Raw genomic sequence first — 57,671 nt, 5'->3', positions numbered from 1 at the left:
GGAAGCCTATCCTGTTCGCGCTGTCGGTCGGACTCTGCATTACCTGCTATACGCTGATCGACAAGCAAAATTTGCAGTATTTGTCGCCGCTGTCGCTGCTCGCCGTCTCCAATATCGGATTCGTGCTCGGTCTGACCCCGGCCGTCCTGTCCTCCGGAAGATTGAAGCGGGCGGTTCGCGGGCAGGGGAAGATCGTGCTGCTCGGATCGCTTTTGTCTCCCGGCTCGTATTTGCTTTTTTTACTCGCGATGAGGCACGCTCAAGTGTCCTATATCGCGCCGCTGCGGGAAATCGGCATCGTCTTCGGCACGCTGCTGGGCCTGATCGTGCTCAAAGAACGGCAGGGGGCAAGAAGGCTCGCCGCATCGCTCATCGTCGTCGCAGGGATCGTCATGATCGCGGGTTCCGGGTAACGGATAACCTCATTTCGCTTTGAAGGGAAGCGCTGGATATGAAAACGAAAACCGTCTATGAAACGAAGGCCGAGCCGCAGCTGCCCGACTATATGAACGCCGAAATGGAACGTGTCATTAAGCGATGGGACGAGCTGCCGCAGGAAGAAGCGCTCCGGCTGCTCTTCGTCACCGACCTTCATCATTGGAAGGGCGGGAACCAGCTTCGCACGGCCCGGGCCATTCAGGAGCTGACGCGCCGGCTGCCGCTTAAGGGCAATCACGTCGACAATTCGATTCACGACATTTTGAATGCGTATACGAAACAAGATATCGAAGAGGCTCCGGCGCGGGCGAGGATCGGGTGACGGATTATCGGCTGCACGGGCGGTAAAATGAATAAGCCATTCGGATTAGCTTTCTGCGTCTGACCGGGGATGGACTCCCGGGGGTTGTCCATATTCCATTCGGAAGACCTACAGTTTTCGACAAAAGAACCTATTTTATCCTCCTTCCAAATTTAGTATTGTTTTAGCTGAGTTACGAAACTGGAAGGAGGAACGGTCGTGCAGGAACGCAGAAAATGGATTGACGTAGCCAGGGGGTTAAGCATCATCCTGGTCGTATTGGGGCATTCGGGGAATGAAGTGATCGACGATTATCTCGGTTGGTTCCGTATGCCGTTGTTTTTTCTGGTCAGCGGGCTTTTGTTCAAAAGCGTGATGCCGGACAAGTACATATCGTGGGCACTGAAACGTATTCGAGCGTTCATGATTCCTTATTTTGCTTACGGGATTTGCATTGCCGTGCTGGTCGCAGCCAAGCTGAGAGATCCGTTATCCGTTCCCCGCGATATTTGGAATCTCATTTACGGGGGAACGGTGTTAGGCGGGTGGTACGGCGTCTTCTGGTTTATCACCTGTTTGCTGCTTGTGCATCTTTTGATGGGTTTTCTTTCCCGATATCCGGTTAAAGTACAAGCGGCAGCGGTGCTTGCGTCCTATATCGCCGCTCATTTCGTCAGCATGACGCCTTTGGCCGAAGTGGACATCCCTTGGAACGCGGATGTGGCGCTTATGGCGATAGCGTTCTTTTTTCTGGGCTATACCTTTAAAGCCCGGTTGGCTGCCGGATTGGAGCGGGGGATCTGGTTTATTCCGGCGTTGTTGATTGCGGCAGCTACCATTGTTCTCAATAAAGAACAAATCTTGATTTTCCGAATGGATATGAAGATGAAGGTTTATACCCAGCCGGTGCTGGATCTTATTATTCCGCTGTCGTGCGTCCTCGTCGTGCTTCAATTGTGCTACTGGATTTCACGCTGGCCGGTGTCTTCCGTTCTGGCATTTTTGGGAACCGTGACCATCACGATCATGTACCTGCACATTCCGGTCAATATCGTGCTACAGTACGGCCTAGGCTTGGAGTACGGCTCGTTTGTCTTTACGCTGGCCGGCGTGCTGCTTCCGTTAGGAGCGGCTTGGATCATGTCCAAATCATCCTTGCTGACCATGCTTTTCCTGGGCCAGCAGGGCTTCGGGAGGAAGGAGAAGACTCAAGGCAAGCTGAAGGCGGCAGGTTGAACGAGCAAGGCCAGCCTCTAGGCTGGCCTTTAATCGTTCAACTTACTGGTACGTGTCGCCGCCCTCGCCGTTCCAGGTCATCTCGGTGAAGGCGGACGGCGAAACCGTGGTGATCGTGGCGGAGCCCGACGTTTTAAGCCCACCCGCAACGCCGGTCATTGTATAATCTGAATACAGCTTCGTCGAGCCGAAGTTCGTATGAATCATCGCGCCGCCGAGATTCGAAGCGGTCACGGCTTTGAGCTCAAGATTGCTGCCGTACGATGCGCCGTCGGAGGCGGTTATTTTATTGGCGCGGAAAGCTTGGCCGGTCCCGGCGTTGTTTTTCACCGTCGTGCCGATCACCTGCACGTTGTTCGCGCGGATGAACAAGCCGTTGTTTCCTACGGTGGACTCCGGCACGGTGTTCTTGAAATCGACCGTGCTTCCGATCACCTTGATGTGGTGCGTGCCTTCCTTGAAGTCGAATCCGTCGTTCTTGGTCAGAATGGCCTTGCAGTTCAGGAACGTAATGTACCCGCTCCGGTCCGCATCCGGCTTCGTCTGCCAGTTCTGATCGGCATCCCCAACGTAATACCCTTCCCCAAATTTCCCGCTTTGCCCGGTTGACTCTGCCGTGCAGTCTTCGAGCAGCCAGTACTGGCTGTTTTTGCGGATTTTGAACGCTTCGCCCAGCGTATGCTTCACCGTCACTTTCGTCAGATAGCCGTGAGAGGCTTCGATTAGGATGCCTTTGTTCGATTTGGCATTCGAGTTAATCGTGACGTTTTCCAGTTTGTAATAATTGTTTTTGATATGAAAAGCCGCATTGCCCGCAGTTTCGGTAAAATTGAAGACGGCGCCGCTGCCCGTTCCCCGGATCGTAATATATTTGCCCGCGCTCCCGTTGACCGACGTCGCAATCGTGCCGTCCGATACGGCATACGTGCCAGAGACTTCAAGGATATCTCCGGGCTGGGCGCCGGCCAAGTAGCTGCGCAGAGCGGCTACGTCGCCGGGAGGCACGGTTTTGGTCGCAGCCCATGCGGTGTGCGCGGGCGCTCCGAAAGCGAGAATGGCAAAGCATACGAAAAATGCTAATGCGAGTGCTGCGTAGGTTTTGGCGAACATCAGAACACGTCCTTTCGAATGAATAGCTTACAGGCTGTGAAGCTTTGTCAAAGTTCCGCACCGATCGGCCGGTTATACTGCGGACTTTCTCACTGTCACCCCTTTCCCGAATCGAGCTGCCAAAGACGACATCTCGGAAGCGTTTTCGCTAAACGCCGCCGATTTTCGGGTCGAATCCGCCGTTCGGACCGCTTGGAAAAAACAGGTCGTCTTTCCTATAGCTTAACGGATTTGCGCGCCTGCCGAAATGGCGGAAACTCAACTACAATTGACGGATATTGCTTTGTTCATCATTTTCGTTCGAACATAAAATACACTATTCCTAATGGAATACTTGTGATATATTGATTTTTAACCAAGTTCGCCAAGAGCTGGAAGGAGGAGGGAGCGCTCGTGAATATTGAGAATCTTGAGGCGTTCGTCTATGTCATTCATTTCAACAGCTTTAACAAAGCGGCCGACGCGTTATTCTTATCCCAACCGTCCATTACCGCCAGAATCCAGTCGTTGGAGCGCGAATTGGACGTCAAGCTTTTTGATCGGGAGGGCAGACATTTCTCGCTGACGGACAAGGGCAAGCAGTTTTTGCCCTACGCCCAGCAAGTGCTGCAGACCTACAAGAAAGGCAAGCAGCAGCTGCAGCAAATGAACGCCGCGCCTCACGAGCTTCGGATCGGCTGCACCGTGTCCGTAGCCAATTATATGATCCCGGAGCTGGTGCCCCTCTTTAAGCAAAAATACCCCGATCTCCAGCTAAAAGTAGTGACGGCTTCGAGCGAGTCGATCCTGGAGAAGCTGCTGAACAAGGAAGTGGACGTCGGGCTTGTGCGCAACATTACGCATCCGCATGTGGACTCCGTCCGGTTCTACGAGGACCCGATCCGTCTCTTCGTCTACCAGGGGCATCCGTTTGTGAGCCAAGACCGTATTGCGCTGGAGGATATCGGAAGCGAGCCGATCGTGTTTTTCGAATGCGGAGCCCTCGATTGGATGAAAATTCACCGGCTATTCGACACGCTTGACCACCCTCCGAATATCGAACTACAGCTCGACAACCTGGAGACAGCCAAGAAGCTGGTGCTGAAAGAAATGGGAATCAGCTTTCTGCCGGAGCTGTGCGTGCGCAAGGAAGTGAAGGAAGGGCTGCTGTGGCCGGTCGACATTCCATCGCTCGCGGGTATCACCCTGCGCACCAATCTCGTTTCGCTCAAAGGGGAAGGCTCGGTTCTCGGCAAAATGGTGCTGGAGCTCAGCCGGGAGATCGATTGGAAACGAAAGGCTTAAATCGAATTGTTCGATTTAAGAATAGAAATCCTCTATTACGTACCCCGTTGACGGACTACAGGGGCGGTGATAGACTTTTTTTAATCAAATAAAACCGACAAAACCTATTGGATTATATTTAATTCAATAGCCGGATTATAGGAGGGATGGACGATGGGGCTGAAGCTTAGCATCTTGGATCAAAGTCCGTTTGACGAGGGGAAAACGGCAGTCGACGCGTTCCGGCATACGGTGGCATTGGCGCGCAAAGCGGAGGAGCTCGGCTACCACCGGTTCTGGGTGTCCGAGCATCACGATTCGGCGGCCGTCGCCGGCTCTTCCCCGGAGGTGCTGATCGCGTATTTGCTGGCGCAGACGGAGCGGATTCGCATCGGCTCCGGCGGGGTCATGCTGCAGCACTACAGTCCGTACAAGGTGGCGGAAAATTTCAACGTGCTCGCCTCGCTGGCCCCGGGACGGGTGGACCTCGGCATCGGTCGGGCGCCGGGAGGACTTCCCCGCTCGACGAAGGCGCTCCAGCAGGAGACAGCCGGGCAAAGCAGACCGCTGGCGGATAAGCTGATCGAGCTGGAGCAGTTTTTGACCGATACGGTTCCCGGCGACCATCCGCTGCAGGGGCTTAAAGCGATACCGATTCCGGCCGAACCTGCGGATTTGTATCTGCTCGGAACGTCGCCGGCCAGTGCGGAGCTTGCGGCAAGCCGGGGCATTCCCTACGTCTTCGCGCAGTTTATTAACGGGGACGAGGCGGTTGTCCGGCAGTCGCTGGACACGTACCGGAACCGGTTTGCTCCCCGGAGATCCCTCCAGCCGGAGGTCATTCTCGCACTGTCGGTCATTGTCGCGGATACGGACGAGGAAGCGAAACGGCTTGCCGCCGACGCCAAGCTCGTGAAAATTCACCTGGAAAGCGGAAGGACGATCACCGTCAAAACCGTAGAGCATGCGGAAGAATTCGGACGGCAAAGCGAGGAAAAATACACGATTGAAGTTAAGGAGGCCGACGTTGTACACGGCTCCAAGGAAACCGTACACGCGAAGCTGCTGGACATTCAGCGGAAGTACGGCGTGGACGAACTCATTTTGATTCTCGCCCTGAAGGAATTCGAACAGCGGCTTCAGGCGCTGTCGGAGCTCCAGGAAGCATTCGCCGAAACGGTCGTATAAACGTGGAAAACGAGGGAGGAATCGCTATGGCAAACGGAAGAAAGCTGAAATTGGGCGCAATCATCCACGGCGTCGGAGGGAATATGGCGGCCTGGAGACACCCGGATATTCAGGCGGACGCCAGCGTCAGCTTCGAGTTCTATACGAAGCAAGTCCGCAAAGCCGAGGAAGGCAAGTTCGATCTGGTGTTTATCGCCGACGGCTTGTTCATTAACGAAAAGTCGATCCCGCACTTTCTGAACCGGTTCGAACCGATCACGATCTTATCCGCGCTCGGCGCGGTCACTTCGAGGATCGGGCTTGTCGGCACCTTGTCGACCTCCTACAGCGAACCGTTCACGGTTGCCAGACAGTTCGCTTCCCTCGATCATATCAGCGGGGGCCGGGCCGGATGGAATGTGGTCACCTCTCCGCTGGAAGGCTCCGCCCTCAATTACGGCAAAAAAGAGCATCCGTCGCACGATTTGCGCTACAAGATCGCCGAGGAATTTTTGGAGGTGACCCGCGGGCTGTGGGACTCCTGGGAGGACGACGCGTTCGTGCGGGATAAAGCTTCGGGCGTGTTCTTCGATCCGGACAAAATGCACCGGCTCGATCACAAGGGACAATTTTTCTCCGTACAGGGCCCGTTGAACATTGCCCGCTCCAGGCAAGGGCACCCGATCGTGTTCCAGGCCGGATCGTCGGACAGCGGCCGCACCTTGGCGGCCAAGACGGCTGACGCGGTATTCACCGGGCACGAGTCGATCGAGGACGCCAAGCGCTTTTACCAGGATGTGAAGACGCGGGCCGCCGCATACGGCCGCAGCGCCGACGATATCCTCATCTTCCCGGGCATCGGGCCGATCGTCGGGCGGACACAGGAGGAGGCCGAGCGCAAATACGAGGAGGTCGCGAACCTCATGACGATCGAGAACGCTCTGAACTATTTGGGCCGTTTCTTCGACCATTTCGACTTCTCACCGTTCCCGCTCGATGAACCTTTCCCCGATTTGGGCGATATCGGCAGCAACAGCTTCCGCAGCACGACGGACAAAATCAAGCAGACGGCCAAGGAGCAGCGATTGACGCTGCGGCAGGTGGCGCTCCAGACGGCGACGCCGAAAGGCCAGTTTATCGGGACGCCGGAGAAGGTGGCCGACCTCGTTCAGCAGTGGTTCGAGGAGAAGGCGGCCGACGGATTTATTATTCACTCGAGCGTGCCGGGAGGACTTGACGATTTCGTCGAGCTGGTCGTACCGATCCTGCAGGAGCGGGGAATATACCGCGAGGAGTACGAGTCCGACACGCTGCGCGGGAATTTGGGCCTCTCGAAACCGGAAAACCGATATGCGCTTGCCAGACGAACGCCGCAGGATTTTGTGAAAAGCTGCTGATCGGACTAAAGATCATGGCTTGCGATTTTACGCTCACGGATTGGAGGGGGTCCCAGTGAAACGGTCACGGTTATTACGGCCATGGATGCTTGCCGCAGCTTTGCTTCTGCTTACGGCAGGCTGCGGAGGCGAAACGGGCGTCAAGCCTTCGTCAGGAGGGCAGGCGGGGGAGACGCAGTCAGGCTCGTCAGGAGGCGAGCTGACCTACGGCCTCGCCACGTCGCCGTCGGGGCTGGACCCGAACGTCGTGCCGGGGGCCGTCGATTACCGGGTGATGCGGGCGTTGTACGACAGCTTGGTCGTGCAAATGCCCGATCAAACGATCAAGCCGTGGCTGGCGACGGAATGGACGGTCTCCCCGGACGGCAAAAGCTACACCTTCAAGCTGCGCAAGGACGTGAAGTTCCACGACGGCACGCCGTTCAATGCTGCGGCCGTCAAGTACAATTTGGACCGCATCGTCAATCCGGCGACCAAATCGCGGTTTGCGGTGACGCTGATCGGACCTTACGAATCGTCGGAAGTGATCGACGACTTTACGGTCAAAGTCAACTTAAAATCGCCGTACAGCGCCTTTCTGAGCAGCTTGAGCCAAGCGTTTCTCGGCATCGTGTCGCCGGCGGCAGCGGAGAAGCACAAGGACCAGCTGGGCAAGCATCCGGTCGGCACCGGCCCGTTTACCTTTGCCGGCTGGACGGAGAATGCCGCGATTCGGCTGGAGAAAAACCCCGACTACAAGTGGGGGCCGCCGATTGCCGAAAATGCCGGTCCGGCGCGCATCGACAAGCTGACCTTCAAAATCATTCCGGAGGAAGCGACCCGCATCGGCAGCGTGCAGAGCGGGCAGGTATCGGCCGTCGAGACGGTCCCGCCGCAAAACCTCGTGTCGCTCAAGGGCGATCCGAACGTCAATCTGCTGCAGGCCGAATCGACGGGCATTCCGTATACGCTCATGCTGAACCAGCAGCATCCCCCGTGGAACGAGCTGAAGGCGCGCAAGGCCGTGCAGCTCGCCATCGACTTCGAGGCGATTGTCAAGACGCTGTATCTGGGCGCATATCCGAGGGCATGGTCCCCCTTGTCGCCGTCCATGCTGGGCTATAACGCTTCGCTCGAACAGACCGTGAAGCCGGACATCGCCAAAGCGAACGCGCTGCTCGACGAACTGGGATGGGTGCGCGGAGCGGATGGCATCCGGGCCAAGGACGGCAAGCCGCTCACGCTTCATTACATCGACGGCTCGCCCAACCGGGAGAAGCGCAACGATATCGCCGCCATGATCCAGCAGCAGCTGAAGCAGATCGGCATTGCCGTCAACATCGAGCTGCTTCCGGACACGACCCATGCGGTCATGATCAAGGGCACGAACGACCTGGTCGGCGTCAGCAACGTGTCGGGGGACCCGGACATTTTGCGCAGCTTCTTCCATACGAACGCCATTCCGACGCCGGAAAAATGGGGCCACAACCATACCCGGCATTCCGATCCGCAGCTGGATCAATGGTTGGAGGAAGGGCTGAGGGAGCAGGACCCGGCGAAGCGCGCGGAAATTTATAAAAAGGTGCAGAGCTATGTCGTGGACAACGCCTACGGATTCCCGGTTTACGTATTCCCGTACACGGTGGCTGCGGCCAAATCGGTTCGCGGACTGAAATTCGATTCCCTCGGCTATCCGCTGTTCTATGACGTAACGGTGAAAAAATAAGACAGAAGGAGCCGTTGCTATGGCTGGAGTAATCGTTCAGCGTCTCTTAACGTCCGTTTCGGTCATCATCGGAGCTTTGGTCCTCGTCTTTTTCATCCTGTACCTGCTGCCGGGCGATCCGGTCTTGATCATGCTGGCCGGAGCGCCGGCCAGTCCGGAAACGGTGCAGAACCTGCGGCACCAGCTCGGGCTCGACCAGCCGGTATGGGTTCAACTGGGAACGTACCTGTGGGATATGCTTCGCGGAGATTTCGGCCGTTCGCTGGTCAGCGACGATCCGGTGCTGCCGAAAATTTGGGAGCAGTTCCCCGCTACCGCTCTCTTAACCCTGGTTAGCTCGTGTGTCGCCGTTGGGCTTGGCGTCGTGCTCGGCGTGCTCTCGGCGATCCATAAGGGCCGTGCGGTCGATCTGCTCGCCCGAATCGTCAGTCTGTTCGGCATCTCGATGCCGACGTTCTGGTCGGGTATTCTGCTTATTCTGATCTTTTCGGTGCAGCTTCAGTGGCTGCCCGCTATGGGCTCGGAAGGCGTCCGAACGCTGATTCTTCCCGCTCTGACGCTTGGGCTTGTCGGTGCCGGGTTTATCGTACGGATGGTGCGCAACAGCATGCTGGAGGTGCTGGGCGAGCCGTTTATCGTCACGCTGCGTTCCAAGGGACTGCCGGAAAAAGTCGTCATGTACCGGCACGCGCTGCGCAACGCGCTCATTCCGGCCATTACGATGGTCGGGATTCAGATCGGCGAATTGATGGCGGGGGCCGTTGTGATCGAAACCGTTTTTTCCCGGCAGGGCATCGGGCGTTTGCTGGCGGATGCCATCACGGCCAAAGATTTGCCCGTCGTTCAGGGCGTTGTCTTTTTTACCGCGATTGCGTATGTCGTCGTGAACCTGCTCGTGGATATTTCGTACTCGATTGTTGATCCGAGAGTAAGACGTTCGTCTTAAACCAAGTAATCCGGAAGGAAAAGAGGGTTAATCATGAAAAGCTTCGTTTCGGCCGCCAGCCCGGTTTTGTCCCGCAGGAGACCGCTCGTGTCCGCTCCGAGCCGTCCGAAGCTGTCATCGTCGCTATCCGGACCGTTCTTCTACGGGGCGATATTGGTGGTGCTCTTCATGGTGGCGTGCGCCGTCTCCCCGCAGTGGATCGCTTCTTATTCCCCGACGGACATGCGGGCGGACCGGATTTTGCAGCCGCCGGGAACGGCCCATCCGTTCGGCACCGATTATTTCGGGCGGGACGTTTTCAGCGTCGTCGTTTACGGGGCCCGAAGCTCGCTGCTGATCGGCGTCGCTTCCGTTCTGCTCGGCGGCTTGGCCGGCAGTCTGATCGGCGCGCTGTCGGGCTATATCGGCGGTGCGGTCGATACCGTGCTCATGCGGTTGATCGATATTTTGATGGCGATCCCGAGCCTGCTGCTTGCGCTTGCCATTGCCGCCGCCCTCGGCCCGAGTCTGTTCAACGTGGTGCTGGCCGTGAGCGTATCGGCCATTCCGAGATATGCACGCGTGCTGCGGGGCCAGGTGCTCAGCATCAAGGCGCGCCCTTATGTGGCGGCTTCCCGCTCGGTCGGCGCATCCCACGCGCATATCCTTTTGCGGCATGTGCTGCCGGGCTCGTGGTCTCCGATGCTTGTGATGGCGACGATTGGCGTCGGCTCTTCGATCTTGATCGGCGCCTCGCTCAGCTTTTTGGGGCTGGGCGTGCTGCGGGAAATTCCGGACTGGGGTACCTTGCTGTCGCAGGGGCGCGGTTACCTGACCGTCGCTTGGTGGATGGCGACGTTCCCCGGGCTGGCGATTACGTTGTTCGTGCTGGCTGTCAATCTGATCGGCGATCAGCTCCGCGATCGGCTGGACCCGAAGCGGAGCCTGTGAATAATAAGCGGAATCCGTACACCAATTTCCCACTACGTCAGGAGGAGGTGCCCGAGTGAAGGCATTGCTTGAGATCGAGCAGCTCACGGTCGATTTCGTCACCCCGGCCGGTTATCTTCCGGCGATCCGGGACGTGTCGCTCCGCATCGGAGCCGGCGAAACCGTATGCCTGGTCGGCGAATCCGGCAGCGGCAAAACCGTGACGGCCAAAGCCTTGATGCGCTTGATCGACTTCGAGAACGGCGTCATTACGGGCGGCCATGTGCGGATGGACGGCGTGGACTTGACGGCGCTGCCGCAGGAGGAAATCCGGCACTGGCGCGGCAAACGCATCGCTATGGTGTTTCAGGAGCCGATGGCGGCGTTTGACCCGGTCTTTACGGTCGGCAGTCAAATCGCCGAGTCGATGGTACGTCATCAAGTAGCTTCCCGGGCCGAAGCTTGGGAGCGCGGCACTGGGCTCCTGCGCAAGGTCGGCATTCCGGAGCCGGAAATCCGGATGAAGCAGTACCCCGGGGAGCTTTCCGGCGGCATGCTGCAGCGCGCGATGATCGCGATGGCGCTGGCCTGCGGCCCGGAGCTGCTCATCGCCGACGAGCCGACGACCGCGCTGGACGTGACGATTCAAGCGCAAATTCTCCGGCTGCTGCAGGAGCTGCAATCGGAGTTCAACATGTCGATTCTGCTCATTACGCACGATATGGGGGTGGCGGCGGAAATCGCGGACCGCATTATCGTCATGTATGCGGGAGAGATCGTGGAACAGGCGGCCGCGGAGCAATTGTTCCGGGAGCCGCAGCATCCTTACACGAAAGGGCTCCTGCAATCGGTCGCGACGCTGGAGAGCGACCGGGGGGCGAAGCTGTATTCGATCGACGGCTCGATCCCGAGCTTGTCCGAGCTGCCGGGCGGCTGCTGCTTTCATCCGCGCTGCCCGTTTGCCACGGAGGTCTGCGAGGAAGAACGCCCGCCGCTGGCGGATGTCAACGGTAGGCAGGTCGCCTGCTGGCACGGCGCTGCCTTAACGCACTCCGGGCGGTGGGAGACCGCCTTCGCCTCCGCGGCCTCCGAAGCGGCCGCTGCCCGGGTGGCCCGGATCGTCGAACCGGAGGACGACGAAGCAGCGCAGCCCGTTACCACCAACCTGATCGAAGCGCACGAGCTGACCAGGCATTTTCCGGTGAAGCAAGGCTTTCTTCGAATCGGGCGTGTCGGAGCGCACATACGCGCCGTGGATCAAGTGTCCTTCTCCATCCGCAAAGGGGAGACGTTCGGACTCGTTGGGGAATCGGGCAGCGGGAAGTCGACGCTGGGACGGCTGCTGCTTCAGTTGGACCGCCCGACAAGTGGTCGGGTCCGGTTCGACGGACACGATTTGACGAAGCTATCCGCCGGAAATTTACGGGAAGTCCGGCGCAACATGCAGATGATTTTCCAAGATCCGTTCGGCTCGCTCAATCCGCGCTGGAAGGTCGGCGACCTGATCGGGGAACCGCTGGCGGTGCATGAAGGCTGGAGCGGACGCGCGAAGCGGGAGCGGGTAGAGCCGCTGCTGGCTGCCGTGGGGCTGAATCCGGCATGGTACGACCGGTATCCGCACGAATTTTCCGGCGGACAGCGGCAGCGGATCGGCATCGCCCGGGCGATCGCGCTGCGTCCGAAGTTTATTTTGGCGGACGAAGCGGTGTCCGCGCTCGACGTATCCGTCCAATCGCAGATCGTCAATTTGATGCAGGATTTGCAGCACCGTCTGGGACTGACGTATTTGTTTATCGGCCACGGCCTGCAGATCGTCCGCTACATTTCCGACCGGATCGGGGTAATGTATCTGGGCAAGCTGGTCGAGATCGCTCCGAGCGAGGAGCTGTTCCGTCACCCGGCGCATCATTACACCAGGGCGCTGCTTGCTTCCATCCCTGTCCCCGACCCTTCCCGCAAAAGAACATGCTCCGCCATTCAAGGAGAAATCCCGTCTCCGGCCCATCCGCCTTCAGGCTGCCGCTTTCATCCGCGCTGCCCCGCAGCGACGGCGAGATGCCGGGAGGAGGCGCCGGAGTTAACCGAAGTCGAAGCGGGTCATTGGGCCGCATGCCATGATCCCGCATAAAGTCAGGAGGAAACCATCGTGAGTCAGAGTGTGATCGATATTGAAGCGTACTTGCACACGCATGAGCAATTGAAGCAAGCCATCGAAGGCTTGTCGGAGAGCCAGCTGAAATGGAAGGCGGCGCCGGAACAGTGGAGCGTAACGGAGGTGCTGTCGCATTTGGCCGATCACAACATCGTCGTCTCGTTCCGCATCCGCGAGCTGTTGTCGGGATCGGCGGCGCAGCTGCCGGCCTTCAAGCAGGACCCGTGGGTAAGCTCGGTCCGGGCGAATGAAAGCTCCGCAGACGATATTTTGGATGTGTTCCGGGCGCTGCTCGTTTTCAACGGCCAGCTGTTCCGCCGGTTAACCGGGGAAGATTGGTACAAGAGCGGCGTTAATTTCAAAGGTGAAACCGTGTCGCTGGAGCAGGCAGTTCAAGCCTTTATCAACCACGTGCAGACGCATCTGCGGCAGATCGACCGAATCAAGCAGGCTCTCCCGCAGAATGAATCGGTAAAATAAGAATACTTGCAGAAAAAGAAGCTGATTGGACCGCCAAAAGCTCCTGTTGATTGAAGCAGGGGCTTTTTGTCGCCAATTCATCACGATCATGGGGGTTACCATATGAAAAAAAGATTTCTTTCGGCGTCACTGCTCACCGTCCTCCTTCTGGCAGGGTGCGGCGCTCAAGCCACTACGGGAGGGGCTGGCAGCTCCAGTGCTGCGGCTTCCGCCGGGGGCCAAGCCGTGAAAAAAATCGTCGTCGGCACGGGCACGCAGTTTCCGAACATCTGCTTTATCGACAAGGACGGCAAGCTGACCGGCTACGACGTGGAGCTCGTCAAAGAAATCGACAAGCGTCTGCCGGAGTATGAGTTCGAGCTGAAAACGATGGAATTCAAAAATTTGCTGCTCAGCCTGGAAACGAAAAAGATCGATTTTATCGCGCATCAAATGGAAGTGAACGAGGAGAGACAGAAGAAATTTTTGTACAACGACGAAGCGTACAACATTTTCCCGAACAAAATCGTCGTGCACAAGGACAATAATGACGTCAAGTCGATTGCCGATTTGAAGGGCAGGAAGCTGATCGCAACCGCGACGAGCAATGCGGCGGCACTGGCCGAAAAATACAATAAGGAACATGGCAACCCGATCCAGATCGTGTATACCGGCGCAGGCGAAGATACGAGCACGCAAGTCAAAACCGGGCGGGTCGACGCCTTGATCAGCACGCAGTTTGCCATCGATTATTTGAATAAAAGCGTGGATGCCCAATTGAAGACGGTCGGCGACACGCTCTCCAATTCGAAAGTGTATTTCATGCTTCGCAAGGACGAAAGCGAGCTGAAAAGCAAGATCGACGAGGCGTTGAAGGCGATCAAGGCCGACGGGACGCTGGCGAAGCTGAGCAAGCAGTGGCTGGGCGACGACTATACCGTAGAGAAGTAAACCAAATTTCCTTACAGAAAGGTATGGGGTGGAATGGGGAAATCGTTCGACGCCGCGCTCATAGGGGAGTTCCTTCCTATACTGCTGTCTTACCTGCACATTACTCTGTTTATTTTGGTCGCTTCGCTCTTCTTCGGCGTACTGCTGGGACTGCTGATCGCGCTGCCCCGGCTGTACAACGTTCCGGTGCTGAACCGGATCGCCGCCGTTTACGTGTCGTTTGTCCGCGGAACGCCGATTTTGATCCAATTGTTTCTCGTCTTTTATGGGGTGCCTGCGCTGCTGCAGCTCGTGAACTTCGACATGTCGCGGATGAATCCGATCGTGTTCGTCATTATTACGTATGCGCTCGGCAGCGCCGCCTCGATCTCCGAGGTGATCCGCGGGGCGGTCAACGCCGTAGACCGTGGCCAGCTTGAAGGCGCGTACGCGGTGGGCATGACGGGACCGCAGGCCTTTTTCCGGATCGTCCTGCCGCAGGCGTTCGTTATAGCTTTTCCGAACTTTGCGAGCACGGTGATCGGCTTCCTGAAAGATACGTCGCTGGCCTACTCCATCGGCGTCATGGACATGATGGGACGGGGGCAGACGCTGATTGCGACGACCGCCCACACGCTGGAGGTGTATATCGGCCTGACGATCATTTATTATTTGACCGTGCTCGTGCTGGAGAAGGGCTTTGCGCTGACGGAAATCCGATTGCAGCGGCACGAGCAAAGAATCGCGAGCGCATGACCGGCTGCCGGTCCGGGGATGGAGTGAGAACGAATGAGTATCGACATCGGGTTTATTGTGACGGCTTTTTTTGAAATATTGGACGCACTGCCTCTGACGCTGGTCATTACGATCGTCCCGCTTCTGTTCGGGTTCGTCATCGGCGTGGTTACGGCGCTGATCCGCATATACAAGGTGAAGGGGCTTCACCGGATCGCCGACGCATACGTTTCCTTTTTGCGTGGAACGCCGGTCATTCTGCACGTGTTCCTCATTTATTGGGGGCTGCCAATGCTGATCGACAAGCTGTCGACGCATTACGGGTGGGGGATCAAGACGGCTTCGATCCCGATCTTGTCGTTCGTGCTGACGGCGTTCTCCCTGACGGCCGGCGCCTATATGTCCGAGATTATCCGCTCCGGTCTCCTGGCGGTAAACCGGGGTCAGCTTGAGGCCGCCTACTCCGTCGGCATGAGCACGCCGCAAGCGCTCCGACGCGTCGTGCTGCCGCAGGCGATCGGGGTTATTTTGCCGAATTTGTGCAACCTGTTCGTCGGATTTTTGCATACGTCGACGTTTGCGTTCACGGTCTCGCAGATGGAGCTGCTGGGCAAGGCCAGTGTCGTGGCATCGAACAATTTGAAGTTTCTGGAAGCTTTTATCGCGGCGGCGCTGATTTATTGGGGAATCACGGTCGTGGCGGAGCGGCTGACAGCTTATTTGGAAAAAAAGGTAACCAAATACAATCGGGGAGGCGTGACATGATTCGGCTGACCAACATTCAAAAGTCATTCGGCAAGCAGGCGGTGCTGAAAGGGATCGACTTGTCGGTGGAAAAAGGAGAGGTCGTCGTCATTCTCAGGCCCAGCGGCTCGGGCAAAACGACGCTGCTTCGCTGCGTCAACCTGCTGGAGCGCCCGCAGGACGGGGAGGTGGCGATCGGCGATTTTACGGTCAGCTGCAAGCATCCGAGCAAGCGCGACATCTTGACGCTGCGCCGCAAAACGGCGATGGTGTTCCAGCATTACAATTTGTTCAAGCATAAGACGGCGCTGGAAAATGTGATGGAAGGTCTCGTGATTGCGCAGAAAATGCCCAAGGAAAAGGCCAGGGAGCGAAGTCTACAGGTGCTGGAGAAGGTCGGCCTCGCGGCCAAAGCCGATGCCTACCCTAGCCAGCTCTCGGGTGGGCAGCAGCAGCGGGTCGGGATTGCCCGCGCCTTGGCGCTCAATCCCGAGGTGATTTTGTTCGACGAGCCGACCTCGGCGCTCGATCCCGAGCTGGTCGGCGAGGTGCTGTCCGTCATCCGCAAAATTGCCCGTGAAGGCATCACGATGATCGTCGTGACGCATGAGATGAGCTTCGCCCGCGAAGTGTCGAATCGCGTGGTGTTTATGGACGAAGGCGTCATCGTCGAGGAGGGCAAGCCGGAGGACATTTTCTCCCGCCCCCAGGAAGAGCGCACCAAGCAGTTCCTGCGGAGAATCACGCCGGAATGGAGTTATGTGATATAATAGCGAAAATCGTGAGGTGAGTTCCGTGAACGAGGTGTACCGTCAAGCGACGTTAGACGATGCCGAGCAGGTTCTGGGCGTGATTCGCAGAGCTTATCGGAGCATCGGGGAGCTTAAAATCGAATTTGCGGCGGTCCATGCGGATTTGGAGATGGTGCGGACGAATATCGCCGAGCATGCCAGCTACGTGCTGGAGATCGGCGGAACGATCGTCGCGACCATTTCGCTCCGGTCGCTGCCGGAAGTGACCGATCTGCCGTTCCTGTACAACTTTGCCGTCGATCCGGCATATGCGAACCACGGTGTCGGCAGCAAGCTTCTATCCTACGCGGAGGAAGCGGTCGTACGGGACATTCTCCTTTCGCCGGCTGTTGTGCTCGCGACCTCGGCGAAGCATCCCTGGCTGCTGCCTATGTATGAACGGAAAGGCTACGTGCGCTTCTATGAACGGGAGCTGGGACGGGACGACAAGCTCGTCTTTTTGCGTAAAAATTTGCTGCCTGAAGTCCGCGCCACCACAGGCTGAACCAAGGAGAATCTGCGCATGAACCCTGAACGTTTGCTTCAAGAGGCTGAGGAACTGAAGCCTGAATTGGTGCGGCTTCGCCGCGATTTGCACCGTCATCCGGAGCTGTCGATGCAGGAGGTGGAGACGACCCGCAAAATCCGGGAAGTGCTAAGCGGAGCGGGCATCCGGCTGCTGCCGCTCGACCTGCCTGTCGGCGTGCTGGCGGAGGTCGAAGGGGCGGAGCCCGGGCCGACGGTTGCGCTGCGGGCGGATATCGACGCGCTGCCGGTGACGGAGGAAACCGGGCTGCCGTTCGCCTCGGAAATTCCCGGGAAAATGCACGCTTGCGGGCACGATTTTCACACCGCGGCGATTGTGGGCGCGGCGCTGCTGCTCAAGCGGCATGCCGTCGAGCTGAAGGGAACCGTGCGGCTGCTGTATCAGCCGGCGGAAGAGAAGGGCACGGGAGCGAAAGCGATGATCGGCGCGGGCGCTTTGGAAGGCGTGCAGGCGATCTTCGGCATGCATAACAAGCCCGAGCTGCCGGTCGGCACCGTGGGCTTGGCGTCGGGGCCGCTGATGGCCAGCGTCGACGGCTTCAAGCTGACGGTGACCGGCAAGGGCGGCCATGCGGCCATTCCCGATGCGGCGATCGACCCGATCGTCGCCGCCAGCGCGATCGTAGGCGGCCTCCAGACCGCGGTCAGCCGCAGCATCAGCCCGCTCGACAGTGCGGTCGTCAGCGTGTGCAGCTTTCATGCGGGCAGCACGTGGAACGTCATCCCGGACGAAGCCGTTCTGGACGGCACCGTGCGGACGTTCCGCCCGGAAGTCCGGCAGAAGCTGCCGGAACTGATGCAGCGCATCGCTGGCGGCATTGCGGCGGGCTACGGCGCGGAGGCTCGCCTGACTTGGTTTGCGGGGATTCCGTCGGTAACCAACGATTCGGAAGCGGTGGAGATCGCCCGGGGAGCGGCGCAAGCCTTGAACCTCCAGGTAACGGAGGCCCGGCGTTCCACGGGCGGCGAAGATTTTGCGCACTATCAGGAACAGGTGCCGGGCTGCTTCCTCTGGATGGGCACGAGCGGAACGGAGGAATGGCACCATCCGAAATTTACGCTGAACGAGGATGCGATAGCACCGGGAGCGGCTTTATTTGCGCTTACGGCGGCTCACGCTTTGGACCGTCTGCGGGGCTAGTCGCGCCGGTACCACTCGCCGGACATCCACTCGCTCGCTTTCCAGCGCAGCACGTCCGGCGTGGCGAGGTGAATGATTTCTTTCAAGAAATCGAGCTGCTCCGTGTCGGACATCGGGCGGAACTGTTTGGCGATGGCAAGATTTTTTTCCAACTGCTCCATTGTTTCCATCCCGATAATGGTCGTGGCAACCGGCAGCGAGAACGTATAGCGCAGCGCTTGCTCGTACCACGGGGCGAGCTTCCCGAGCGCCATCACCTTCATGCCGATCACGGCGACTCCCTTTTCGACGGCCCGCGGAACGAATTCATGGGCGAAGCTGTAGATGAAGTGGTCGGCGGCGGATAGCGCAACCAAGGCGCTGTCGAAGGGGAAGCGTTCGATCGCTTCAAGCTGGACTTCCGGGTTCGTATGTCCGCTGACGCTGATCGCCTTGATGATGCCCTGCTCCTTCGCTTCGAGCATCGCTTCCATCGCCCCGCCTTTGGCGAAGCATTGCTCCAAATCGTCCATCGTGACCAGATTATGCAGACGCCACTCGTCAACGCGGTCGGTTTGCAGCCGGTTCAGGCTGGCTTCGAGCAGACGCCACGAGCCATCTCTTGTCCGGTCGTGCGTCTTCGTCGCGATCCAGACGTCGCTGCGGCGGTGCCGGAGCGCCTTGCCCAGCCGTTCCTCCGACTGGCCGTCGGAATAGCTCGGGGCCGTATCGAAGTAGGTGATGCCTTCGTCGATCGCCCGGTTCACGATTCGTATTGCTTCTTCCTCCGTGCATTGATGCTCGTCCACGATGCGCTGGGCGCCGAAGCCCAGAATCGGAAATTGCTTGTCGGACGCGCCGAAATATCTATGTTCCAAAAAAGTTCACTCCTTCGGGAATGTAGGTGGTCATAGTCTGATTATACCTAAATATAAGGCGGTTTAATATACGATTGGGAAGGAGTGACCGTTATCCGTACCTCTTACGATGTCATCGTCATCGGCGCAGGCTCCATGGGCATGAGCGCCGGGGCGCATTTAGCGCGGCGAGGGATAAGCACGCTGCTGATCGATGCGTTCGACCCGCCCCATGGGGGAGGCAGCCATCACGGGGAAACGCGGCTGCTCCGTCATGCCTATGCCGGAGGTGGCCCTTACGCGGCCATGGCTGTCCGGGCGCACCGCCTTTGGAGCGAGCTGGAGGAGGAGCGCGACCGGACGCTGTTTTTTCGCAGCGGCGTGCTGAATATGGCGCCGGCCGGGCATTCAGGGCTCCGCGACAAGCTTGAATCGTCGGCCGCGCTTCACTTGCCGGTCGAGCTGCTGCGGTCGGAGGAGATTGCGAAGCGTTGGCCGGGCGTTCAACTGCCGGACAGCTACACAGGGCTGTTCGAGCCGGAGGCCGGCTATTTGCTCAGCGAGCAATGCGTGCAGGCGTACCACGAGATGGCGCTTGCGCATCGGGCGGCGCTGCTTCCGTATACGCGCGTAACGGAGGTCGTGCCGTGGAACGCGGGCGTCACTGTAAAAACCGGGGTCGGCGACTTCCATGCGGACTGTCTTATTGTAAGCGCGGGCGCCGGCGTCGGCAGCGTGCTGCTTCCGTCGCTTGCACTGCCCGTGGCGCCGGTCCGCAAAGCGGTCGCCTGGTTTCAGGCGGACGAAGCGTTGTTTGCTTGCGAGCGATTCCCGGGATTCACGTTAAGTACCCCGGACGGCGGCTTTTACGGCTTTCCGAGCATTCAAGGGTCCGGCGTGAAGATCGGCCGGCACGAGACCGGTCTTCCGCTCTCGCCGGTCGAGCAGCCGGCTGACTTCGGGACGCTGCCGGAGGATGAAGGCGATCTCCGCCGGGCGCTGGAGACGTATATGCCGGCTGCGGCGGGCGCTCTGCTGCGCGGCGGGGTGTGCAAATACGAGCTGTCGCCGGACGAACATTTCATCATCGACCGGGCGCCGTTCGATCCGAACATTCAGATCGCCTGCGGCTTCTCGGGTCACGGCTTCAAGTTTGCCAGCGTCGTCGGCGAAATTTTGGCCGACCGGATCGAAGGAAAACCGGACGCGTTCGATCTAAGCATGTTCCGGCTGTCCCGCTTTCAGGAACAGCAGGTGGTGATCACTTAAGAGAAGCCAATATAAATACAGGCTTCCCGAACTTGTTGAGAATATTTCCCGAAGACAAAGGCGGCCGCTGTCGATTTTCCAGTGGATACCCCACCTCCGTATGTTTCTGTATGCCAGTAAAGAACACTTTCTCAACACTTGAGCACAGACTTATGTGCACGTAGTAAAGTACACAAGATAACGGAACTGCCGTGCGCTATTATTGTCTTAGATAGCCTGTTTTCAAAATAGCGAACATACGTTCCTTTATTCATGTCGAAACATAGTTAGGAAGGTTAATATCAGGCATTTAGCGCATCTGAGTTCCTCTGTATTTGCACGAAGAGGTCAAAAAGCCGATTTAGAGGAACTTTTCTGCATCTATTTTGCTGACGCGCGATCCCGCCACAGAAAGGCGGCTCTGCTGCTTACCTCCCCGATGTTTCCTATCGGTACGGGCTCTTGAACAAAACAAAAAAACTCTCCACAGAGAGGCAGAGCGTTGAAAAAGGAGCGATAGCGTTCGCCTTTGTCTGTGGGAAATGTCCGCTGTCAAGCGGCTTCAAATCAAAATTTCCTGCGGACCCGGGGTCCCCACAAAGTACTCGGACTAGGCTTCCCTGATTCAACTTCACTTTGTGGGGTGGAGCAGCGACCGGAAGTAGATGCCCCACCCCTCGTACGCCACTATTATATTCAGTAACCACTTTCTCAACAAGCTCCTCTCCACAGGGAGGTTAGAGTATCGAGAAACTCCAGGAGTAAAAACTCAGAGAAATAGACGTGGATATTTCCCGTAAGAGTTTACGTTCGCCTTGAAGCCCGTGAAATTACCGCTAATTCTAATCAGTTTCACGGGTAGATGGGTCCCCAGGAAAGTATTAGAATATGCTTTTAAGAGTTGCATCACTTTCTGGGGAGGGGCAGCTGCTGGAGGGATATACCCCACCGTTGTGTGCACCGAAATTTCTACGAGTATTGGGTTTTACAACAAGCAAAGCTCCGGGAACCCCCGGAGCTTTACATCATCCCTGACTATTCCGCTTATAAAACATAACGAAGAGGGTACCACCTAACGCCACGAGCGCCATGAAAATCAGCATCATGTTGCTGTAAAGTCCAGCCGTTTGGCTCGTTACGGTCCCGACAAGAGGAGAGTCCAGCCAAGGCTTCGTCAGCAGTCCGCCGACACCGGCGATGCCGATCCCTTCCGCGAGGAAGCAGGCGAAGTTGAGCATGCCCATACCGGAGCCCGCTTCATTCTCTTCCAGCGTACCGGCGACACTTGCGGAAACGGCGGTTTTGACAAACGACAGGCCGCCAAACGTTAGAATCATCGCAGCCGCGATGAACCACGGCGCCCGGTCCGTATAGAACAGGACGACCAGAAAACCGGCGGCAATCATGCTTAATCCGGTCAGCATCGCGGCGATATGACCCCGGCGGTCGGCCAGCATCCCGCCAAGCATCCCGAACAAGATGACGCTCAAGGTGCCGGGGAACAGAATGGCGCTTCCGATGAGGCCGGTCGGCATATCGTACACCGCTCTCATCAGATAAGGCACCATGGAAAAAAAGCCGGCGACCGTGCCGAGAAGCAAGGCGCCTAGGATCACACCAACAAGATACGTTTTCTTCCGGAACAGGAACGGCTCCAGGAACGGCTCCCGGTGCCGACGGATATGAAGAGCGAGAATCGCGAATAAAATCAGACTTGCAGTCAGATAAATCCAATGATACAGCGTCGTAAACAGCGCAAACGACAGAATGCCCGCGGACAACAGTACCGCTCCGGTCATGTCGAATGCTTTTCCCTCCGTCGTCTCGTCAGGCAGCGTCCGCAGTACGAACGGCAGGGCCAGCAGCGACAGCAGCGGCAGCGCGAACAACAGCGACCAATGCATATAGCCGGAAACCGCGCCTCCGATGACCGGACCAATCCCCTCGCCAAAGGCAACGACTGAGCCGATCAGGCCGAAAGCTTTGCCCTGTTTCCCCGGCTCGACAACCTTGACGATCATCACCATAATGAGCGACGGAATGGCCGAAGCCCCGATTCCCTGCAAAAAACGCGCAGCCAGCACGCCCGGATACCAGGAATGACCCAACAGGCCGACGACCGAACCGAAACCGTAGGTTAACATACCGAACAACAGCAGCTTTCGCATGCCTGTATGCTCCGATATTTTGCCATACACAGCGACGCCGATCGCGAAAGAAAGCGAAAAGCAGGTGTTGGTCCAATTGGCCGCCGACGGCGCAATATGGAAATAAGCGGCAATGTCCGGTAACGAAACGTTAAACATGGTTTCGTTCATGACGCTAAAAAATGTCAATATGCTCAACCATAGGATGAATCGCGATGCTTGAACTTCATTTTGGTGTTGCACTTGAATAGAACCCCTTTAAAGGAAGGGGAATCGCAGTTTATAGGGTCAATGATGCGCCTTCCCCTAAATGTTGTACCCTTGCGAAATTGTTTTGCCGCATGATATGCTACGCCTCCAAATTAGTAAAAATGAGAAAATAAACCAATCCAATTATATCATAACCGCTCGAATGACGTAAGCGTCATTTCATTGGAATAATCCGTAAAATCCGTATATACTGGGGTTAATACAATAGATTGGAGTGATCGGAATGCGGCAACTTAACCACATTCGAAAGGAGAATAATATGAACGGAGAAAAGAGGATTTTAACGCATGCATACTATGAATATAGGGATTCTGGCGCACGTCGACGCTGGAAAGACAAGTCTGGCTGAGCGTATCTTATATGATACGGATGTTATTGACGAGCTGGGTAGGGTAGATCAAGGAAATACGCAGATGGATGCCATGGAATTGGAACGGAAAAGAGGCATCACGATTAAAGCATCTGTCGTTTCTTTTGATCTCCATGGGTTAAAAGTGAATTTGATCGATACGCCGGGCCATGCGGATTTTATCGCGGAAGTGGAGCGGTCGCTGAGTGTACTGGACGGCGTTATACTGGTTGTTTCGGCTGTGGAAGGCGTGCAGGCGCAGACCAAAATTCTGTTTTCCGTCCTGAAGAAAATGGGACTTCCCACGATCTTGTTCGTGAACAAAATTGATCGTCTGGGCGCGCAATCCGACATGGTGATTGAACAAATCCGTGAAAAGCTGACACCGAATGCGTTTCCTCTGTGTCAGGTTGAACATGCAGGTACGAAGCAGGCGTCCGTTGTTGAATCCCGTTTCGATTGGGCTGCGGACCCCGATTTTATGGAACGATGCATCGAGCTTGCGGCAGCGCATGACGAGCAGGTGCTGGAAGCTTATGTAAACGGCGAGGCCGTGACGGCAGAGCAAGTGAAAGAGGCATTCGGAAAGCAAGTAAGGCAAGCGAACATCTACCCGGTTTATTTCGGGTCCGCTATGACGGGCGTGGGCGTGTCCGGCCTGCTCGCTGGTGTGGCCCAATGGTTTCCGGTGAATGAACACGCCGAGGGAGAGCCGTTGTCGGGGGTCGTATTTAAGCTCGAAAAAGAACCGTCCGGCGAAAAAATCGCCTATGTCAGACTGTTCTCGGGCAGCTTAAACCTGAGAGAACAAGTGAAACTGCAGCAGAAAAACGGGCAGGGCGAAGTCGAAGCGCGCACCTGCAAAATCAAAAAGCTCTACGCTTTGATTAACGGAAAGGCTGTTCCTGCCGCCAAGGTAACGTCGGGGGATTTAGGCAAAGTATGGGGGCTGGAAGACGTCCGGATCGGGGATGTCGTCGGTGAGCACTCCGATCTAATCAAGCATTTCAGCTTCGCAGTTCCCCAAATGGAGACGCGAATCGAAGCGACGGAGCCAAGCAAGGACCACCTGCTGTACAAGGCTCTTATCAGCCTGTCGGAGGAAGATCCGTTAATCCAAGTGCTGAAAAATGATGTTCATCAAGAGCTTTATATCCGTATTTTCGGCGAAGTGCAAAAAGAAGTGATCGAAGCGGCCTTGAAGGAACAGTATGATTTGGAAGTCAGGTTTTCGGAGACTAGAACGGTTTGCTTGGAAAAACCGGCTGGAACGGGTCAGGCGCTGGAGATCATCGCGGAGGGCGATAATCCTTTTTATGCGACCGTGGGGTTTAGAGTCGAGCCCGGCTTGCCCGGAAGCGGAGTCGCCTACGCTCTGGAGGTTGAATTGGGCTCGCTGCCGCTGCCCTTTCACAAAGCCATTAAGGAGACGGTCCACCAAACCTTGAAACAAGGGCTGTACGGCTGGGAGGTTACCGATATCGTCGTGACCTTGACTCATACCGGATACTTCAGTCCGATATCGACAGCGGGCGACTTTAGAAAGCTGGCTCCTCTTGTCTTGATGGAGGCGCTGGCGCAGGCGGGTACGCATGTTTATGAGCCTATTCATGCATTCGAGTTAACGGTGCCCGCCGCTATGATGAGCAAAGCGACCTACAAATTATCCGCGATCCAAGCGGTGATGCACGATACGGCTATCCATAACGATATGTGTCTTATAACAGGTACCATTCCTGTAGCCGCAACGGAGAGCTTCAAGAGAAGCGTGCATGCGTTCACCCAAGGGGAAGGCTTTATGCTCGTCGAACCGGCCGGATTCGTAAGAATGCATGGCGACGTGCCGACAAGAGCGCGGACCGATTACAATCCGTTAAACCGGAATGAATATTTGCTTCACGTTCTGCGCGCTTATTAAGGCTAGTGCTAAACCCGACAGGAGTTGAAAGCTCCGGTCGGGTTTTTCTTTGGCGATAGTCACTAATGGGCAGGTGCAGCAATACTCTGTAAGTATCATAACGATTACAGAGGTGACATTATGGCCGTTGTCAAGCCAGACAGCAAGATGTCGATTTGCTGGCCCGACTGCTCCACGCGGAAGCGGAGGGAGAAGGGGAAAAAGGGATGATCCTGGTCGGCAATGTAGGAATCAACCGGATTCGCGCAAATTGCTCGGACTTAAAAGGGCTGCGTACGATTCCGCAAATGATTTATCAGCCGCATGCGATTGAAGCCGTCATCCACGGGTACTTTTATCTGGAACCCAGGGACCGGGAGAGACGCTTGGCGCGCCGGACCATAAACGGCGAACGGCAATGGCCGGCCAAGTTCAGTCTGTGGTATTTTCGGCCGCAGGGCGATTGTCCGCCGAAATGGTATAACCAGCCGCTTGTGGCTCGGTACAAGAAGCACTGCTTCTACCAGCCGACCGGGGAAGAGACTCGTATTAGCAGCGCAGCGGACGTACAAAGCATACAAAAGCTCGCTCCCGAAGGCCCGGGGCGAGCTTTTGCATCTGATGCTTTTTAGGGAACGGAGGCCTTTATCATAGAACATTTTGACAAAGCGGCTTTCCTTGTTTCCTGAGAGCATCCGCTCGCCGCGCTTTACTCCAGAGAACGTATCGAATCGATAATGCCAAGCGACGCGATTTTTCGGGCCGGGACCATCGTGGCCGCTACTCCCAAGAATATACCTCCAATGCCGGCAGCCGCAAGCAGCGTCCAGGGAACCGCCCAGGCTGTCAAATAGGTCATCTCTTGAATTAGAAAGCTATGGAATACCCAGGATAGAATCAGACCTGCAGCAATAGCGAGGAGTGTTGAAAGCACCCCGTAATACAAACCTTCTACTCGGGTCATCCGAACAAGCTGCCGCCGCGTCATGCCAATGGCACGCAATGTGCCGAATTCCCGGATTCGCAAGAGAAAATTCGAATAAACGGTATTGACGATATTCATCAAACTAATGAGCATGATGATCGCTACCAGGCTGTAGCCGAGAAAGAGAATGCGCATCTTGAAATCAGCGATCTTCTTTAGCTCGTCCAGATAAGAGAAAAGCATGCCGGAAGGGGATGCGGCGGCAATTTTCTTCAAAGTTTCCGCAATTTTTTCTTGATTTGCTTCCTTGTCGATTCGTATATCTATACGTTGGAATGTTTTGGACCCTGTTATTTTCTGGTACAACCCCTGTTTTGTAATCAGCCGAAAACCAATTGTTGTGTCTTTGGCTTCAAGCGGAAAATCCTTGACGACCGCCGCCACCTTGAACCGGTAGACAGGCCCGTATTTGATTTCATCCCCTTTTTTTTGCGTGGTCTGAATTTCAACTTCATCCCCGGCTTTCACTCCTGATTTGGCATCGATTCCGGGAATGTTCTCCGCGACAATGACAGAAGGCTCCTGCCGGTTTAGAAATGATTCGATTTGTGCCGAATCAAGTTCCCTTTCCAGCAGACGAATAGCGTCGTCCGTATACCCGTATAACTGGGAAGGCACGTAATAGCGTCCTGTTTCGGGATCAGGCTTTTGCTTGTATATACCGGCAGCGATCGCTTTTAATGACGGCGGCAGCTTTTCATCCGTTCCGGATACCGCGATCTGTTGGGAGTATTGGGTTTCCAGAATGTCAGTGACGCCGGGAATAGCCCTTACCGTTTGAAGGATGTTGTCGTTGAAGCCTCCGCTCGCGGCCTCGGAACGAATCATAAATTCGCTCTTCACCGCATCGCCGACCTTGGTCGTCGGTTCAATACGGGCAACCAGATTGCCGAATACAATCATCAACACCAGACCAAGGGTCAAGGAGAAGACCGAAGCATTGGTTTTCCTGCGATTACGCTTCAGGTTGAAGTAGGCCAGCTTGCCGGCCGCGCCAAATAACCGCTGCATGACGACGGGGCTGAGCCGTTTCCGGCTGATCCTTTTGGGAGCGTTGGTGTCCAGAGATAAAATGGCTGCCAGCGGCGTGACCTTCCCGGCCATCCGTGCGGGCTGAAGGGCGGATAGGAATACGGATAAGCCGCTGATCAAGGCGGACACGATCAGTACGCGAACCGAAATCTTCGTCGACTCCAAGCCGCCTTCTGCGAATACGCCAACGAATTTAGTCAGCAAGGCCGAAATCAATGCTCCCAGCAGCAAGCCGATGGGGATGGACATCAAACATAGCCATCCGGCCTCTCCTAACACGATGAAGCTAATTTGCCGTTTCGTTGCTCCGATGGCCCGGAGCATACCAAATTGCTTCATTCGTTCCACCACGGAAATCGAAAAGATATTATAAATGATTGCTGTAGAAGCGATGACCACAAGCAAGCCGGGAATCCAGATGGAAGCATTCGAAAGGCCGGAATCCTCCAGCACACTTAGAACCCCTTCATTCACGGTGATGCTGCTGTCGGGAATGGAATATTCGGCTTGGAGCTGTTGAACGGTTTGGCGAATAGGCAATCCTTCGGCGGTGCGAATGAACAAAACAGAGCTAATCAAGTCGGCAGGAAGAATCGTTTGCACGGCCTCTGGACTGACCAAGCCCAAGGAATTAGCGGTTAACTTGGATACCGGGAGATCAGGTAATATTCCACTGAGCACGAAGGTATGCCTTCCCTTATGGGAGCGGATTTCCCCGTCGTCGGTCCACGCCGAGTGTTCAAAATCTATGGGAATGGATTCCCCCACAGAAAGGCCCAAGGTCTCGGCGACCCAAGCCTCCAGCGCCAATTCATTGGGGCCAGCGGGCAATGTGCCTTGGGTAAGCTGCAAGTGAGACATATCGATGGCTTCCCGGTCGTAACCCTCCAAAGAAATGGTTATGTTTTTCTCCGGGATGGCGTATAAACCTAACGGCAAACTGGAGCCTGCTGCCTGCACCCGCCGATCATTCCGGATTTCCTCGCGACGAGGAAGCGGCACAGCCCGCATAGTCGCATAATGATCGCCGCTATCCATCTTTGCCTGTTGAAGGCGGGTATATTGAATATTTTCCCCAACCTGGCCCAACGAAGCGAGCAAAGTAACGGCAAGAACAATGCCGATGGCCCCCATAATCGTCCTTTTCCAATGCTTCAACATATATCGGGGAATGATCTGAGAAAAACGCTTCATACGTTCACCGTCTTTACATCATTGGTAATAACGCCGTCTTCGATCTTGATGATCCGGTCGGCATGATCGGCCACTTCGGGATCATGGGTTATTAATACCAAGGTTTGATCAAAACTGCGAATGGAGGATTTCAGAAGCTCAAGCACCTGCAAACGATTTTTGGAATCCAGATTTCCGGTTGGCTCGTCAGCTAAAATAATGGAAGGCTTGTTGGCAAGCGCACGCGCGATGGCGACGCGCTGCTGCTGGCCGCCCGATAATTCGTTGGGCAAGTGTCCCCGCCTGTCTTGAAGATCAAGGAGTCTCAGAAGATGGTCCAAATAAGCCGTTTCTATATTCAGACCGTCCAGGAGAACCGGCAAACAAATGTTTTCTTCTGCTGTCAAGATCGGTATCAGGTTGAAGGATTGGAAAATAAAACCAAGTTCACGCCTCCGAAATAAGGAAAGCTCGTGCTCGGGTAATGCATACATATCCGTCCCGTTTATAATCACCTTTCCTTTTGTAGGCACATCCAATCCGCCCAGCATATGAAGCAATGTGCTTTTGCCTGAGCCGCTCGGGCCGACGATGGTCACAAATTCGCCTTTGTGAATCTGAAAGCTGACGTTAGCCAAGGCATGGACGGGGTTCTCCCCGGTACCGTAGGTTTTGGAAAGCTCAATGGTTTCCAAGATGATCATGTCATTCCTCCCAAATCATAAATTTCAAGCGAGCGCGGAATCCGTACGGTTTAGTGCGTCACGGCGTGATGAGCATAGAGGCGATAATAATAAGCTCGATTGGCAAGCAGCTCATGATGGGTTCCGGCTTCGACGACCCTGCCTTCTTTCATGACATAAACCTTGTCTGCACGCTCGACGGTGGAAAGCCGATGGGCGATCACGACGACGGTTTTATGCATGAAACAGGTTTGGAGCTGTTCGCTTACATAATGTTCCGTCGTCGCATCCAAGGAAGAGGTCGCTTCGTCAAAAACAATAATGGGTGCATCTTTTAGCAAAGCACGAGCAATGGCGATCCGTTGCTTTTGACCACCGGACAGCATAATGCCCCTTTCGCCTACAACCGTATCGTACTGATCCGGCAAAGCCATGATGAAATCATCGATCCCCGCCTTTTTAGCGGCTTCTCGCATTTTCTCTACCGATAAGCTGTCGTTGGAAAGCAGAAGGTTGTTTCTAATGGTATCATGAAACAAAAAAATATCTTGCGATACAACATTTATGTTTTTTCTCATATATTTCAAATTATACTCTTGAATTTTTCTTCCATCCAGTTTTATTTCTCCGCCGTGAATATCCCAAAGCCGAAGCAGGAGATGGACCAGCGTGGACTTGCCCGCTCCGCTCTCGCCAACGATGGCCGTTACTTTCCCTTCCTCGAATACCAGATTTATATCATCTATAAAAGCTTTGTTTTCGTCGTAAGAAAATTGCGTATGCTTAAATTCAATCAAACCTTGTATTTTTTCCGGCTTGTACGCTTTATTATTTTGCGAAATCTCTACGGGCGTATCAAGCAATCGGAAAATGCGTTCAACAGAAACCATCGATTGCTTGAGCTTTACATTCAACTGAACGATACGAATAATCGGGGAGAGAAGCCTTTGCGAATACTGGTTAAAGGCAATCAAACCGCCCAGCGTGAGTGTTCCGTAGATGACATGATAACCGCCGTAACCGAAGATGAGGAGTGTGGTTAACCCGCTGAAAAGATTCGATCCGTTCATATTCAAAGAAAAGATCGTGTCAAACTTTATACCGGACCGCATGAATGACTTGGAAATCGGAATGTACCTTCGAAAGAAGTGTTTGTTCGCATTCAGGATGGAATAATGCATCACAGATGCTAGAAATTCCTGGACAACCGACATATAAGCTCCAAACTGATTCCGAAGCTCTACCGAAGTTTTCGAGATGATTTTGTTAAATCGGGATTGAATCAAAAAAAGAAGCGGCTGCAAGGCTAGAGACAGCACCAGCAAGTCAGGCTGCAGATAGAATAAAAAAATCAGCATGCCGAGCGACATCAGGATATCGGAAATGGTTTGAAAAACGATGGATGTCGATAAATCCTCAACCGTCGCCACGTCGTCATTCACCACGGCAAGCAGCTCGCCGGGTTTGGCATGCGAATAGTATCGGCCTGAAAGCTTCTGAAGATGGCGAATGATTTTGTAGCGCATGTCAAACACAAAACGTTTCCCGATAAACGAGTACATATAGTCCGAAACCACCTTGCAGCCAGCCTGCAGGATGATAAGCATCAGATAGATGATGATGTAGCGAAACAGCAGGCCCGTATCTCCTCCCCTGATCGCCTCATCAATCAGACGCATCGTCAAAAGGGGAAGGATGATCATCGACGCCGCACTGCAAAGCATGAAAAATGCCGCAATGAAATGCTGCTTCTTGTATTTGAATATCATCTTGAAAAACGGGATTGCATACTTGTAAGTGCTCATGACTTTTGCACCCCTTTCTCTTTCAAGATAAAATCAAGCAAAGAGTAGATGGAACGAAAGGTATGAAGACTGATCGCTTCATAATCCAGCCGAGTTTGAAAGACGGTTTCGGCTTCCTTCAAAATCGGATGGACATGCCAAGGCGCCAATCCGATGGCAGGGGAATAAAGCCGAGATTGATAAAGGTGCTGCATTCTTTCCGGCGAAATAGCCAGATGCTTGGCCAAAATGTTTGCAAGTTGGCTTAATTCGTGTTTGCCGGCATGTTTACCCGGATGGTTGCAGTCATGGTCCTGAGAAGCAAGGGCAATGTCGTCCTCGGTCCACTGAACACGTTCCGCCTGGCACTCAAGAATGGTCGCCAATTCCAAATGAGAATGTGTCTTGACTTGTTGCAGCTTACGGCAGATGATCCCGGTAAACAAAGCAGCGGCTTTGCTGTTGCCTCCGAACATGGCAAAGGAGCCATCGATTGCTCTGACCCCAACAGGTGTGGAGTCGGCTGCACATTGAATTTCCCGGTGCGGATTATACCAGTAATGGTGAAGAGATGGCATGGGTATGCCTTGCACGCCGATTACCGAAGGAAACGAAGCCGGGTAACTTGAGGCTTTCGCGTTGGCAAGAGAGCTGACTGCGATTTTTCCTCGATCAGCCAGTTTCTTGCAGATTTCGCTTAACTCTCTTTTGTACCGGTCCTCGGTTGTGGCGGCGCTGATATTGATAAGCTTAACGTCTGTTTCAAGAAGATAACGCAGCGATTCGATCAAGGCGGGAGAGCTCGTACGAGCATATTGGTCCAAGACTTTAACTACAAAAAAAAGAGCATCCGGTGCCATCCGCTTAATGACCGAGGCACAATACGTGCCGTGACCGTGCAGGTCGGCGAAGTCCGCGGATTCCTTGAAGCCTTCTTCGGATTTCCATATGGAAATCCCGCCAGCGACACGCTGCATGAGCGAGTCGTTGGTCGTATCGATCCCGCTGTCAACAATGGCGATCTTAACCCTATTGATATCTTTCAATGGATTCACCTCGTATGGCACTAGAAAGCAGGTATACCAGTTTTGGGATAAAACCCAAAACTGGTACGCCCGATTTATTATGGAGAGCTAAAGACAGGAGATAATTACCACCAAGGAGTCAGATAAGCGTCGATTGTAACCGTGCAGCCAGCGGGTTTGCTGCCGGAATACCCGGACCAGCGCGCGCAATCATCATTACAACCTTGTCCCTTTACGTCCAGTTTTTCAATCTTGTCCGTAATTTTGACGATTTTCAACATAGTCTCACCTCCTTTCCCGTTTGATTCAAACCGTAATCCAACAATGATTTGTCTTTAGCTCTGTCCATCTATTGGGATAGTTCCGGATATTTCCTCATGATCCGATGCCGGATGGATTCAATGTTGCATAATACGGCAGAGGGCAGATGAGGGTCGCCGGTGATAACCTCATTGATGATTTTGCATCGGGGACCGACGCATTCGGAATAGTGCGTGCAACCGGCACAAACCTCATTTTTAATCACATACTGGCTGCACAAAGCTTTATGTCTGGTTCGATCTATCCCGATTTGAACGCTACCGATCCAGTACCGGTCGCGGCCGACTGCGTACGCACAAGGAAACAAATGACCTTCCGGGTCCACGTGGATGGTTTTGGTCCCGCCTGTACATAACCCTTTCTTTTTCCAGTCAATCGTATGGACAAGTCCTACAGAAACCTCTTTGTTCCGCATCCGCAGGTCGCAAAGAAGCGCGGCAATTTTATCAAGCTCCCTGTTCAAAACTTCCATGTGCTGCTCATCCCAACGGGGATCGAACAAATCGGCGTAGGGGACAATTATTGAAAATCCCAAATCGATCAGGTGCTTAACGTTGTCATATAAGCTTCCTACCGTCCGTGTAGTTATGGTGATTCGCGCTCGGATATCGGATCTGCTGCGAAGGAACGCTGAAATTTTTGCGGTGATTAGATCATAGGTTCCTTGTCCCCCTAACAGTACTCTGTTGCAGTCGTGGCTTTCGCGAGTGCCGTCAATACTGACGGATAAGGAGTAATCAAAAAATTCGCTCAGAAAATCGATTTTTTCCCTATCCAGCAATAAACCGTTAGTTGTGAGGCCGAACATCACCTTGACCGAAGGATCATCACGGTAATATTCCCTTAGACGGTTAGTCATGTACCGAATGACCTCGTAGTTCATGAGAGGCTCTCCGCCATGGTAATTTATAATTAATCGATTATCGCCGACTTTTCTCAAATGCCAGTTCAAATATTCAATCGTCTTGTCAGCCGTTTCCAAAGTCATAAATTTATTAGGCTTGGCCATTCCTTCGTAGCAATAACGGCAGGCCATATTGCAAGAGGTAGTAACCCAAATCGCTGCTAACATCCGCTCACCACGCTTATCGTATGATTTGTGGAACGGGTTCGGGTTCGCTCCAAATGATCGAGTACAACTGTTTTTTTCTGGATTTGCATCGCCGGTTGAAGGCTTCCTCGTCATCCTTAAGCATGTCCATATGCTGCAAACAGCTCCAACAAAACAAATTTACTTTACAATCCTTGCATTTGGAATGATCCGGCCACAGCTCATCCAAGTGTTTAGTTCCGGAATATGAGGCACAGGACCTTTCAAAAACCTCGTGCCGGAGCGTTTCCAGTTCATGAACGCTGCAAAGCTTATACCTGTCCTGAATTAATAACCCGCAAGGGTAAATAGAGCCGTCATAATCGATCAGGATTTCTTTCTTTCCGGCTCCGCACGTACACATGCTGGCAGCGCTTTGCAAGAATTCAAGATCGAAGCGGCCGGTAGCCGTCTCGAAGTCCTGAATCTCGTGGAAAGGAGACAAATGATCCTTCTGGATATAGCCCCTTCCAATCGGGGAAAAATGTCGAACGATGGCCCGCGTCCCCAATTCTTTATTCAGCAGGTGAAACTGTTCCTCCAAATGCTTGTTTTGGTCTACCGATACCATCGACAATGATATTTTGTAAAAGCCTTCTTTTTGAAGCAACCGAACGCTCTCTGTCACCTTGTCAAACACGCCCGGACCTCGAATATACGCACAGGAAGCTTCATCTACACCGTCCAGACTAATATCGATGCTGTCAATAAGCCGGGCTAAAATCCGGACATTCCTGCTATGAATTAAGGTTCCATTCGTTGACAAGGTTAATTTGCCTTCATATCGCTGTCGGGTATAGGCTAAAATCTCAAAAAAATCTTTCCGGAGCATGGGCTCCCCGCCGGAAATTGTCACGATCTCAGGGCTGCATTGCACAATTTTATCGATCACGGAGAATAGCTCATCGGTTGTCATCCCGTCCGCACCCGCACCGCTCTTGGCGTTATAGCAGCAATGAATACAGCTTAGATTACAGCGGTTGGTAATGGCGAAATAAATATGCTTCCATCGTGAATTATTCTGAGGCGGTTTTCCCTGGGGGGCAAGGATATCGATATAACGTAACTTCTCAAACAGTTGCTTAAAATAATTTTGATCGTCGGGATCTTCCAGGCAATTGATAAATTGTTCTTCCGTTAGTCCAAGATCCATCCCCTGTTTCAAGGCTTGGTAACATTCCTTCGATAGCTTTATCCACTGTCCATTTTTCAGGTTTCCTATAATCACGCGATTGCCATGTTCTATCGTGCGAGATTCTTTGTGAAAGGAAATCAATCTCATTCCCTCCTAACAGCCGTTTGTTGTACAACTACAAGATATCAAGAAAACAACTATCGAACTATATCCCCTACGAGATATAGTCAATTAGAATTTTGCTAATAAACTGGGCTTTATCCCTGACATGGGTCTTTCTGTAAATGGACTTGACGACGTTTCGCACCGTTCCTTCGGTTATCCCTAATGTGGCGGAGATGAAAAGGGCGCTCTGATTTTGGAGCCAATAGTACCCGATTTCACATTCTCTGGGAGAAAGTCGATGGGAACGAAACAGGTTGAATATCCGTTCCTTTTGGATCTTCGCCAATTCATTATCCAGCTTTCTGGCAATACTGCCAGCCATGCTATTCATCAGCAGCATTGCGAACATGTAATCATGTCCGCAAGGATAAAACATGCACAAAAACCCTTTGGTCGCGTTCTCGACTTGAATCGGTGTGCCAACGCTGGTAAACCCTTTAAATGAAACAAACTGGTGCTCATCCCCGTGCACGACAGCAGGTTTATGCGTCATCATGACCAGGGCGACTGCGTTCATGCCTAAATATGGCAGCGCCAAAGATGTGCCGACACCGATATTCATCGACTCCAGTTGAAGCATTAAGTCATTCGAGCATCCTATAGCCAACAACCAGCCGTCGGGATCTGTTAGCCCTGCAATGATCGGCAGGGACGGCAAAACTGTTAAAGATTCAATCTCCCCGGTAAATGCTTTAATCAAGGCGCTGCAAAGCGTCTGCCGCTTACTAAGCCGAGCGGGGTCGCAACGTTCAGGGATTGGATTCCGGGTGAGGGGAGGGCAACTTTTCTGCCATTGAAGAAGCGTAGCTTTGTCGATATCGGCCAGACAATGCCATTCACTGTGTGAAAAAGAACGATTGGGTTTGGTCAAAAACAACATGATCTTCTCCCTTCTTATCGGTATTGGACAAGTTAAAATCATGCTGTGCCTCATCCATACAACACGTCAGAATAAAATCTTGTTGTCGTAAAATAAAGATAATATATCTCATTATGTATTATTTGGAAAAATATAGCTGTGATTTTGTTTACAAAACTCCTGTAAAATCATCCAAAGTGGTAGAAACGGCAAACCGTTTCGTAAAATTGTCATAATTATCGCTACGATGCCAACCGGCACAGCGAAGTAAAAAAGGCACCGGGTTCACCGGCGGACAAGCATGGTAATGAAGAGAATAGAACGGATAGAGAGGAGCCGGGAGAATGGGCTTTCTTTTCATTTTGATCTATTTTGTCTTGATTTTTATCGTGCTGGAAATTGCCGTCATGCTGCTGGTCGTCACCGGTCTCGACAACGAAATCGCACGCTTCCAAGCGGTCTCCATGCTGACCTCCACCGGGTTTACCACCAAGGAGTCGGAGCTGATCCTGCGGCATCCCGTCCGGCGTAAGATCGGCGTATTTCTCATCTTGTTCGGGGTGTTCTCGCTCGCGGTGATGATCTCCACACTCAGCAACCTATTGGCTCAAAGCTTCCGCGTGCCGCAGCTGACAGGCGTGACGTTAGGGTTTGGCGTCGTTTTGCTGGCAACGAAAAACAAGCGTATCGTCAACAGCTTGAAGCGGCGGTTTCACAAGCATCTCAAGCAGGAATTTGAGCTGCACGAGCTTCCGATCGAGGAAGTGTTGTATTTTACAGGCAGCGATTTATTCACGGGCATTTCGATCTGCAAGGGGTCCGCTATGGCGGGGCGCGGGCTCCGCGACGTCTGTTGTCCGGAGGAGGACATCCACGTTTTGTTTGTACAGAGAGGAGAAACGAAAATCCGCAGCGGGTGTCTGCAGCTGTCCCTTCAAGAGGGGGATATCCTATACGTATACGGCGATAAGGAAGCGATCGAACAAAGGTTTCGCCGCGAACTCGAAGCCATGCGTCAAGAGGAAGGGAATGAGAAGCATGTCACCGAACTGTGAACCGCTTTTCGTCCAACTTTTTACGAAAAATTAATCTCCTAATCTTTTACAAAATGGTAAAATAGATTTGGGTGGTATGCCCCAATATAGAAAATACTGGAGGTAACTGATGAGATCCTTTAAAGCTGTTCTTGCAAAGACGGCACTGGCGCTTTCGCTGCTCCTTCCGCTGCCGGGATGGATAGGGGAGGCGCCGAAGGCGCTGGCGGAAGGGCCGACGGACCCTGCCCCGTTCCTGAATCCTACGGTCGTGAACGAGAATGCGGGCAAAAAAATTCTGTTCGACAACACGCACGGTCAGACGGCGGGGGCCGCGGATTGGGTTATTGACGGGGGATTCTCGGATTTCGCCAATGCGCTCGCGAACAATGGCTACTACGTCAAGGAGCTTCGCAAAACGACGCCGATCACGCTGAGCGACTTGAGCAGCTACGACGTGTTCGTGGTCGGAGAGGCCAACATTCCTTACAAAACAAGTGAGCAGGACGCGATGGCGCAGTACGTCCGGAATGGCGGCAGCATCTTTTTCATCGCCGACCATTATAATGCGGACCGTAACAAAAACCGCTGGGATGCCTCCGAGGTGATGAACGGCTACCGGCGGGGAGCCTGGACCGATCCGGCGAAAGGCATGAGCGCCGAAGAGCGCGCTTCCGACGCAATGCAAGGCGTGGCCAGCTCGGATTGGCTCGCCACGAATTTTGGCGTCCGTTTCCGGTACAATGCGCTGGGAAACGTTACGGCCAACCAGATCGTTTCGCCTAATCAGGCGTTCGGCATTACCCAAGGCGTCTCGGCGGTCGCGATGCATGCCGGTTCGACTCTTGCCATCATCGATCCTCTCAAGGCAAAAGGCATCGTATATCTGCCGCAGACGAACACCGCTTGGCCGAATGCGGTGGATCAAGGCGTATATAACGGCGGCGGAACGGCGGAAGGGCCGTACGCGGCTGTCGCCAAAGTGGCTGCCGGCAAGGCGGCATTTATTGGCGATTCGTCGCCGGTTGAGGATGCTACGCCGAAATACCGCCGCGAAGAAACGGGACAAGCCAAAACGACTTACGACGGCTTCAAGGAGCAGGACGACGGCAAGCTGCTGGTGAACATCGTAAACTGGCTTGCCAAAAAAGAAAGCTACACACAGCTTAACCAAGTTCCGAGCCTGCAACTGGACCAACCGACTGCGCTGCTGCCGTTCGAAAACCCGGCAAACTCGACCGAGCCGAAGCCGGAGCCGTGGGCGACGCCGGCGGCCGGGTATAAATGGTGGGACCGTTCGACGTTCAAGCCGGGGTCGTACGGCACCGGGTCGGTGGTCGGCAATCCGGCGTACAGCTTCGTCAAGCAGGAGCCGCTCCCGAACGCTGAAGAGTTTCAGATTCGTGTCGTCGTGGACAACTTGGCTCCCGGGACGACGGTGTCGAACTTAAGTCTGGGCATTTATGTATCCGGCGGGACCCAAGTGGCGAAGATCCGCAATGCGGACGGCTCGTGGCCGTCGGGCTACGGCTACAGCTCGAATTTCTCGCTTACGGCCAACAGTCAAGGAAAGGCTACGACAGATTTGACGGTTCAGATTAAGCCGGGAACGAGCAGTTCGGCCAACCTCCGGCTCAAACAAGCGGGCAACAACTTGAAGACGGAGGCTGTCACCATCTCGAATGTACCTGCACAACCGCTGCCTTAAAGCTTGGCGTTCACGCAGCCTAACCGAACGTAACGGTTTCCGATGAAAAAACAAAGCACTCTTCGCCAGCCGGCGGCGCCATGCGCGTCGTACGGGACGAAGAGTGCTTTTTATTTAGGAAACGGCGTGCTTTTCCGCTTCTTTTTTGGCGTGTTCGCGTTCCTGCCTCCGGCTAGCCAGCTTGCCGACGACGACAACCACCGCAGCCAGTGCGATTGGCAGCACGTAGTGACCGGCAGGGAAGCTTGTCTCGATCCAATGACCGACGGCTTTGTCGCTGAGCGTCATTTCCCCCGCAGTATAGCCAAGCAGTGCCGCTCCGAGCAGAACGATGACAGGAAAACGGTTCATGAGGCGCATCAGCAGCTGGCTTCCCCAGACAATCAGCGGGATGCTGATAGCCAGTCCCACTACGATTAACAGCAGGTTTCCGCCGGCGGCACCAGCTACCGCAAGCACGTTGTCGAGACTCATAACCAGATCGGCGACGATGATCGTCTGGATCGCTTCTCCGATCTTGCTGCTGGATTTCAAGGCTTCGGCGTTATCTTCGCCCTTCAACAATTTCACAGCGATATATAGGAGCAGCAGCGCTCCGGCCACTTGTACGAACGGAACTTTCAGCAGCCAGACGGCTACGAAGGTGAGGACGATCCGCAGCAAAATCGCTCCGAAACTCCCCCAGAATATAGCTTTTTTCTGTTGCTCCGCCGGCAAATTGCGGCAGGCCAAAGCGATGACGACGGCATTGTCTCCGCTAAGCACGATGTTGATCAGAATTAATTTTAGCAGCCCGACTAGCAGATCGCCTTCCATTCGCAGACTCCTTTCACATGCCTCAGTTTGCAATGCTTGAACTTGTCCATCTTACTACAAATTTATTTAATACGAAATAATTTAATATACAAAAGAACAAGCAGCGTCGTAAGCCGTCCCCCAAAAACCTGAATAAAAACCAAAAACAAATGAGAATATTCCATGTTCGGGTGTTTCCGTTTCCATATATAATTTAGGCGAGATTTATAAGCCGGCTGCATAAGAGAGGGAGCGAAGCGATGAGGGAGCTTGGAAAAGCGGAGGAACTGTGGAAGCAATTTGGCGGAGCTGCGTCGCTCTTCGAGCGGGATTGGGTAATGAAGCATGCGGAGGCTGCAATGCGGACAAGGCCCGTCGCGATCACGGATTGGCCGGCGCCGCTGAGCGAAGGAGGCCCTAACGATTATTATTCCAATGGCGATTATTGGTGGCCGAATCCGGATACGCCGGACGGACTGCCCTATATCCGGCGGGACGGGGAGAGCAATCCGGGCAATTTTGATAGTCATCGGCACCTTCTCCGCAGCATGCGGACGCGCACGGCGCATTTGGCAGCGGCCTATAAGCTGACAGGGGAAGAGGCCTATGCGGAAAAGGCGGCGTCTTTTTTGCACACCTTCTTTGTGGACGATGCGACCCGGATGAATCCGCAATTGGCGTATGCTCAAGCGATTCCGGGCATTTGCGCGGGGCGAGGCATCGGCATTATCGATACGCTGCATTTGATCGATGTGCCTGTCGCGATTGAGGCGTTGAGAACATCGCCGCATTTGACGTCGGCGCTGTATGAAGCGCTTCAGCGCTGGTTCACTGATTACTTGCACTGGATGCGTACGCATAAGAACGGAATCGAAGAAATGAACGAGGGCAACAATCACGGCATTTGCTGGTTTGTGCAGGCGGCCGTGTTCGCACGGTTTGCGGGCGACGGGGAGATGCTGGGCTTTTGCCGCCAACGTTACAAGGAGTCGCTTCTGCCGGAGCAAATGGCTGCGGACGGCAGCTTTCCACGGGAGCTCGGCCGCACGAAGCCTTACAGTTACTCGATTTTCGCACTCGACAACTTGACGACCTTGTGCCACGTGTTGTCGACGCCGGAGGACGATCTATGGCGCTTTGAGCTGCCGGATGGCCGGGGGATCCGGCGTGGCTTCGAATATTTGTTTCCGTACCTGGCCGACAAAAGCGCATGGCCGCTTCCCCCGGATGTGGAGCATGACGAAGGCTGGCCGGCGAAGATATCGTCGCTGCTGTTTGCCGGACTTGCGCTGAGGCGGCCGGAGTACGTTGAGCTGTGGCGGGGGCTGGGCTCCGACCCTGCGGATTCCGAGGTGCGGCGCAATATCGCAATTCGCCAGCCGCTGCTTTGGTTAAAGTAGCGCAAATACAAAAAAAGGACCGGGCTTCCTCGGAAGAAGCACCGATCCTTATTCGCTGCCTTAAGGCTGCATGACCTTGTCGATCAAGCCGTAGGTCACCGCATCGTCCGCGGACAGGAAGTAATCGCGGTCCATATCCCGCGCCACCTTCTCCAGCGGCTGGCCCGAGCGCTCGGAGACGATCCGGTTCAGCCGGTCCCGGGTATCGAGGATGCGGTCGGCATGAATTTTCATATCGGACGCTTGCCCCTTCATCCCACCCCATGGCTGATGAATCATGACCTCGGCGTTAGGCAGCGCATACCGCTTGCCTTTGGCTCCGGCGACGAGCAGAACGGCGGCGAAGGAGGCGGCGAAACCGACGCAGATGGTCGACACGTCGGGTTTGATGAACTGCATCGTATCGTAAATCGCGAAGCCCGCAGTGGTTGAGCCGCCCGGCGAATTGATGTAGAGATGAATGTCTTTCTCGGGGTCTTCCGCCGACAGCAGCAGCAGCTGCGCGGTGATCGAGTTGGCTACTTGATCGTCGATCTCGCTTCCGAGAAAGACGATGCGGTCTTTCAGCAAGCGGGAATAAATATCGTAGGAACGCTCCCCGCGGCCGGTTTGTTCCACGACGACCGGTACATAGTTCATGCTTGATGCCCTCCTTGTGTGGCTCAGACCGCTCAGGCGGCCAGCGCTTGAATAGTTGTGCCTCCACGGCTCAGGCCGCGTTGGCTGCGTGCAGTAAAGCCCGAGGAAACCATGATGAGAACTTCCTCGGCGCCTGACTCTCCGGTTCGCGAAGGCAGCGACCAGCGGGTCACGGTCGCTTCCGAGCGGTCGTTTTCGGCCTGCCGGTAATCGTCCAGATGCGTCACCGGCCGGTTGTTTCGCTCGGCTTCCCGGTTCCTTTGTGGCTCCGACCACTGCCATACGACGGCCGGGGAGCTGGCTCCGCCAGCTTCGGTTGCGCCGTTCTGCTTTGCTTCGTGCTTTTGTTCGCGTTCCATTAGTCATTCCCTCCCGAGGATTGATCGATCTGCGGATACACGGCCAGCACGACCTGATACGGGTCTGCCGGTTCCGCTTCGTTCGCCGGTTTGCGGTACTTGGCGGTCAACTGCCGGACAAGGGCGGCGTATTCCTCGACAAAAGCGTGCCGCTCCTCCGCATCCCGGAGAGAGACTTGAAATTGCAGCGATGCGCTTGGAATGTCCTGGCCTTCGTCCGAATGCTCCATCAGGAGCAGCGCATCCTGCTTGATGCGTTCCGCCGTTTGAACCAGATGGGACAGGGAGCCTTGGTCCTTGAGACGACGGACCGTCTCCGGCTTCATTCCCAGCTGATCGGACAGGATGAACGTCTTGGCGACGGCTTGATAAAGCACTTCGACCAGGTTGCGTACCTGCCTCGTACCGACCCGGCGCACGAGCCCGGCTTTCTCCAGCGCCTTCAAGTGATAGTTGATCCGCTGCGGCGCTTCGCCGATCGCCCGGGCCACTTCCGCCGCGGAAGCGGGTGCCGCCAGCCGGGCGGCAATATCCGCCCGCAGCGGATTGAGCAGCGCCATGGCTTGCTCCGGCGCTTCAATCCGCAAGCTTTCCAATATGTCTTCGGTCACAGTGGTTCATCTCCGTAAAACGATATTTTCTACGTAAAAATATATTATTACGTAAATGAATAGTTGTCAATAGGCCTGAGAAATATCCCTCGACAGCAGCGGAGCATGGGATGGAATAGCAAAAGAGCGACACACGATCTTAAAACTCCGTAATTATTTTCCTTTCGATCCCGTTTAAGATGAGCTTAGAACAAAAGGAAAGTCAAGATGCGCCGAAGCTTTCGAGGGAAGAGCGCCGTGCAAGCATAGCACCGCTGGCGTATAATCCGGCGCTTCGAGAAGAGTCCGGTGCGCGGACCGGACGCGGGAGCGGTTCGCGCCCAAGCAAAGGAGGGCTTCCATGAACGGGGTCGATGTGACGCATAACGAGTTGAGGGACGCCGGGCTACGGGCAACCGGGTTCTACTGCTTCGGCACCGGATGCCAGAACGAAGTGATTTCCGGCAAGAAGAACGGCGAGGCGTATTTATTGCTATTGGCATTGAAAGGCCGCGGAGAACTGCGGATGGACGCGGAATCGTTCGTCGTTCTCTCCGGCTACTATTATCTCGTCCCTCCGGAATACGGTTGTAAACTCGCGTTGTCGACCGAAGGGCGGGCGCTCGGCGTCCGGTTCGAGTTGCGCGACGGCGGATTGGAGCGGATCGTCCGGGCCATACCACGGATGGGAGCTTGCGGCTCGGCCGCGGTGTCCGACATCGAATATTGGCTTCAGGCGGGAGGAGTGCCGGGCGATGCGGACGATCCTCTGGCGTTCTACCGGATGGACGCGGCGGTCAAGACGGTGCTGCTTACCTTGGCGCGGCTGGGCACAGGGCGGAAGCCGTTGACTCACGAGGTTCGCTCCGAGCAAGCGTTATCCGGCGGCGGTCCGTTTCCGATGGCCGATTACATCCGCAATCATTATGCGGCCAAAGTCACACTCGACGATATGGCCAAGCGCTTCGGATTCCACCCGCATTACATCATACGGATGTTCAACCGGCGGCTCGGGATGAGCCCGATTCAATATCTGCAGGAAGTGCGGCTTCTCAAAGCAATGGAGCTGCTGGAAACGACGAGCATGACCGTGACGGAAATCAGCGAAAGCGTCGGTTGGACGACGTCCTACTTTTCCCGGCTGTTTCATGAGCGCAAAGGCGAGTCGCCCTCGCAATACAGGAAAAAGAAAATAAAGTCCGCGGTCTCCGCGATGAAGCATTTTTAACGGCTCCAGGTATCTTACTTCGAAAAAAAGAGAGGCGAACGGGATGAAATGGGAAATGCTGCCGGCGCCGCGACATGGCGGCTTCCGGATGGAAGGGTACTGGGTATGGTGCGGCTCCGTTGTGCAAGGAGAGGATGGAAAATATCACATGTTCGCTTCGCGCTGGCCGAAATCGCTGCCGATGCATCCGGGCTGGCTTCTGCAATCCGAGGTGGTCCGTGCCGTGTCGGATACACCGGAAGGGCCGTATGCTTTTCAGGAAGTCGTGCTGCCGGCCCGCGGCGCCCAATACTGGGACGGGCGCAGTACGCACAATCCTCACATCGTGAAGCATAATGACCGGTATCTGCTGTTTTATATGGGCTTGACGCATCCGCTCAGCGATCCCGATCCGGAAACGTTCGAAGGTTTGGGCGATCCCCGAACCATCGTGGCTCGGGCGAACAAGCGCATCGGCCTCGCTACCGCGCCCAGCGTGTTCGGTCCATGGACCCGGCAGGACGCTCCGATTCTCGGTGTGCGGCCCGGCAAATTCGACAGCTTCCTGACGTCGAACCCGGCGCCGAGCGTCGATGAGGACGGCTCCGTGCTGCTGATCTATAAAGCGCGCCAATATGAGGGCAACGTTCACGGCAAAATGACCATCGGCGCGGCCGCGGCCGATCATTACGAAGGTCCGTACCGGGTGCTGCAGGAAACGCCCGTTTTTCCGCCGGAGCGGTTCCATCTCGAAGATCCGTTTATTTGGCGGACCGAGAACGGCTATGAATTGATTGCCAAAGATATGGACGGCACCGTCTGCGGCGAAAAATACGGCGGGATTCGCGCGCATTCCCGGGACGGGCTGAATTGGGAAGTAAGCGAGGAGCCCCAAGCGTACTCGCGTACCGTTGTCTGGGATGACGGAACGGTCACGACGCTCGGTAATCTGGAGCGCCCGTTTCTGCTTTTTGATGCGAACGGCAAGCCCACGCATCTGTTTGCCGCGGTGTCTGACGGCGTGAAGGGCTTTTCGGATTGCAGCAACACCTGGAATCAGGTATTTCCCTTAAAGACGATATAGCCGGGGATAAGGATAAAAATCGGATAAAGGGGAGAAGCAAATGGCGGAATCGACATTATTCTGGCAGACGATAGCTCCGGGAATATGGCGGCTGAAGGCGGGACGGCCTTCGACGCTGTCTCCGGCTTCGGTCATGAACCGGCCTCCAAAAACGGCAGCTTTGCAATCGATGGGCGAAGCCGAATTTCCGTTCGATGGGGCGGATGTGAAAATCGAGCGGGTCGGCGGCCGTATCGTCGTGGCACTTCCGCTTGGAAGCGAGGAGTCGCTTTACGGACTGGGCCTGCAGCTTCTGAAGCTGAATCACCGCGGGCGGACGCGCTATTTGCGCGTCAACAGCGACCCGAAGCAGGATACGGGGGAGACGCATGCGCCCGTTCCGTTCTATGTATCCAGCGGAGGCTACGGGGTATATGCCGATACCTCTCGTATCGTGACCCTGTGCTGCGGCTCGTCGGTCCGGTCGGACAGCGGCCTGTCCGGGAACGCGAAGGATCGCAACCGCGATTCGTCATGGAAAGCGACGCCGGTGAGCGACCGGGTGGAAATGACGGTGGCGGACGAGGGGCTGGACATTTATGTTTTCGCCGGACCGACGCCGCTTGACGCCGTTCGCCGCTACAACCTGTATTTTGGCGGCGGCGCGCTTCCTCCGCGCTGGGGGCTTGGCTTCTGGCACCGGGTGCCCAAAAGCTACTCGGCCGACGAGGTGCGCGCGGAAGCGGCGGCGTTCCGGGAACGGGGCATTCCGTGCGATGTCATCGGACTGGAGCCGGGCTGGCACACCCGCAGCTACCCAGTAACGTACGAATGGAACCGGGAGCTGTTTCCCGATCCGGAGCAATTTGTAGGGGATCTGGAAAAAGACGGCTTCAAAATCAACCTGTGGGAGCATCCGTACGTTTCGCCGGATGCGGCCATTTACGAGGCGCTTCAGCCGTTGTCCGGCTCCCACACGGTTTGGCACGGTCTGGCGCCGGACTATACGCTGCCCGAGGCGCAAGCGATCTATAGGGAACAGCATGAGCGCGAGCACGTGAAGATCGGCGTGTCCGGCTATAAGCTGGACGAATGCGACGGCAGCGAGCTGACCCGCAATTCGTGGATGTTCCCTGCGCATGCAAGCTTCCCGTCAGGCTGCGACGGCGAGCAACTGCGGCAGCTGTACGGCTTGCTGCTTCAGAAGATGACCGATGATCTGTACCGTTCCCATAACCGCCGGACGTACGGCTTGGTTCGCGCTTCCGCAGGCGCCGCCTCGTCGCTTCCTTATGTGCTTTATTCCGATCTGTACGATCACCGCGACTATGTCCGCGCGTTGTGCAATTCGGGCTTCAGCGGCTTGCTCTGGACGCCCGAGGTGCGAAAAGCGCGGAGCAGCGAGGATTGGGTCCGCCGGATGCAGACCGTGTGCTTCTCGCCGCTTGCCATGCTGAACGCATGGGCCGACGGAACGAAGCCGTGGTCGTTCCCCGAGGTCGAGCCCATCGTTACCCGTTACATTCGCTTGCGCATGCAATTGCTGCCTTATCTGTATTCGACCTTCGCCAACTATTGGGCGGAAGGCGTCCCTCCGGTACGGGCCATGGCTCTGGAAGCCGGCGTTTCGGTGCGCGCGCAGGCCGGCAGCGGCCGCTTCGACTCGGATGAATTCGCCTACGGGGGCGCAGCGGATAAAGAATGGGACGACCAGTTCATGTTCGGCGATTCGCTGCTCGTTGCCCCGCTGTTTGAAGGAGAAACGGAACGGATCGTTTATTTACCGCAAGGTCTATGGTACGACTTCGATACCGGGGAACGCTTCGAAGGCGGCCGTACGATCCGCGTCCAGCCAGGGCTTGAGAAGATTCCGGTGTTCGTGAAGGACGGCGCGGTTATTCCGATGATGGCCGTCATGGACCATGCGCCGCGCGCCGGAGAAAAGATCGACCTGGAGCTGCACCATTATGGCACAAGCCCGGGCAAGTTCAGTCTGTTTGACGACGACGGTGAGACATTTGCCTACGAGAGCGGCGAGTACCGCTGGCGCACGGCCGAAGTCACCGTGGATGCCGAAGGCCGGAAAAGCGGCTCTGTCAGCGGCACGGAAGCCGGCTGGTCCTCCGCGTACGGCGAGTTCACGTGGGTGTTTCATTAATGCAAAAAGGCGCCGAAGGGCGCCTTGAGCTTGCTGAGAAAGAGGACTTTTATAAAAAGAGAGATGCAACGGAGATGGGGTATCCACTGGAGAAGCGATAGCGGCCGCCTTTGTCTTCGGGAAATATCCGCTGCTAAGCAGCTTCCAATTAAAATTTCCCGATGACAAGAGCGGTCGGAAGTGGATACCCCATCCCATCGTAACCTCTATTGTCCCATTTGACCACTTTCTCAACACTCTGAGGCGCCAGTCGGCGCCTTTTTGCATGCGTTTATTTCGTAAGCGGATCGGCCGCAGGTTCCTCATCGAGCTCTATCCAAGCGCTCGTCCATTTTTCCATTTCCCGGAAGACAGGAGCCAGAGCACGGCCTTTGTCCGTGAGAGAATACTCGATGCGAACAGGAATTTCTGGATACACGTCCCGCTTAACAATCCCCTCGTGCTCCAAATCTTTTAATCGCTCCGATAGCAATCTTCCGCTAATCTGAAGGGCCGTCTCGATGGTGCAGAACCGCTGAGGTCCCTTAAGCAGCTGATGGATAATAAGCCCGGCCCATCGCTTGCTGACGATCCGCATGCCTTTCTCGAATCTGGGGCACACTGAAGACTGATTCATATCCCGTCACCTCGCTTTAGTTCTATTATACCGCAATTATCAAAAATAATATAGTTGCAAACAAAAATATAGTTACTTGACATAGATAAATTATTATTATATACTTACTTACATAAAGTAACCTTATTACTTGGGGGTAGCATGATGATTCCAGCTTTATTTTTAGCGCACGGCTCTCCGATGCTCGCGATCGAGCAGACGCCTTATACCGATTTTTTGGCGAAATTGGGCGAGCAGTACGAGCCCCGGGCGATTGTCATCTTTACGGCGCATTGGGAAAGCGAGACGTTGACGATTTCATCGACGGACGATGTCTATGATACGATCTACGATTTCGGCGGATTTCCGGATGAGCTGTATCAGGTCAAGTATCCGGCCAAAGGGTCCAAGGCGATCGCGGAGATGCTCGAACAAAAACTGACGGCAAACGGCATCGAAGTCCGCACCGATTCGGCAAGGGGGCTTGATCACGGCTCTTGGACGCTGCTTCATCGCATGTTTCCGAAAGCGGATATACCGGTCGTGCAAGTATCGGTGAATCCTTATCTTGCCCCTGAGCGGCAATACCGGATCGGCGAGGCGATTCGCGGGCTGGGACGGCAAGGGATCCTGGTGATCGGCAGCGGGGTAACCGTTCACAATCTCCGGATGCTGAATTGGGGCCAGAAGACGCCGGAACCATGGGCGGTCGCCTTCGACGATTGGCTGCTGGAGAAGCTGCAGTCCGGCGATTTGAATGCGTTGTTCCAGTATGCGGAGCAAGCTCCGTATGCCCGTCAGGCTGTGCCGAGAGCGGAGCATTTCGTGCCGCTGTTCATCGCGATGGGAAGCGGGGAAGGGCAAGCTCAGGTGATCCATCGGAGCTACGATTTAGGCACGCTCAGCTATATGTGTTTGCAATTTTAACGAGTACGATTCGAAAATAAGGAGAGAGAACTTTTGAATAAGAAATACGAGGTTGGTCTGCTGTTAATCCGTTTGGTGCTTGGCATTTCGTTTTTGGCTCATGGCGTGGTCAAATTTCAGAGCGGTATCGGCAACATCGCCGGTTGGTTTGAAAGCATAGGTCTTCCGGGCTTTGCCGCCTATGTTGTAGGGATTATCGAGGTGGCCGGAGGAATCGCCCTGATTCTGGGCCTTGGCACACGGATCGTTTCGACTTTGTTCGCATTGCTCATGGCCGGCGCTATCGTGAAGGCGAAATGGGCCGGCGGATTTTTGGGAAGTCCGCAGATGGCCGGATACGAATTGGATTTGGCGTTCTTCGTCATGGCGCTGGCTTTGGCCATAGCCGGCAGCTCGCTGCTGTCGCTCGACAGCCTGCTGTTTGCAGGCAAATCGAAACGCGCCGCCGCGTAAATCACAGATACACAAAGAAGCAGGTCTGCCGATCTGCTTTTTTTGCATGCTCGAAAAGGGGTGCAATCTTTTCGACATCTTTAGTATATTCGAGCTATTTCGACAAAAAGATGTAGACGGTATATAGGCCTCGTAGGTATAATATAGAAAAGAAAAGGATCAAATTGGAAAGAAGGTAAAGACTATGCAGCAAATGATCGGCACCTATGACTGGTTTTTGGTCTTTCTTTCCTATGCGATCTCGGTCCTGGCTTCCTATACCGTACTGGATATGGGCGGAAGAATCAATGCGGCGCGTGGACGTACCAGATTAATATGGCTTAGCGGCGGAGCGCTAGCCATGGGGCTTGGAATTTGGTCGATGCATTTTGTAGGAATGCTTGCTTACCGGATCCCGATGGAGGTCCATTACGACGTCTCCCTTGTGCTGCTTTCCATAGTATTTTCCGTCAGCGCTTCGTATATTGCCTTGGCTTCGGTCGGGGGCAGACATTTCGGATGGCGCAATTGGACTGTCGGCGGTCTGTTTATGGCCTTTGGCATCATAGGCATGCACTATACGGGACTGACGGCGATGAAGATGAACGCGGTCATTCAATACCGCCCGCTCGTCTTGAGCCTATCCGTTGTTGTTGCCGTGATTGCGTCAATGGCCGCAATGCGGCTGACCTTTTATTTTCGCGATGACATTGGCAGATCCCGCATTTACCGTAAAGTCGGCAGCGGCTTGGTGATGGGCGCGGCAATTTCGGGCATGCATTACACGGGAATGGGGGCAGCCCGCTTCATCAGTCTCGATCATATGAATTGGATAAACAACGAGCTGAGCGTGGAAACGTCGTTGATTGCTTACGTGATTGGCTTGATGACACTGTTGCTGCTGGGGATTGCGCTTGTGACGTCGTTCGTGGACAAAAGGCTGGCGTACCATGCGGCCAAGCTTCACGAAAGCGAGCAGCATTTTCAATCGCTGTTTGATTACAATACGGACGCGGTGTTTTCCATTGACCTGGAAGGGCGATTCATCGCCGCGAATCCGGCGGTCGAGGCGATAACGGGTTATTCGGCGGAGGAGACCGTAGGACGAAGCTTAAGCCGTATTTCGGAGCTTTGGAGTACCGATGAGCTGAACTGGAGGTTTGCGGAATCCGTCAAGGGCATCCCCCAAAAGTTCGAAATGACCATTAGGCATAAGCAGGGGAAAGCTATAGATCTGAGCGTCACCTGCGTTCCCATTGTCGTGAACCGGGAGGTCACCGGTCTGTTCGGGATATGTCAAGACATCACGGAAAAGAAGCAAGCGGAGCGCCGGATTAACGACCTAGCTTACCGGGACGATTTAACAGGGATGCCGAACCGCCGTTATTTGCTGGAAACGTTGAACGGACTGACGGAGGCGGAAGAAGAAATCGAAAGGGCGCTTCTGGTTATCGATATCGACCGCTTCAAGCTGATCAACGATTCGATCGGGCAAAAGCAAGGGGACAGGCTGCTGCGGCAGCTGTCGGACCGTCTGCACCACGCCGCCGGCGAAGGCAAGGTCATCGCGCGAATCGGAAGCGACGAGTTTGCCGTGCTGCTGCACGGGATTGCGGGAGGAGAAAGCGAAGCGGCCGCGGAAGCGCTGCAGCTTCACGAGCGGCTCCAGCGTCCCTTTACGCTGGGAGCGCACAAAGTGCATCTCAGCCTCACGATCGGCTATGCGGTACAGCCTGTCGCCGCTAACGGAGAAATGCTGCTGAAGCATGCCGATTCGGCGTTGTTTTATTCCAAAAAGCAAGGGCGCAACCGGATACAGGCCTATTCGTCGGAAATGGACGAAGCGTCCGAGCAGAAGCTGGCGCTTGAGAACGGCTTGAGGCTTGCGCTGGAGCGGGATGAGTTCGAGGTGCATTATCAGCCGCAGGTGAATATGCAGGGGCAGGTGATCGGAGCCGAGGCGCTCGTGCGCTGGCGGCATCCTGAGCAAGGCCTCGTATCGCCGGGACTATTCATCCCGGTCGCCGAGGAAAGCGGGCTGATTCATCTGATCGGCGAACGCGTGCTGCGCATGGCCTGCCGGCAAAACAAATCGTGGCAGGAAGCCGGATTCCCGCCGATGCCCGTTTCCGTCAACCTGTCGAACAAGCAGTTCGAGCAGCCGCATTTGATCGAAACGATCCGGGAAGCGCTGCACGAATCGGGTCTGGAGCCGAAATATCTCGATTTGGAAATTACGGAAAGCATGATGGCCGCAGATGCGAACAATGCGGAAACGACGCTGCGCCGGTTGAAGCAAATCGGTGTGCAAGTCAGCATGGACGATTTTGGCACGGGCTACAGCTCGCTCAGCTACTTGAACCGATTCCCGATTGACAAGCTGAAAATCGATCAATCGTTCGTACGCGACATTGCCCACGGGTCCAGCGGGGCGTCGATTGTCGCTACGATTGTAGCCATGTCGCACCATCTCGGCCTGCAGGTCATCGCGGAAGGCGTGGAGACACAGGAGCAGATCGACTTTCTGCGCGACAAAAAATGCGATCTGGTACAGGGCTACTATTACAGCCCGCCGCTGCCGCCGGATGATTTTGAACGATATTTGCAAAACATGGCCCGTTCGGCTGAGCCGGCGTGAGCCAAAGTATAAGGCCTCTCAAACGTAACTCTTCAATGGCGGGGATGTTGCGAAGAGGTCTTCTTGGCGTTATACTTGTATTTTTTCAATAGGATGCTTATAATACAATTTACAATCGTTTTTTGTCACAGACATGGCAAACTTGACGAAAGTCAAGGACGCAAAGCTATAGGGACTAAGGTGTAACACGATGTCAGCCAGCTGCCGAAGGACAAGAGGAAATAGTCGAACACGGCCTCCCTTTTGGCATTTGGGGCGGTCTTATTTTTTTGTGTATAAAAACAACGGGTTGGGGGCTAGTTCGGCGTGAAAAAAATCTTGATCGTGGACGATTCGCTATTTATGCGGATGATACTGAGAAACGTAATTCAGGAATTGGGTTACGAAACGGTAGCCGAGGCGAGCAATGGACTGGAAGCGCTGACATTATACTCTGAACTGAAGCCGGATCTTGTTACGCTTGACATTACGATGCCCGAGATGGATGGGATCACCGCACTGGAAGAGATCAAGAATATGGACCCCGACGCCAAAGTAATCATGGTGTCGGCTATGGGCCAGCAGGCGCTGTTGATTCGGGCGGTTTCGATGGGAGCAAGCGACTTTATCGTCAAGCCGTTCAGCAAGGACCGGGTCCGGGAGGCTTTGAAAAAGGCGTTTGCGAGCTAGGATTGACGATACATAGGTGCAGCTGCGGAAGGAGCCGGCAGGAACGGTGCCTTTCTTTTTTGAGTTTCGCGTCTTCTCTTTGGTACAATAGAATTCGTAAAAGCTACTATTCGAATGAAAATAAGGAGCTGGTCGTATGGAGATTTGGTATCATGGTCATTCCTGTGTTCAATTGACTCGCGGAGGACATTCCTTAATCATCGATCCGTTTATTTCCGGGAACCGTCTGGCGACAACCAAGCCCGAGGATGTGAAGGCGGAATATGTCCTTCTTACACACGGCCATCCCGACCATATTCTCGATACCGTGCCCATCGCCAAAAGCAATAATGCAACGGTCATTGCAACGTTCGAGCTGGCGACTTACATGAGCTGGCAAGGTCTGAACACCTTCGCGATGAATATCGGCGGCAGAGCGTCGATCGGATTCGCGGAGATCGAGATGATTCAAGCGTTCCACAGCTCGGGAATCGTGCTGGAGGAAGAGAAAAAGATCATCTATGGCGGCATGCCCGGCGGATATGTGATCAAGTGGGACGGGCTGACGATTCTTCACAGCGGAGACACGGCCTTATTCTCCGATATGAAGCTGATCGGTCAGCGCCACAAGATCGATCTGGCATTTCTGCCGATCGGCGACGTATTTACGATGGGACCGGACGATGCGGCTCAAGCCGCCGAGTGGCTGGGCGCGAAAGCGGTCGTGCCGCTTCATTTCAATACGTTCCCGCCGATCGTTCAGGATGCGGACCGTTTCGCCGCCGGACTTCGGGATAAAGGCATCCAGAGCCAGGTGCTGCAGCCGGGAGAAAAACTTACGTTATAGCTTGGGGGAAAAGACATCATGGATTTGAGCATTGTGCCTGTACATACAGAAGAACAGCTTCGCGACTGCTTTGCCGTACGTATTCGCGTGTTCGTGGAAGAGCAAGGGGTTTCTCCGGAAGAAGAGATGGATGATTATGATGCTTCGCCAAGCGCGGCAAAGCATTTTCTGATCATGAACGGAAATGAACCCGCCGCGGCTGCCCGCTGGATCATGTACGACGGGAAGACGGCCAAGCTCCAGCGGATTGCCGTGATGAAGCCGTACCGCGGATACGGACTCGGGCGTCAGATCATTCAGGCGATGGAAGAGGATATCCGGACGCAGGGCGTTCCGGCGATCATCCTGGACGGCCAAACCCATGCAGAGGCGTTTTACGAGAAGTTAGGCTACAAAACGGTTTCTACCGAGCCGTTCCTCGACGCCGGGATCTGGCACGTGCGTATGCGCAAGGAGCTGTAAAGAAACCAAAATTGCATGACACGCTGATGTTTGGCGTGTTTTTTTGCGTGTACAAGGTGACAATAATGTCACTCATGTAAGCCGTATTTCCGTTATAATTTTTAGTAAATATTACAGCATGGGTGTGAACGACAATGTTTCAAGCTTATTTGTTTCCAATCGGCTTCGCGCTGCAGACGTTTCCGCTGCTGGCGTTCGTCTTTACGCTGCCGTTTTTGATCGTGCAGTACCGGAAATACGGCTACGTCAATAAAATACGCGTCATTGTCCTGTATTCTTTTTTACTGTATTTATTGTGCGCCCTGTACCTGGTCATCCTGCCGCTGCCGGATACCCGGCATACTTGCTCCGGGACGCCGGGCTCGTTCAATCAATGGGTGCCGTTCCAGTTTGTTCGCGATTTTCTGCGGGAAACCGGCCTGCAGTGGAACAATCCGGCAACCTATCTTAAGGTGTTCGGGGAACGGGGGGTTCTGCAAGTAGCGTTCAATGTACTGCTGCTTGTCCCTTTGGGCGTGTTTTTGCGCTATTATTTCCGTCGCCGCATTGTGCGAACGGCGGTGACGACGTTTCTGGTGTCGCTGTTTTTTGAAGTGACGCAGGGAACGGGACTGTATGGGATTTACGATTGCCCTTACCGTCTGTTTGATGTGGACGATCTGATGCTTAATACGGCAGGCGGCCTGGTCGGTTATGCGATAGCTCCATGGTTGACGGCCTTTATGCCCAAAAGCGATACGCTGGACGAAGGCGTCGATCTGTCCGTTACGCGTGTCAGCTACACCCGTCGTTTTGTCGCGTGGCTGATCGATTGGGCGGTATTGTCGCCGTTCGTTCTATTTTTCCTGGGGCGGCATATGCTGCTTCCGCTCGCTGGAGCGGTCCTCTTCTATTTTGTCGTCGTCCCATACTTGACCGAAGGCAGAACGCTGGGCAAGCGGGTCGTGCGCATTCGCTTGGACGGAAGGGACGGCGGGTTGACGCTGCACGCGCTTTTGGTCCGCTATATTTCGCTGTATTTTGGGATTGGCGGTCCTAATGTACTGTTTATCAGCGGCGAAATGAACCATCTCCCTTCGATGGTGATGATCCCGTTACTGCTTGTAGCAGGACTCCTGAACCTTGTCTTTGGCATTCATGCGCTGCTCTGTTTCGTTCGGCGGGACCGGATGCTGTTCTACGAGCGATGGAGCGAGACGAAGCATTCGATCACGTAGAAACCCGGTTATGAAGATGGCCTTGTGTCGCCGTTGTTGAATACGGCACCGCGGCCGTCTTTTTCGTTTGGACATATCGAACGCATGGCTGCCGATAGGTTTGGGAAATTGGTTAAAATTGTTTTTTCTTTTGGAAATGGATGGCGAACAAGTGTTTCCTGTGATAAAATGTTTGTACGATAAAGGAGGGGCGGAGAGGTTGAAGAATGCCATACGAAAAATACCGGTTCGTGAATACGCCCTCTTGCTGAGCCGCTACTTGAAGTCCCAGCGCAAAAGCATGATTTTGCTGGCCGTTCTGCTCGTAAGCGGCATTGCCATGCAGTTGGTGAATCCGCAAATTATCCGTTATTTCATCGATACGGCGAAGTCCCAGTCAAGCACCAGGCCCTTGCTTATCGCAGGCGGTCTGTTCATTGTCGTCACCCTGATTCAGCAGGTTGTTGCCGTGGCCGCAACGTATGTAGGCGCGAATGTCGGATGGCAGGCAACGAATCAGCTGCGCGGCGATGTGGCCGATCATTGCTTGAAGCTTGATATGACGTTTCATAAGTCGCAAACGTCCGGCGTGATCATTGAGCGGGTGGATGGGGATATCAACAATTTGTCCAACTTTTTCTCCAGCTTCGTCATTACGCTGCTGAGCAATCTCGTGCTGGTGGCGGGGATGTTGGTGCTGCTCTTCCGGGAAGGATGGCTGATCGGCGTCGGCATGCTCTTTTTTGTCGTGTTCGCGATAGTCGCTATCCAATATATCCGGAAGTTTGCGGTGCCTCATTGGGGGAAATTGAGACAGGTGAGCGCGAAGTTTTACGGCTTCTTGGGCGAGCATCTGGAAGGGACGGAGGATACGCGGGCCAACGGCGCGACCGGATATGTGATGCGCCGGTATCACGAGCTGCTGCGCGAATGGCTGCCGGTCCGCGTGCGTGCGTTTCTCGGTTGGGCGTCGATGTGGATCACGACCTTGATCGTGTTTGCGATCGGCAATGCGGTTGCGTTTGTGTTGAGCTTTTATTTATGGAAAAAAGGGTCGATTACACTCGGTACCGTGTACATGATCTTTTACTACACTGAGCTGATGGCCAAACCGATCGAGCAAATCCGCACGCAGATGGAGGATTTGCAAAAGGCGGACGCCAGCATTGTCCGGGTGAAGGAGCTGTTGGAGACACAGTCGGTGATTCAAGACGGACCGGGTACGCCGGTGCCGCAGGGAGCGCTGTCGGTGGCGTTCGAGGGCGTCCGCTTCGGCTACGAGGCGGATAGCCCGACACTGCAGGACGTGAGCTTTCGCTTGGAGCCGGGGCAGGTGCTGGGCTTGCTTGGCCGGACGGGCAGCGGTAAAACGACGCTGGCGCGCCTGCTGCTGCGTTTTTACGATCCGGGAGAAGGGCGGATTGTACTTGGGGAGACGGATATTCGGGAGGCAAAGCTGCAGCAGCTGCGCAGCCGGGTCGGGATGGTGACCCAGTCGATCGAGCTGTTCCAAGGAACGGTTCGCGACAACCTGACGTTCTTTGACGAGACGATCTCCGACGAGCGGGTGGAGCAAGTGCTTCGGGAGCTGGGAATGGAGTCGTGGCTCCGTTCGCTGTCCGGCGGCTTGGATACGATGCTGGAGTCCGGGGGCGGAGGCTTGTCCGCAGGCGAGGCGCAGCTGCTGTCATTTGCCCGGGTGTTCTTGTCCGATCCGGGACTCGTCATTCTTGATGAGGCTTCTTCCCGGCTGGACCCGGCGACCGAGCAGCGCATCGAGCGGGCAATGAACCGGCTGCTGCAAGGCCGGACCTGCATTATTATCGCCCACCGGCTGGCGACGATCCAGCGTGCGGACCGCATTCTTATTCTCGACAACGGCCGGATCGCCGAGGAAGGAGACCGGGCAAAGCTCGGGGCCGACCCGGATTCCCGCTACAGCGGGATGCTGAAGGTCGGAATGGAGGAAATGCTGGTATGACGACCTTTTCGTTTTTATGGCGACTGACGCGTTACCGGTTGGGGCTTTATAGTTTGAATGCGCTCGCTTGGTCTTTGATTTATTTGGCCCCGATCGTTCCCGGACTTGTGACGAAAGCGTTTTTCGACGAGCTGTCGGGCCATGCCGCCTATAGCTTCGGCATTTGGACGTTGGTCCTCTTTCTGCTGCTGGCGGCATTGGCTCGGGTCGTACTGATCGTGTTCGGCTTTATCACGGACGTTCAGTTCCGATTCCGCGTCGCGGCGCTGCTGCGCCGGAATCTGCTGCGTCATGTGCTCAAGGAACCGGGAGCGCGGGCGATTCCGATCTCGCCGGGCGAGGCGATCAGCTCGTTCCGGGACGATGTCGAGCAGGTGGAGGAAACGGTCAGCTGGTCGGTGGACTCGTTCGGGATGACGCTGTTCGCTGCGGTATCGTGCTACATTCTTATTCGTATTAACTTGGAGATGACGCTGTGGGTGTTTTTGCCATTAGTCGTTGTTGTGACGATCGCTCAATTGTCGACGACAATGCTGCAAAAATACCGGGCGGCGAGCCGGGAAGCGACAAGCCAGGTCACCGGAGCGATCAGCGAAATGTTCTCTACGGTGCAGTCGATTCAGGTAGCGGGTGCGGAAGACCGGGTCATCGAACGTTTCATGAGGTTGAACGACCAGCGCCGGGAAGCGATGCTGAAGGACCGGCTGCTAAGCACGACGCTGGAGTCGATTTTCTCCAATGCGGTCAATTTCGGAACCGGATTGATTTTGCTGTTGGCCGCGCAATCGATGCGGGACGGCAGTTTTACGGTCGGCGATTTCGCGCTGTTCGTTTATTACCTGACGTTCGTGACGCAGTTCATCCAAAACTTCGGGAAGTTCATGACTTACTTTAAGCAAAGCACGGTTTCGAAGGACCGTCTGGTGACGCTGCTGCAAGGGGCGGACGAGGAAAGGCTGACGGAGTACCATCCGCTGCATTTGCGGGGGAGCCTCCCGGAAATGGACGAAGGGGCTGCGGTTGCCGGCGGCCGGACCTTGGAGACGCTGGAGGTACGCGGCTTGACATACCGCTATCCCGAAACAGGACGGGGGATTGAAGGGATCGACCTGACGCTGCCGCGCGGTTCGTTTACCGTCATTACCGGGCGGGTCGGCTCCGGCAAGACGACGCTGGCGCGCACGCTGCTTGGGCTGCTGCCCATGCAGGCGGGAGCTATTCGCTGGAACGGGGAGCCTGTGGCGAAGCCGGACGACTTTTTCATTCCGCCGCGCAGCGCCTACACGCCGCAAATCCCGCGGCTGTACAGCGATACGCTGGAGAACAATATTTTGCTCGGCATGCATGCCGAGCCGGAGCAACTCCAGCGGGCGATCCGCTCCGCCGTGCTGGAGCAGGATCTCGGGTACTTGCCGCATGGCCTCGACACGGTCATCGGGCCGCGCGGCGTGAAGCTGTCGGGCGGGCAAGCCCAACGTACCGCAGCCGCCCGGATGTTCGTACGCGACGCCGAACTGCTCGTCTTTGACGATCTGTCAAGCGCGCTTGACGTCGATACCGAAGGGAAGCTGTGGGAGCGGCTCGAAGAACTGCGGCAAGGCGCGACCTGCCTGGTCATCTCCCACCGCAAAGCGGCACTGGCCCGGGCGGATCGCATCGTCGTCCTGAAGGACGGACGCGTCGATGCCCAAGGCACGCTGGAGGAGCTGCTGGAATCGAATGCGGAGCTGCAGCGGCTGTGGCACCGCGGCGAGGCGTAGGAGGGGCTCGCTGGGGTTAGGTGCTTGTTGGGGGCTGCTGCGCTTTGTCCATTTCCCGGGCAAGCGCAGGAGTCGACATGCTTCAACAGTGTGGAAGGTTATGAGAACAGAACGTCAGGACCACCACGGTGTCTGGGCGGTTAGATTGCGGCGAAACCGATGTGTTTTTGAGAGCATCGGCTTCGCTTTTTTTTCTACAGCGGAATAACGATACAACGAAGGTGTTTAACCCTTGCTCGTCGAAGTAATGGAGTACCATTTCT

General features: G+C 55.0%; 50 protein-coding genes, 2 pseudogenes and 1 riboswitch (1 of these 53 running past the window's edge). Of the genes and pseudogenes, 35 read left to right on the top strand and 17 right to left on the bottom strand.

Annotation, left to right across the window (positions count from 1 at the left end; genetic code table 11):
* From KQX66_RS22005 to KQX66_RS21995, 3 genes are all read left to right on the top strand, one after another.
* Positions 1–413 carry the final stretch of a DMT family transporter gene (locus KQX66_RS22005; protein ID WP_253957346.1) on the top strand. 442 nt of this gene lie to the left of the window's left edge, so the window shows 413 of its 855 coding nt (coding positions 443–855); its start codon lies off the left edge, out of view; the stop codon is at positions 411–413.
* Between the two features lie 38 nt (positions 414–451).
* Complete coding sequence (locus tag KQX66_RS22000) at positions 452–760, top strand: hypothetical protein (protein WP_216794956.1); 309 nt, start codon at positions 452–454, stop codon at positions 758–760.
* A gap of 198 nt (positions 761–958) precedes the next feature.
* Positions 959–1,975: an acyltransferase family protein gene (locus KQX66_RS21995; RefSeq protein ID WP_216794955.1), complete on the top strand. Its 1,017-nt coding sequence runs from the start codon at positions 959–961 to the stop codon at positions 1,973–1,975.
* Between the two features lie 42 nt (positions 1,976–2,017).
* Here the strand turns inward: KQX66_RS21995 and KQX66_RS21990 are convergent, their stop codons facing one another.
* Complete coding sequence (locus tag KQX66_RS21990) at positions 2,018–3,085, bottom strand: hypothetical protein (RefSeq protein WP_216794954.1); 1,068 nt, start codon at positions 3,083–3,085, stop codon at positions 2,018–2,020.
* Positions 3,086–3,478: 393 nt separating this feature from the next.
* Between KQX66_RS21990 and KQX66_RS21985 the strand changes: the two genes are divergently transcribed.
* From KQX66_RS21985 to KQX66_RS21920, 14 genes are all read left to right on the top strand, one after another.
* Complete coding sequence (locus KQX66_RS21985; RefSeq protein ID WP_216794953.1) at positions 3,479–4,369, top strand: LysR substrate-binding domain-containing protein; 891 nt, start codon at positions 3,479–3,481, stop codon at positions 4,367–4,369.
* Positions 4,370–4,522: 153 nt separating this feature from the next.
* Complete coding sequence (locus tag KQX66_RS21980; RefSeq protein WP_216794952.1) at positions 4,523–5,536, top strand: LLM class flavin-dependent oxidoreductase; 1,014 nt, start codon at positions 4,523–4,525, stop codon at positions 5,534–5,536.
* A 26-nt stretch (positions 5,537–5,562) separates the two neighbouring features.
* Positions 5,563–6,912, top strand: a complete 1,350-nt coding sequence (locus KQX66_RS21975) for an LLM class flavin-dependent oxidoreductase (protein WP_216794951.1) — start codon at positions 5,563–5,565, stop codon at positions 6,910–6,912.
* Between the two features lie 85 nt (positions 6,913–6,997).
* Complete coding sequence (locus tag KQX66_RS21970) at positions 6,998–8,617, top strand: ABC transporter substrate-binding protein (RefSeq protein WP_216795031.1); 1,620 nt, start codon at positions 6,998–7,000, stop codon at positions 8,615–8,617.
* A gap of 19 nt (positions 8,618–8,636) precedes the next feature.
* Positions 8,637–9,563: an ABC transporter permease gene (locus KQX66_RS21965; RefSeq protein WP_216794950.1), complete on the top strand. Its 927-nt coding sequence runs from the start codon at positions 8,637–8,639 to the stop codon at positions 9,561–9,563.
* A gap of 33 nt (positions 9,564–9,596) precedes the next feature.
* Positions 9,597–10,493 carry an ABC transporter permease gene (locus tag KQX66_RS21960; RefSeq protein ID WP_216794949.1) on the top strand — a complete coding sequence of 299 codons (897 nt, stop codon included), beginning with the start codon at positions 9,597–9,599 and terminating at the stop codon, positions 10,491–10,493.
* A 55-nt stretch (positions 10,494–10,548) separates the two neighbouring features.
* A complete protein-coding gene (locus KQX66_RS21955; protein ID WP_216794948.1) occupies positions 10,549–12,600 on the top strand; it encodes an ABC transporter ATP-binding protein in 2,052 nt (683 codons plus the stop codon).
* Positions 12,601–12,618: 18 nt separating this feature from the next.
* Positions 12,619–13,104: a DinB family protein gene (locus tag KQX66_RS21950; RefSeq protein ID WP_216794947.1), complete on the top strand. Its 486-nt coding sequence runs from the start codon at positions 12,619–12,621 to the stop codon at positions 13,102–13,104.
* A 102-nt stretch (positions 13,105–13,206) separates the two neighbouring features.
* Positions 13,207–14,034, top strand: coding sequence for a transporter substrate-binding domain-containing protein (locus tag KQX66_RS21945; protein ID WP_216794946.1), 828 nt, complete (start codon positions 13,207–13,209; stop codon positions 14,032–14,034).
* 33 nt (positions 14,035–14,067) lie between these two features.
* Positions 14,068–14,769, top strand: a complete 702-nt coding sequence (locus KQX66_RS21940) for an amino acid ABC transporter permease (protein WP_216794945.1) — start codon at positions 14,068–14,070, stop codon at positions 14,767–14,769.
* Between the two features lie 33 nt (positions 14,770–14,802).
* Positions 14,803–15,513, top strand: coding sequence for an amino acid ABC transporter permease (locus tag KQX66_RS21935; protein WP_216794944.1), 711 nt, complete (start codon positions 14,803–14,805; stop codon positions 15,511–15,513).
* Positions 15,510–16,262, top strand: coding sequence for an amino acid ABC transporter ATP-binding protein (locus KQX66_RS21930; protein WP_216794943.1), 753 nt, complete (start codon positions 15,510–15,512; stop codon positions 16,260–16,262). Before KQX66_RS21935 ends, KQX66_RS21930 begins: the two co-directional genes overlap by 4 nt.
* 25 nt (positions 16,263–16,287) lie before the next feature.
* Positions 16,288–16,788 carry a GNAT family N-acetyltransferase gene (locus KQX66_RS21925; protein WP_216794942.1) on the top strand — a complete coding sequence of 167 codons (501 nt, stop codon included), beginning with the start codon at positions 16,288–16,290 and terminating at the stop codon, positions 16,786–16,788.
* An 18-nt stretch (positions 16,789–16,806) separates the two neighbouring features.
* Positions 16,807–17,970 (top strand): amidohydrolase, encoded by a 1,164-nt coding sequence (locus KQX66_RS21920; protein WP_216794941.1) that lies wholly within the window; start codon positions 16,807–16,809, stop codon positions 17,968–17,970.
* Here KQX66_RS21920 and KQX66_RS21915 read toward each other — a convergent pair.
* Positions 17,967–18,827: an aldo/keto reductase gene (locus KQX66_RS21915; RefSeq protein ID WP_216794940.1), complete on the bottom strand. Its 861-nt coding sequence runs from the start codon at positions 18,825–18,827 to the stop codon at positions 17,967–17,969. The genes KQX66_RS21920 and KQX66_RS21915 overlap by 4 nt on opposite strands.
* 93 nt (positions 18,828–18,920) lie before the next feature.
* Here KQX66_RS21915 and solA point away from each other — a divergent pair, with 93 nt between their 5' ends.
* On the top strand, positions 18,921–20,075 hold the full coding sequence (gene solA, locus KQX66_RS21910; protein WP_216795030.1) for an N-methyl-L-tryptophan oxidase: 1,155 nt from the start codon (positions 18,921–18,923) through the stop codon (positions 20,073–20,075).
* 1,004 nt (positions 20,076–21,079) lie between these two features.
* On the opposite strand, the gene KQX66_RS21905 is transcribed toward solA, so the two are convergent.
* Positions 21,080–22,444 (bottom strand): MFS transporter, encoded by a 1,365-nt coding sequence (locus tag KQX66_RS21905; RefSeq protein WP_216794939.1) that lies wholly within the window; start codon positions 22,442–22,444, stop codon positions 21,080–21,082.
* A gap of 314 nt (positions 22,445–22,758) precedes the next feature.
* Here KQX66_RS21905 and KQX66_RS21900 point away from each other — a divergent pair, with 314 nt between their 5' ends.
* Together KQX66_RS21900 and KQX66_RS21895 are read left to right on the top strand one after the other, a co-directional pair.
* The gene (locus KQX66_RS21900) at positions 22,759–24,738 is read left to right on the top strand and encodes an elongation factor G (protein ID WP_216794938.1); all 1,980 of its coding nucleotides are present in this window, start codon (positions 22,759–22,761) and stop codon (positions 24,736–24,738) included.
* 155 nt (positions 24,739–24,893) lie between these two features.
* Positions 24,894–25,256 (top strand): annotated as a pseudogene (locus tag KQX66_RS21895) (cell wall hydrolase); the annotation flags it as partial.
* Positions 25,257–25,426: 170 nt separating this feature from the next.
* Here KQX66_RS21895 and KQX66_RS21890 read toward each other — a convergent pair.
* The 8 genes from KQX66_RS21890 to KQX66_RS21855 all read right to left on the bottom strand — a co-directional run bounded on the left by KQX66_RS21890 (position 25,427) and on the right by KQX66_RS21855 (position 34,990).
* Positions 25,427–27,928 carry an FtsX-like permease family protein gene (locus KQX66_RS21890; protein ID WP_216794936.1) on the bottom strand — a complete coding sequence of 834 codons (2,502 nt, stop codon included), beginning with the start codon at positions 27,926–27,928 and terminating at the stop codon, positions 25,427–25,429.
* A complete protein-coding gene (locus KQX66_RS21885) occupies positions 27,925–28,611 on the bottom strand; it encodes an ABC transporter ATP-binding protein (protein WP_216794935.1) in 687 nt (228 codons plus the stop codon). The genes KQX66_RS21890 and KQX66_RS21885 overlap by 4 nt, the downstream gene beginning before the upstream one ends.
* A 50-nt stretch (positions 28,612–28,661) precedes the next feature.
* Positions 28,662–30,395 carry an ABC transporter ATP-binding protein gene (locus KQX66_RS21880; protein WP_216794934.1) on the bottom strand — a complete coding sequence of 578 codons (1,734 nt, stop codon included), beginning with the start codon at positions 30,393–30,395 and terminating at the stop codon, positions 28,662–28,664.
* Positions 30,392–31,420 carry a S8 family serine peptidase gene (locus KQX66_RS21875; protein ID WP_216794933.1) on the bottom strand — a complete coding sequence of 343 codons (1,029 nt, stop codon included), beginning with the start codon at positions 31,418–31,420 and terminating at the stop codon, positions 30,392–30,394. Before KQX66_RS21875 ends, KQX66_RS21880 begins: the two co-directional genes overlap by 4 nt.
* A gap of 104 nt (positions 31,421–31,524) precedes the next feature.
* Entirely contained in the window at positions 31,525–31,680 is a 156-nt protein-coding gene (locus KQX66_RS21870) for a hypothetical protein (protein ID WP_216794932.1), read from the bottom strand.
* Positions 31,681–31,748: 68 nt separating this feature from the next.
* Entirely contained in the window at positions 31,749–32,792 is a 1,044-nt protein-coding gene (locus tag KQX66_RS21865; RefSeq protein WP_216794931.1) for a radical SAM/SPASM domain-containing protein, read from the bottom strand.
* A 13-nt stretch (positions 32,793–32,805) separates the two neighbouring features.
* Positions 32,806–34,086: a radical SAM/SPASM domain-containing protein gene (locus KQX66_RS21860; protein WP_216794930.1), complete on the bottom strand. Its 1,281-nt coding sequence runs from the start codon at positions 34,084–34,086 to the stop codon at positions 32,806–32,808.
* A gap of 73 nt (positions 34,087–34,159) precedes the next feature.
* On the bottom strand, positions 34,160–34,990 hold the full coding sequence (locus tag KQX66_RS21855) for a helix-turn-helix transcriptional regulator (RefSeq protein WP_216794929.1): 831 nt from the start codon (positions 34,988–34,990) through the stop codon (positions 34,160–34,162).
* A 323-nt stretch (positions 34,991–35,313) separates the two neighbouring features.
* On the opposite strand from KQX66_RS21855, the gene KQX66_RS21850 reads away from it, so the two are divergent.
* Both KQX66_RS21850 and KQX66_RS21845 read left to right on the top strand, forming a co-directional pair.
* The gene (locus KQX66_RS21850; protein WP_216794928.1) at positions 35,314–36,024 is read left to right on the top strand and encodes a TrkA C-terminal domain-containing protein; all 711 of its coding nucleotides are present in this window, start codon (positions 35,314–35,316) and stop codon (positions 36,022–36,024) included.
* Positions 36,025–36,133: 109 nt separating this feature from the next.
* Positions 36,134–37,708 (top strand): annotated as a pseudogene (locus KQX66_RS21845) (endonuclease); the annotation flags it as partial.
* A 117-nt stretch (positions 37,709–37,825) separates the two neighbouring features.
* On the opposite strand, the gene KQX66_RS21840 reads toward KQX66_RS21845, so the two are convergent.
* Entirely contained in the window at positions 37,826–38,527 is a 702-nt protein-coding gene (locus tag KQX66_RS21840) for a TerC family protein (RefSeq protein WP_216794926.1), read from the bottom strand.
* Between the two features lie 239 nt (positions 38,528–38,766).
* Between KQX66_RS21840 and KQX66_RS21835 the strand changes: the two genes are divergently transcribed.
* A complete protein-coding gene (locus tag KQX66_RS21835) occupies positions 38,767–39,906 on the top strand; it encodes an alginate lyase family protein (protein ID WP_216794925.1) in 1,140 nt (379 codons plus the stop codon).
* A gap of 60 nt (positions 39,907–39,966) precedes the next feature.
* On the opposite strand, the gene clpP is transcribed toward KQX66_RS21835, so the two are convergent.
* The 3 genes from clpP to KQX66_RS21820 are packed head-to-tail and all read right to left on the bottom strand — an operon-like array spanning position 39,967 to position 41,515.
* Positions 39,967–40,545: an ATP-dependent Clp endopeptidase proteolytic subunit ClpP gene (clpP, locus tag KQX66_RS21830; RefSeq protein WP_036681016.1), complete on the bottom strand. Its 579-nt coding sequence runs from the start codon at positions 40,543–40,545 to the stop codon at positions 39,967–39,969.
* A gap of 32 nt (positions 40,546–40,577) precedes the next feature.
* Positions 40,578–40,904, bottom strand: a complete 327-nt coding sequence (locus tag KQX66_RS21825; protein WP_216794924.1) for a hypothetical protein — start codon at positions 40,902–40,904, stop codon at positions 40,578–40,580.
* Entirely contained in the window at positions 40,904–41,515 is a 612-nt protein-coding gene (locus tag KQX66_RS21820; protein ID WP_216794923.1) for a helix-turn-helix domain-containing protein, read from the bottom strand. Before KQX66_RS21820 ends, KQX66_RS21825 begins: the two co-directional genes overlap by 1 nt.
* Before the next feature lie 340 nt (positions 41,516–41,855).
* Between KQX66_RS21820 and KQX66_RS21815 the strand changes: the two genes are divergently transcribed.
* The 3 genes from KQX66_RS21815 to KQX66_RS21805 are packed head-to-tail and all read left to right on the top strand — an operon-like array spanning position 41,856 to position 45,922.
* Positions 41,856–42,722 carry a helix-turn-helix domain-containing protein gene (locus KQX66_RS21815; RefSeq protein WP_216794922.1) on the top strand — a complete coding sequence of 289 codons (867 nt, stop codon included), beginning with the start codon at positions 41,856–41,858 and terminating at the stop codon, positions 42,720–42,722.
* A 43-nt stretch (positions 42,723–42,765) separates the two neighbouring features.
* The gene (locus KQX66_RS21810) at positions 42,766–43,785 is read left to right on the top strand and encodes a glycoside hydrolase family protein (protein WP_216794921.1); all 1,020 of its coding nucleotides are present in this window, start codon (positions 42,766–42,768) and stop codon (positions 43,783–43,785) included.
* 40 nt (positions 43,786–43,825) lie between these two features.
* Complete coding sequence (locus tag KQX66_RS21805; protein ID WP_216794920.1) at positions 43,826–45,922, top strand: glycoside hydrolase family 31 protein; 2,097 nt, start codon at positions 43,826–43,828, stop codon at positions 45,920–45,922.
* 271 nt (positions 45,923–46,193) lie between these two features.
* Here the strand turns inward: KQX66_RS21805 and KQX66_RS21800 are convergent, their stop codons facing one another.
* Positions 46,194–46,538, bottom strand: a complete 345-nt coding sequence (locus KQX66_RS21800) for a winged helix-turn-helix transcriptional regulator (RefSeq protein ID WP_216794919.1) — start codon at positions 46,536–46,538, stop codon at positions 46,194–46,196.
* Positions 46,539–46,682: 144 nt separating this feature from the next.
* Between KQX66_RS21800 and KQX66_RS21795 the strand changes: the two genes are divergently transcribed.
* The 9 genes from KQX66_RS21795 (at position 46,683) to KQX66_RS21755 (ending at position 57,408) form a co-directional block, all read left to right on the top strand.
* Entirely contained in the window at positions 46,683–47,444 is a 762-nt protein-coding gene (locus KQX66_RS21795) for a DODA-type extradiol aromatic ring-opening family dioxygenase (protein WP_216794918.1), read from the top strand.
* A gap of 33 nt (positions 47,445–47,477) precedes the next feature.
* On the top strand, positions 47,478–47,897 hold the full coding sequence (locus KQX66_RS21790) for a DoxX family protein (protein ID WP_216794917.1): 420 nt from the start codon (positions 47,478–47,480) through the stop codon (positions 47,895–47,897).
* A gap of 184 nt (positions 47,898–48,081) precedes the next feature.
* Positions 48,082–50,514, top strand: a complete 2,433-nt coding sequence (locus KQX66_RS21785) for an EAL domain-containing protein (protein ID WP_216794916.1) — start codon at positions 48,082–48,084, stop codon at positions 50,512–50,514.
* A gap of 125 nt (positions 50,515–50,639) precedes the next feature.
* Positions 50,640–50,723, top strand: a riboswitch (cyclic di-GMP riboswitch).
* 97 nt (positions 50,724–50,820) lie between these two features.
* On the top strand, positions 50,821–51,183 hold the full coding sequence (locus KQX66_RS21780; protein ID WP_010494316.1) for a response regulator: 363 nt from the start codon (positions 50,821–50,823) through the stop codon (positions 51,181–51,183).
* A gap of 136 nt (positions 51,184–51,319) precedes the next feature.
* Entirely contained in the window at positions 51,320–52,009 is a 690-nt protein-coding gene (locus KQX66_RS21775) for a metal-dependent hydrolase (protein ID WP_216794915.1), read from the top strand.
* A gap of 18 nt (positions 52,010–52,027) precedes the next feature.
* On the top strand, positions 52,028–52,471 hold the full coding sequence (locus KQX66_RS21770; protein ID WP_216794914.1) for a GNAT family N-acetyltransferase: 444 nt from the start codon (positions 52,028–52,030) through the stop codon (positions 52,469–52,471).
* 134 nt (positions 52,472–52,605) lie between these two features.
* Positions 52,606–53,688 (top strand): VanZ family protein, encoded by a 1,083-nt coding sequence (locus KQX66_RS21765; RefSeq protein ID WP_216794913.1) that lies wholly within the window; start codon positions 52,606–52,608, stop codon positions 53,686–53,688.
* A gap of 199 nt (positions 53,689–53,887) precedes the next feature.
* Positions 53,888–55,648 (top strand): ABC transporter ATP-binding protein, encoded by a 1,761-nt coding sequence (locus KQX66_RS21760; protein WP_216794912.1) that lies wholly within the window; start codon positions 53,888–53,890, stop codon positions 55,646–55,648.
* A complete protein-coding gene (locus tag KQX66_RS21755; RefSeq protein ID WP_216794911.1) occupies positions 55,645–57,408 on the top strand; it encodes an ABC transporter ATP-binding protein in 1,764 nt (587 codons plus the stop codon). Before KQX66_RS21760 ends, KQX66_RS21755 begins: the two co-directional genes overlap by 4 nt.
* Before the next feature lie 82 nt (positions 57,409–57,490).
* On the opposite strand, the gene KQX66_RS21750 is transcribed toward KQX66_RS21755, so the two are convergent.
* The coding region (locus KQX66_RS21750; RefSeq protein WP_216794910.1) for a hypothetical protein at positions 57,491–57,671 on the bottom strand (181 nt) is incomplete at its 5' end.

The sequence above is a fragment of the Paenibacillus oleatilyticus genome (assembly GCF_018998565.1).
GTDB classification, from domain to species: Bacteria; Bacillota; Bacilli; order Paenibacillales; family NBRC-103111; genus Paenibacillus_G; species Paenibacillus_G oleatilyticus.
Note: the sequence above shows the minus strand (reverse complement) of the source record. Positions and strands in the feature narration are given on the sequence as shown.

Coding starts and splice junctions, on each gene's coding strand:
- KQX66_RS22000 (WP_216794956.1), top strand. CDS start 452: ATGAAAACGAAAACCGTCTATGAAACGAAGGCCGAGCCGCAGCTGCCC.
- KQX66_RS21990 (WP_216794954.1), bottom strand. CDS start 3,085: ATGTTCGCCAAAACCTACGCAGCACTCGCATTAGCATTTTTCGTATGC.
- KQX66_RS21980 (WP_216794952.1), top strand. CDS start 4,523: ATGGGGCTGAAGCTTAGCATCTTGGATCAAAGTCCGTTTGACGAGGGG.
- KQX66_RS21975 (WP_216794951.1), top strand. CDS start 5,563: ATGGCAAACGGAAGAAAGCTGAAATTGGGCGCAATCATCCACGGCGTC.
- KQX66_RS21970 (WP_216795031.1), top strand. CDS start 6,998: ATGCTTGCCGCAGCTTTGCTTCTGCTTACGGCAGGCTGCGGAGGCGAA.
- KQX66_RS21965 (WP_216794950.1), top strand. CDS start 8,637: ATGGCTGGAGTAATCGTTCAGCGTCTCTTAACGTCCGTTTCGGTCATC.
- KQX66_RS21960 (WP_216794949.1), top strand. CDS start 9,597: ATGAAAAGCTTCGTTTCGGCCGCCAGCCCGGTTTTGTCCCGCAGGAGA.
- KQX66_RS21945 (WP_216794946.1), top strand. CDS start 13,207: ATGAAAAAAAGATTTCTTTCGGCGTCACTGCTCACCGTCCTCCTTCTG.
- KQX66_RS21940 (WP_216794945.1), top strand. CDS start 14,068: ATGGGGAAATCGTTCGACGCCGCGCTCATAGGGGAGTTCCTTCCTATA.
- KQX66_RS21935 (WP_216794944.1), top strand. CDS start 14,803: ATGAGTATCGACATCGGGTTTATTGTGACGGCTTTTTTTGAAATATTG.
- KQX66_RS21930 (WP_216794943.1), top strand. CDS start 15,510: ATGATTCGGCTGACCAACATTCAAAAGTCATTCGGCAAGCAGGCGGTG.
- KQX66_RS21920 (WP_216794941.1), top strand. CDS start 16,807: ATGAACCCTGAACGTTTGCTTCAAGAGGCTGAGGAACTGAAGCCTGAA.
- KQX66_RS21900 (WP_216794938.1), top strand. CDS start 22,759: ATGCATACTATGAATATAGGGATTCTGGCGCACGTCGACGCTGGAAAG.
- KQX66_RS21890 (WP_216794936.1), bottom strand. CDS start 27,928: ATGAAGCGTTTTTCTCAGATCATTCCCCGATATATGTTGAAGCATTGG.
- KQX66_RS21885 (WP_216794935.1), bottom strand. CDS start 28,611: ATGATCATCTTGGAAACCATTGAGCTTTCCAAAACCTACGGTACCGGG.
- KQX66_RS21880 (WP_216794934.1), bottom strand. CDS start 30,395: ATGAGCACTTACAAGTATGCAATCCCGTTTTTCAAGATGATATTCAAA.
- KQX66_RS21870 (WP_216794932.1), bottom strand. CDS start 31,680: ATGTTGAAAATCGTCAAAATTACGGACAAGATTGAAAAACTGGACGTA.
- KQX66_RS21865 (WP_216794931.1), bottom strand. CDS start 32,792: ATGTTAGCAGCGATTTGGGTTACTACCTCTTGCAATATGGCCTGCCGT.
- KQX66_RS21855 (WP_216794929.1), bottom strand. CDS start 34,990: ATGTTGTTTTTGACCAAACCCAATCGTTCTTTTTCACACAGTGAATGG.
- KQX66_RS21850 (WP_216794928.1), top strand. CDS start 35,314: ATGGGCTTTCTTTTCATTTTGATCTATTTTGTCTTGATTTTTATCGTG.
- KQX66_RS21840 (WP_216794926.1), bottom strand. CDS start 38,527: ATGGAAGGCGATCTGCTAGTCGGGCTGCTAAAATTAATTCTGATCAAC.
- KQX66_RS21835 (WP_216794925.1), top strand. CDS start 38,767: ATGAGGGAGCTTGGAAAAGCGGAGGAACTGTGGAAGCAATTTGGCGGA.
- clpP (WP_036681016.1), bottom strand. CDS start 40,545: ATGAACTATGTACCGGTCGTCGTGGAACAAACCGGCCGCGGGGAGCGT.
- KQX66_RS21825 (WP_216794924.1), bottom strand. CDS start 40,904: ATGGAACGCGAACAAAAGCACGAAGCAAAGCAGAACGGCGCAACCGAA.
- KQX66_RS21815 (WP_216794922.1), top strand. CDS start 41,856: ATGAACGGGGTCGATGTGACGCATAACGAGTTGAGGGACGCCGGGCTA.
- KQX66_RS21810 (WP_216794921.1), top strand. CDS start 42,766: ATGAAATGGGAAATGCTGCCGGCGCCGCGACATGGCGGCTTCCGGATG.
- KQX66_RS21805 (WP_216794920.1), top strand. CDS start 43,826: ATGGCGGAATCGACATTATTCTGGCAGACGATAGCTCCGGGAATATGG.
- KQX66_RS21800 (WP_216794919.1), bottom strand. CDS start 46,538: ATGAATCAGTCTTCAGTGTGCCCCAGATTCGAGAAAGGCATGCGGATC.
- KQX66_RS21795 (WP_216794918.1), top strand. CDS start 46,683: ATGATTCCAGCTTTATTTTTAGCGCACGGCTCTCCGATGCTCGCGATC.
- KQX66_RS21785 (WP_216794916.1), top strand. CDS start 48,082: ATGCAGCAAATGATCGGCACCTATGACTGGTTTTTGGTCTTTCTTTCC.
- KQX66_RS21775 (WP_216794915.1), top strand. CDS start 51,320: ATGGAGATTTGGTATCATGGTCATTCCTGTGTTCAATTGACTCGCGGA.
- KQX66_RS21770 (WP_216794914.1), top strand. CDS start 52,028: ATGGATTTGAGCATTGTGCCTGTACATACAGAAGAACAGCTTCGCGAC.
- KQX66_RS21765 (WP_216794913.1), top strand. CDS start 52,606: ATGTTTCAAGCTTATTTGTTTCCAATCGGCTTCGCGCTGCAGACGTTT.
- KQX66_RS21755 (WP_216794911.1), top strand. CDS start 55,645: ATGACGACCTTTTCGTTTTTATGGCGACTGACGCGTTACCGGTTGGGG.